Source organism: Marinobacter similis, from assembly GCF_000830985.1.
Taxonomy (GTDB): Bacteria; Pseudomonadota; Gammaproteobacteria; order Pseudomonadales; family Oleiphilaceae; genus Marinobacter; species Marinobacter similis.
The window spans coordinates 862,002-919,672 of record NZ_CP007151.1; the positions used below are offsets into that span (position 1 = coordinate 862,002).

31 protein-coding genes, 1 tRNA gene and 19 pseudogenes (2 of these 51 cut by a window edge) are annotated in these 57,671 nt (G+C 57.8%); 32 read left to right on the forward strand and 19 right to left on the reverse strand.

The window, feature by feature from the left end; genetic code table 11:
* On the forward strand, nt 1–9 hold the end of the coding sequence (locus AU14_RS03915) for an RnfH family protein (RefSeq protein WP_041339088.1). 273 nt of this gene lie to the left of the window's left edge; 9 of the gene's 282 nt are visible here — the last part of the coding sequence; the start codon falls outside the window, past its left edge; the stop codon is at nt 7–9.
* 10 nt (nt 10–19) lie between these two features.
* Here AU14_RS03915 and AU14_RS03920 read toward each other — a convergent pair whose 3' ends face one another.
* Nucleotides 20–346: an outer membrane protein assembly factor BamE gene (locus AU14_RS03920; protein ID WP_041339091.1), complete on the reverse strand. Its 327-nt coding sequence runs from the start codon at nt 344–346 to the stop codon at nt 20–22.
* Nucleotides 347–468: 122 nt separating this feature from the next.
* Here AU14_RS03920 and fur point away from each other — a divergent pair, with 122 nt between their 5' ends.
* Entirely contained in the window at nt 469–879 is a 411-nt protein-coding gene (gene fur / locus AU14_RS03925) for a ferric iron uptake transcriptional regulator (RefSeq protein ID WP_041339094.1), read from the forward strand.
* An 87-nt stretch (nt 880–966) separates the two neighbouring features.
* Here fur and recN read toward each other — a convergent pair.
* Nucleotides 967–2,645, reverse strand: a pseudogene (recN, locus tag AU14_RS03930) (DNA repair protein RecN).
* A 286-nt stretch (nt 2,646–2,931) separates the two neighbouring features.
* On the opposite strand from recN, the gene grpE reads away from it, so the two are divergent.
* The 8 genes and pseudogenes from grpE to greA all read left to right on the forward strand — a co-directional run bounded on the left by grpE (nt 2,932) and on the right by greA (nt 12,746).
* The gene (gene grpE, locus AU14_RS03935) at nt 2,932–3,534 is read left to right on the forward strand and encodes a nucleotide exchange factor GrpE (protein ID WP_041339096.1); all 603 of its coding nucleotides are present in this window, start codon (nt 2,932–2,934) and stop codon (nt 3,532–3,534) included.
* Nucleotides 3,535–3,624: 90 nt separating this feature from the next.
* Nucleotides 3,625–5,538, forward strand: a pseudogene (gene dnaK / locus AU14_RS03940) (molecular chaperone DnaK).
* 79 nt (nt 5,539–5,617) lie between these two features.
* Nucleotides 5,618–6,750 (forward strand): annotated as a pseudogene (gene dnaJ / locus AU14_RS03945) (molecular chaperone DnaJ).
* 25 nt (nt 6,751–6,775) lie between these two features.
* The gene (gene dapB, locus AU14_RS03950; RefSeq protein ID WP_041339099.1) at nt 6,776–7,576 is read left to right on the forward strand and encodes a 4-hydroxy-tetrahydrodipicolinate reductase; all 801 of its coding nucleotides are present in this window, start codon (nt 6,776–6,778) and stop codon (nt 7,574–7,576) included.
* A gap of 250 nt (nt 7,577–7,826) precedes the next feature.
* Nucleotides 7,827–8,319: pseudogene (locus AU14_RS23660) on the forward strand (carbamoyl-phosphate synthase domain-containing protein); the annotation flags it as partial.
* Between the two features lie 76 nt (nt 8,320–8,395).
* Nucleotides 8,396–8,956: pseudogene (locus AU14_RS23665) on the forward strand (carbamoyl phosphate synthase small subunit); the annotation flags it as partial.
* A 90-nt stretch (nt 8,957–9,046) separates the two neighbouring features.
* A pseudogene (carB, locus tag AU14_RS03960) lies at nt 9,047–12,263 on the forward strand (carbamoyl-phosphate synthase large subunit).
* 22 nt (nt 12,264–12,285) lie between these two features.
* Nucleotides 12,286–12,746: pseudogene (gene greA / locus AU14_RS03965) on the forward strand (transcription elongation factor GreA).
* 74 nt (nt 12,747–12,820) lie between these two features.
* On the opposite strand, the gene yhbY reads toward greA, so the two are convergent.
* A complete protein-coding gene (gene yhbY / locus AU14_RS03970) occupies nt 12,821–13,132 on the reverse strand; it encodes a ribosome assembly RNA-binding protein YhbY (protein WP_041339102.1) in 312 nt (103 codons plus the stop codon).
* Nucleotides 13,133–13,547: 415 nt separating this feature from the next.
* Here yhbY and ftsH point away from each other — a divergent pair.
* From ftsH to pnp, 13 genes and pseudogenes are all read left to right on the forward strand, one after another.
* A pseudogene (gene ftsH / locus AU14_RS03975) lies at nt 13,548–15,472 on the forward strand (ATP-dependent zinc metalloprotease FtsH).
* 87 nt (nt 15,473–15,559) lie between these two features.
* Nucleotides 15,560–16,388, forward strand: a pseudogene (folP, locus tag AU14_RS03980) (dihydropteroate synthase).
* Nucleotides 16,388–17,730 (forward strand): annotated as a pseudogene (glmM, locus tag AU14_RS03985) (phosphoglucosamine mutase). The pseudogenes folP and glmM overlap by 1 nt, the downstream one beginning before the upstream one ends.
* Before the next feature lie 75 nt (nt 17,731–17,805).
* Nucleotides 17,806–18,569 (forward strand): annotated as a pseudogene (gene tpiA, locus AU14_RS03990) (triose-phosphate isomerase).
* Between the two features lie 18 nt (nt 18,570–18,587).
* On the forward strand, nt 18,588–18,968 hold the full coding sequence (secG, locus tag AU14_RS03995; protein ID WP_041339108.1) for a preprotein translocase subunit SecG: 381 nt from the start codon (nt 18,588–18,590) through the stop codon (nt 18,966–18,968).
* Nucleotides 18,969–18,975: 7 nt separating this feature from the next.
* A tRNA-Leu gene (locus tag AU14_RS04000) sits at nt 18,976–19,060 on the forward strand.
* Nucleotides 19,061–19,379: 319 nt separating this feature from the next.
* Nucleotides 19,380–19,841: a ribosome maturation factor RimP gene (gene rimP, locus AU14_RS04005; protein WP_041339111.1), complete on the forward strand. Its 462-nt coding sequence runs from the start codon at nt 19,380–19,382 to the stop codon at nt 19,839–19,841.
* Between the two features lie 57 nt (nt 19,842–19,898).
* Entirely contained in the window at nt 19,899–21,392 is a 1,494-nt protein-coding gene (gene nusA / locus AU14_RS04010) for a transcription termination factor NusA (protein WP_041339114.1), read from the forward strand.
* 18 nt (nt 21,393–21,410) lie between these two features.
* Nucleotides 21,411–23,950 (forward strand): annotated as a pseudogene (infB, locus tag AU14_RS04015) (translation initiation factor IF-2).
* Entirely contained in the window at nt 23,950–24,375 is a 426-nt protein-coding gene (gene rbfA / locus AU14_RS04020; RefSeq protein WP_041339116.1) for a 30S ribosome-binding factor RbfA, read from the forward strand. Before infB ends, rbfA begins: the two are co-directional and overlap by 1 nt.
* Nucleotides 24,372–25,301: a tRNA pseudouridine(55) synthase TruB gene (gene truB / locus AU14_RS04025; RefSeq protein WP_041339120.1), complete on the forward strand. Its 930-nt coding sequence runs from the start codon at nt 24,372–24,374 to the stop codon at nt 25,299–25,301. The genes rbfA and truB overlap by 4 nt, the downstream gene beginning before the upstream one ends.
* Before the next feature lie 78 nt (nt 25,302–25,379).
* Nucleotides 25,380–25,649 carry a 30S ribosomal protein S15 gene (rpsO, locus tag AU14_RS04030; protein ID WP_041339122.1) on the forward strand — a complete coding sequence of 90 codons (270 nt, stop codon included), beginning with the start codon at nt 25,380–25,382 and terminating at the stop codon, nt 25,647–25,649.
* 360 nt (nt 25,650–26,009) lie between these two features.
* The gene (gene pnp, locus AU14_RS04035) at nt 26,010–28,124 is read left to right on the forward strand and encodes a polyribonucleotide nucleotidyltransferase (RefSeq protein ID WP_179944719.1); all 2,115 of its coding nucleotides are present in this window, start codon (nt 26,010–26,012) and stop codon (nt 28,122–28,124) included.
* 284 nt (nt 28,125–28,408) lie between these two features.
* Here pnp and AU14_RS04040 read toward each other — a convergent pair whose 3' ends face one another.
* From AU14_RS04040 to AU14_RS04080, 10 genes and pseudogenes are all read right to left on the reverse strand, one after another.
* A complete protein-coding gene (locus tag AU14_RS04040) occupies nt 28,409–29,299 on the reverse strand; it encodes an alpha/beta hydrolase (protein ID WP_041339127.1) in 891 nt (296 codons plus the stop codon).
* Nucleotides 29,269–29,610: a DUF7840 domain-containing protein gene (locus AU14_RS24025; RefSeq protein WP_456237737.1), complete on the reverse strand. Its 342-nt coding sequence runs from the start codon at nt 29,608–29,610 to the stop codon at nt 29,269–29,271. Before AU14_RS24025 ends, AU14_RS04040 begins: the two co-directional genes overlap by 31 nt.
* 8 nt (nt 29,611–29,618) lie before the next feature.
* Entirely contained in the window at nt 29,619–31,133 is a 1,515-nt protein-coding gene (locus AU14_RS04045; protein ID WP_456237738.1) for an Lnb N-terminal periplasmic domain-containing protein, read from the reverse strand.
* 87 nt (nt 31,134–31,220) lie between these two features.
* Nucleotides 31,221–31,685, reverse strand: a complete 465-nt coding sequence (locus AU14_RS04050; RefSeq protein WP_041339129.1) for a DUF3015 domain-containing protein — start codon at nt 31,683–31,685, stop codon at nt 31,221–31,223.
* Nucleotides 31,686–31,966: 281 nt separating this feature from the next.
* Nucleotides 31,967–32,668 (reverse strand): ABC transporter ATP-binding protein, encoded by a 702-nt coding sequence (locus tag AU14_RS04055; RefSeq protein WP_041339131.1) that lies wholly within the window; start codon nt 32,666–32,668, stop codon nt 31,967–31,969.
* 9 nt (nt 32,669–32,677) lie between these two features.
* On the reverse strand, nt 32,678–33,433 hold the full coding sequence (gene livG / locus AU14_RS04060) for a high-affinity branched-chain amino acid ABC transporter ATP-binding protein LivG (RefSeq protein ID WP_041339134.1): 756 nt from the start codon (nt 33,431–33,433) through the stop codon (nt 32,678–32,680).
* A 6-nt stretch (nt 33,434–33,439) separates the two neighbouring features.
* Nucleotides 33,440–34,709: pseudogene (locus AU14_RS04065) on the reverse strand (high-affinity branched-chain amino acid ABC transporter permease LivM).
* A complete protein-coding gene (gene livH, locus AU14_RS04070; protein WP_041339138.1) occupies nt 34,709–35,632 on the reverse strand; it encodes a high-affinity branched-chain amino acid ABC transporter permease LivH in 924 nt (307 codons plus the stop codon). The pseudogene AU14_RS04065 and the gene livH overlap by 1 nt, the downstream one beginning before the upstream one ends.
* Before the next feature lie 161 nt (nt 35,633–35,793).
* On the reverse strand, nt 35,794–36,906 hold the full coding sequence (locus tag AU14_RS04075; protein WP_041339141.1) for a branched-chain amino acid ABC transporter substrate-binding protein: 1,113 nt from the start codon (nt 36,904–36,906) through the stop codon (nt 35,794–35,796).
* Between the two features lie 195 nt (nt 36,907–37,101).
* Complete coding sequence (locus AU14_RS04080; protein ID WP_407942847.1) at nt 37,102–37,989, reverse strand: tetratricopeptide repeat protein; 888 nt, start codon at nt 37,987–37,989, stop codon at nt 37,102–37,104.
* Nucleotides 37,990–38,440: 451 nt separating this feature from the next.
* On the opposite strand from AU14_RS04080, the pseudogene AU14_RS04085 reads away from it, so the two are divergent.
* Nucleotides 38,441–38,940 (forward strand): annotated as a pseudogene (locus AU14_RS04085) (MarR family winged helix-turn-helix transcriptional regulator).
* A 44-nt stretch (nt 38,941–38,984) separates the two neighbouring features.
* Here the strand turns inward: AU14_RS04085 and lon are convergent.
* On the reverse strand, nt 38,985–41,435 hold the full coding sequence (lon, locus tag AU14_RS04090; RefSeq protein ID WP_041343598.1) for an endopeptidase La: 2,451 nt from the start codon (nt 41,433–41,435) through the stop codon (nt 38,985–38,987).
* Between the two features lie 242 nt (nt 41,436–41,677).
* On the opposite strand from lon, the pseudogene trxA reads away from it, so the two are divergent.
* Nucleotides 41,678–42,540: pseudogene (trxA, locus tag AU14_RS04095) on the forward strand (thioredoxin).
* Nucleotides 42,541–42,712: 172 nt separating this feature from the next.
* Complete coding sequence (locus AU14_RS04100; protein WP_041339144.1) at nt 42,713–43,864, forward strand: helix-turn-helix transcriptional regulator; 1,152 nt, start codon at nt 42,713–42,715, stop codon at nt 43,862–43,864.
* A gap of 37 nt (nt 43,865–43,901) precedes the next feature.
* On the opposite strand, the gene AU14_RS04105 is transcribed toward AU14_RS04100, so the two are convergent.
* Nucleotides 43,902–45,896 carry a hypothetical protein gene (locus AU14_RS04105; RefSeq protein ID WP_041339147.1) on the reverse strand — a complete coding sequence of 665 codons (1,995 nt, stop codon included), beginning with the start codon at nt 45,894–45,896 and terminating at the stop codon, nt 43,902–43,904.
* A gap of 397 nt (nt 45,897–46,293) precedes the next feature.
* Here AU14_RS04105 and AU14_RS04110 point away from each other — a divergent pair, with 397 nt between their 5' ends.
* The 3 genes from AU14_RS04110 (at nt 46,294) to AU14_RS04120 (ending at nt 48,169) form a co-directional block, all read left to right on the forward strand.
* On the forward strand, nt 46,294–47,514 hold the full coding sequence (locus AU14_RS04110) for a hypothetical protein (protein WP_041339150.1): 1,221 nt from the start codon (nt 46,294–46,296) through the stop codon (nt 47,512–47,514).
* A gap of 26 nt (nt 47,515–47,540) precedes the next feature.
* Nucleotides 47,541–47,861 carry a hypothetical protein gene (locus tag AU14_RS04115; RefSeq protein ID WP_041339153.1) on the forward strand — a complete coding sequence of 107 codons (321 nt, stop codon included), beginning with the start codon at nt 47,541–47,543 and terminating at the stop codon, nt 47,859–47,861.
* Between the two features lie 68 nt (nt 47,862–47,929).
* A complete protein-coding gene (locus tag AU14_RS04120; RefSeq protein WP_148312715.1) occupies nt 47,930–48,169 on the forward strand; it encodes a hypothetical protein in 240 nt (79 codons plus the stop codon).
* A gap of 95 nt (nt 48,170–48,264) precedes the next feature.
* Here AU14_RS04120 and AU14_RS04125 read toward each other — a convergent pair.
* Nucleotides 48,265–49,367: pseudogene (locus tag AU14_RS04125) on the reverse strand (fatty acid desaturase).
* Nucleotides 49,368–49,470: 103 nt separating this feature from the next.
* Here AU14_RS04125 and AU14_RS04130 point away from each other — a divergent pair.
* Entirely contained in the window at nt 49,471–50,526 is a 1,056-nt protein-coding gene (locus tag AU14_RS04130; RefSeq protein ID WP_158498308.1) for an AraC family transcriptional regulator, read from the forward strand.
* A 23-nt stretch (nt 50,527–50,549) separates the two neighbouring features.
* On the opposite strand, the pseudogene AU14_RS04135 reads toward AU14_RS04130, so the two are convergent.
* Nucleotides 50,550–51,916, reverse strand: a pseudogene (locus AU14_RS04135) (KamA family radical SAM protein).
* A gap of 659 nt (nt 51,917–52,575) precedes the next feature.
* On the opposite strand from AU14_RS04135, the pseudogene aceE reads away from it, so the two are divergent.
* Nucleotides 52,576–55,242, forward strand: a pseudogene (aceE, locus tag AU14_RS04140) (pyruvate dehydrogenase (acetyl-transferring), homodimeric type).
* A gap of 10 nt (nt 55,243–55,252) precedes the next feature.
* Nucleotides 55,253–56,908, forward strand: a pseudogene (gene aceF / locus AU14_RS23175) (dihydrolipoyllysine-residue acetyltransferase).
* 209 nt (nt 56,909–57,117) lie between these two features.
* Here aceF and AU14_RS04150 read toward each other — a convergent pair.
* The gene (locus AU14_RS04150) at nt 57,118–57,321 is read right to left on the reverse strand and encodes a hypothetical protein (protein ID WP_041339163.1); all 204 of its coding nucleotides are present in this window, start codon (nt 57,319–57,321) and stop codon (nt 57,118–57,120) included.
* A 239-nt stretch (nt 57,322–57,560) separates the two neighbouring features.
* Nucleotides 57,561–57,671, reverse strand: the 3' portion of a protein-coding gene (locus tag AU14_RS04155; protein WP_041339166.1) for a hypothetical protein. It continues 1,410 nt past the right edge of the window; only the last 111 of its 1,521 coding nucleotides appear in the window; its start codon lies beyond the right edge, outside the window — the gene reads right to left on this strand; the stop codon is at nt 57,561–57,563.

The following is a 57,671-nucleotide window of genomic DNA, read 5'->3' on the forward strand; positions in this document are numbered from 1 at the left end:
AAAGGCTGAGCGTTCTGGCTCAGTAGGCGGGCGTTTCTTCCAGTAGCTGGGCTTCGTAGTGGGAAAACTGGTCGTCGTTGTAGTACACGATGATGCGCTGTTCCTGAATGTCACCGCCGCGACGCTGGAAGGTATACACGTAATATTCCCTGGATGAATCAATCGGATTCAGCATCAAGGGCGTTCCCATCACTGCATGCACCTGGCTGCGAGGCATGCCCGCGGTCAATGCCGTCAGCTCCTCATCGGTCACAATGTTGCCTTGCTGGACGTTGATTTTATACACGCCAGGGAAGGCACAACCGGCCATGATGAGAGTGAGAATCAGAGCTGTGAGCTTTTGCATCGCGGGGGGAAATCCTCTATCTTAAAATCGCCCGCCTGAGGCGGGTGTGGCACGGGGTAACCGTTTCAAGGCGGCTTCATCATACCGGAAGCCGAGAGACACACCAAAGAGTGAATCGTAACATGTCATCTGAAAACACCGAATTACGCAAAGTCGGTCTGAAAGTTACTCTGCCGAGAGTGAAAATCTTCAATATTCTGGAAACTTCCGAAGAGCATCACCTCAGTGCCGAGGACGTGTACAAAAAACTGCTGGAGCAGGGCGATGACGTGGGCCTGGCGACGGTCTACCGGGTGCTGACTCAGTTCGAAGCGGCGGGCCTGGTTTTGCGCCACAACTTCGAAGGTGGTCACGCGGTGTTCGAGATGGCCGGCGACGACCATCATGATCACATGGTCTGCACCCAGACCGGCCAAGTTATCGAGTTCGTTGATGAGATCATCGAAGAGCGTCAGCAGAAAATCGCGAAGGAGCATGGCTTCGAGATCGTCGATCACAGCCTGATCCTGTACGTAAAGCCGATTAAGTCGTAAGCAAAAAGTCATATACAAAAAAGGGGCGGGTTTTAGCCCGCCCCAAACAGCTCTCAGGATCGAGAGGGGGATAGTGTGTCTGGTGGCCTAGTGGTGGGTTGCCTGTCCCTTGGAAAACATCTCCCGGGCATGCGCAATAGTGTGCTCAGTCATATCAACCCGCCCAGCATTCTCGCTACTTCGTCAATTCTGCCCTGATCATCCAGCGTCTCGATTTTCGAGAAGGTGGCGTCCCGTTCAGTGAACTTGCTGACAAACAGGTGCTGGTGACATTGCGCCGCCACTTGCGGCAAGTGAGTCACGCACAGAACCTGGCCATTTTCACCCAGTGCGCGCAGTAGCCGGCCAACCACTTCGGCGGTGCCGCCGCCAATACCCACGTCCACCTCGTCAAACACCAGGGTAGGTGTGGTGGAGGTCTGCGCGACCACTACCTGAATGGCCAGGCTGATGCGTGACAATTCGCCACCGGATGCCACCTTGGCCAGCGAGCGTGCTGGCTGGCCGGGGTTGGCGCTGACCAGGAACTCAATGTCCTGCTGGCCGTGAGGTGCAGGTTCGTCGCCTTTGTTGCGATTCAGGTGAGTGACGAACTGCATGTTGGGCATGCTCAACTGTGCCAGTTCTCCGGCAATGCGCTGATCCAGTTCCACGGCGGCGCGTTCGCGAGCGTCGGTCAGTTTGGTGGCCAGTTCATCAAAGGTGGCGCGCTGGCTGTCCAGTTCTGCTTCCAGTTGTTCCAGGCTGCCGGCGCCGCCATCCAGTTCGGCCAGTTCCGCGCTCAGTCGCTGGTGCAGTTCAGGCAGTTCTTCCGGGCCGATCCGGTGTTTGCGGGCCATCTGGTAAATGGCGCTGAGTCGTTCTTCGACCTCCGCAAGTCGGGCCGGATCCGCTTCGTAATCGTCAACGAAGCGGCGCAGGTTGTCGCCGGCTTCGCTGATCTGAATCTGGGCTTCGCTGAGCATTTGCAGGGTGTCGGCCAGCGCATGAACTTCCACCGGTAGTTGCTCTAGCTGCTGCAGGGCCTGGCGTACCAGTCCGGCTGCGCTGGTTTCCTCTTCGGTGCACAACAGGGCTGCCTGGTGGCTGCTGTGCAGCACGGCGTCGGCCTGGCTCAGTTGCGCCTGCTCTTCTTCCAGCCGTTCCTGTTCGCCATCTTCCAGGGCCAGTCGGTCCAGTTCTTCAACCTGGTAGCGCAATAGCTGCAGCTTGGCTTCGGTTTCGTCCGCGTTTTGCTGACGCTCGGTCAGGCGCTGGCGGGTCTGGTTCCAGGCCTTGAAGGCGGCGTGGGTGTCGGCGGCCAGCGGTTCCACGCCGGCAAACTCGTCCAGCAGTTTGCGGTGGGTTTCCTTGCGCAGTAGTGACTGGTGTTGATGCTGACTGTGGATATCCATCAACACGCCGCCCAGATCTTTCAGGTGCGCAAGCGGGCAGGGCTGACCATTGATGTAGGCCCGCGAGCGGCCGTCTTTGCTGATTACGCGGCGCAGGATGCAGTCGTTGTCGTCATCGAGTTCGTGGGAGGTCAGCCAGTCGGCAGCTTCGGGGATATTGGCTACGTCAAAGGTGGCGGTGATGTCTGCACGCTTGGCGCCATGGCGGACGGCGCCGGCGTCTGCCCGGCCGCCCATTGCCAGCCCCAGGGCATCCAGAACAATGGATTTGCCGGCGCCGGTTTCACCGGTCAGTGCTGTCATGCCTTTGCTGAACTGGAGCTCGACCCGTTCGGCAATGGCGTAATTGGAAACTGTCAGCTGTGTGAGCATGCAGGTAACCTCCGCGTCCTTCGAAATACTGGCATGGCCCTGCCCGATGTTGGGCGCCTGCCGACTACTGTTGGTATATACAGTGACTGTGAATATATACAGGGTTTTTGCTGTTTGCAAACTGTGTAGCCCGGAAAATCTTCCGGATTGAATGGCGGGGTGGTTGAAACCTGCGAGCGGGGCCCCATATCGGATCGCATCTATATTTTTCCGGCTCGCTGCGGTCGGAAGCCATGTTCAATTGGCCGTCCCGTGATCGGCCACCGGATAGCTAGCAGGAGAACTCATGAGCAACGACGAGAACCGCAACGAACAGGTTGAAGACGAGCTGAAGGAAGCAACTGAAGCTGCGGCCGAAGAGGCACAGGCCGAAAGCGAGGTTGTGGAAGGTGAAGAATCTGAAGTGGACGCATTGAGAGCCCAGGTTAAGGAAGCGCAAGAGCAGATGCTGCGCTCCCAGGCCGAGATGCAGAACGTGCGCCGTCGTGCCGAAATCGACGTTGAAAAGGCTCACAAGTTCGCCCTCGAGAAGTTCGTGAAAGAGCTGCTGCCTGTTGCCGATAGCCTTGAGAAGGCCGTTGAGAGCACCGAGGGTAGTGAAGATGCCGGTGAGCTGGTTGCGTCCATTCGCGAGGGTGTTGAGATGACCCTCAACCTGTTCATGAACAGCCTTGGCAAGTTCAACGTCGAGCAGCTTAACCCTGTAGGTGAGCCGTTCGATCCACAGCAGCACGAAGCTATGTCCATGGTGCCGTCACCGGACGCTGAGCCGAACAGTATCGTAGCCGTGGTACAGAAGGGCTACCTGTTGAATGGCCGCGTTGTCCGTCCGGCCATGGTGGTCGTTGCCAAGGCAGAAGACGCACCAAAAATTGATGAGCAGGCTTGAAAAGCTGATTAAAGCGCCAATATAGCCAGTAAATGGTCAAAGCCGGGGTGACTTCCCCGGGAAAGCATTCAGAAGAATTGGAGTGATTCAATGAGCAAGATTATTGGTATCGATCTGGGAACCACAAACTCCTGCGTGGCCATCATGGATGGTGACAAGGTAAAGGTCATTGAAAACGCCGAGGGTGATCGCACTACACCTTCGATCATCGCGTACACCGACGATGGCGAAACCCTGGTAGGTCAGTCTGCCAAGCGTCAGGCGGTGACCAACCCGCACAACACCCTGTACGCCATCAAGCGTCTGATCGGTCGTCGTTTTGAAGACGACGTGGTTCAGAAAGACATCAAGATGGTGCCGTACAAGATTGCCAAGGCCGACAACGGCGACGCTGGTTGAAGTGAAGGGCGAGAAGATGGCCCCACCGCAGGTTTCTGCAGAAGTTCTGAAGAAGATGAAGAAGACTGCAGAAGACTACCTGGGCGAGAAAGTAACCGAAGCGGTTATCACCGTTCCGGCCTACTTCAACGACAGCCAGCGTCAGGCCACCAAAGATGCCGGTAAGATTGCTGGTCTGGAAGTTAAGCGGATCATCAACGAGCCGACCGCAGCAGCCCTGGCCTATGGCCTGGACAAGAAGAGCGGCGATCGCACCGTAGCGGTTTATGACCTGGGCGGCGGTACCTTCGACCTGTCCATCATTGAAATTGCTGACGTTGATGGCGAGCACCAGTTCGAAGTACTGGCCACCAACGGTGACACCTTCCTGGGTGGTGAAGACTTCGATATGAAAATCATCGAATACCTCGCCGACCAGTTCAAGAAAGACAGCGGTATCGACCTGCGTGGCGATTCCCTGGCGATGCAGCGTCTGAAGGAAGCTGGTGAAAAGGCCAAGATCGAGCTGTCCAGCAGCCAGCAGACCGACGTGAATCTGCCGTACGTGACTGCCGATGCCAGCGGTCCGAAGCACATGAACGTCAAGCTGACTCGCGCCAAGCTCGAGTCGCTGGTAGAAGATCTGGTTCAGCGGAGCCTGGAGCCGTGTAAAGTTGCTCTGCAGGATGCGGGCATGAAGGCCGGTGAGATCGACGAGGTTATCCTGGTCGGTGGTCAGACCCGTATGCCGCTGGTTCAGGAAAAGGTTAAAGAGTTCTTCGGCAAAGAAGCTCGTAAAGACGTTAACCCGGACGAAGCCGTAGCCATGGGTGCTGCCATCCAGGCCGCCGTACTGTCTGGCGACGTGAAAGACGTGCTGCTGCTGGATGTAACTCCGCTGACCCTGGGTATCGAAACCATGGGTGGCGTGGCTACTCCGCTGATTGACAAGAACACCACGATCCCGACCAAGAAGTCGCAGACGTTCTCCACTGCGGATGACAACCAGACAGCGGTCACCATCCATGTGGTTCAGGGTGAGCGTAAGCAAGCCGCCCAGAACAAGTCGCTGGGCCGTTTCGATCTGGCCGACATCCCGCCGGCAGCGCGCGGTGTGCCGCAGATCGAAGTTACCTTCGACATCGATGCCAACGGCATCCTGAACGTGTCGGCGAAGGACAAGGCGACTGGCAAAGAGCAGTCCATCGTGATCAAGGCCTCTTCTGTCTGAACGACGATGAGATCGAGAAGATGGTGCAGGACGCCGAGGCCAACGCCGAGGAAGATCGCAAGTTCGAAGAACTGGTGCAGACCCGTAACCAAGGCGACGCCATGGTGCACGCGGTTCGTAAGACTCTGACTGAAGCTGGCGACAAGGTCAGCGAAAGCGAGAAAGAGTCTATCGAAGCGTCCATCAAAGAGCTGGAAGAAGCCCTGGCCGGGTCCGACAAGGACGACATCGAAGCCAAGACCCAGAAGCTGACCGAAGTCTCTTCTGAGCTGGCTCAGAAGATGTACGCGGATCAGGCGGAGCAGGCCGAAGGGCAGGAAGAAGCCCAGGGCCAGCAGTCTGACGACGCCGTTGATGCCGAGTTTGAAGAAGTCAAAGACGACGACAAGCGGTAAATCTGACGTACATCAGGCAGTTGGAAAACGCGGGGGAGTCCCCCGCGTTTTCCGCGTTTAAAAAACAGGGTTTTAAAGCATGGCCAAGCGCGATTATTACGACATTCTCGGTATTTCCCGGGATGCGGACGAGAAGGAAGTCAAGCGAGCTTATCGCAAGCTCGCGATGAAGTATCACCCCGACCGTAACCCGGACGACACCGACGCGAGAACAAGTTCAAAGAGGCCAGCGAAGCTTACGAGATTCTGGCCGACGATTCGAAACGCGCCGCCTACGACCAGTTCGGTCACGCCGGCGTTGACGGCCAGGCCGGTGGCGGCTTCGGCGGCGGTGGCGGTGGTTCCAGCTTCTCCGATATCTTCGGGGACGTATTTGGTGACATCTTCGGTGGCGGCGGTGGTCGCGGCCGGACTTCCCGTGGTGCGGATCTGCGCTACACGCTGGAGCTGGACCTGGAAGAAGCTGTTCGCGGCAAGACCGTAGAGATCAAGATCCCGGGTCACCGCGAGTGCGATACCTGCGACGGCAGCGGTGCGGAAAAAGGCTCAACGCCGGAAGCCTGCGGTACCTGTAAGGGTATGGGTCAGGTGCGTATGCAGCAGGGTTTCTTCACTGTGCAGCAGGCCTGTCCGACGTGCCGGGGTTCTGGCCAGATCATCAAGAATCCGTGCAAATCCTGTCATGGACAAGGCCGGGTTCAGGAAGAAAAGACTCTGTCTGTGAAAGTGCCGCCGGGTGTTGATACCGGTGATCGTATCCGTTTGTCTGGTGAGGGCGAAATGGGTATGGACGGTGGTCCTCCGGGCGACCTGTACGTGCAGATTGCCGTGCGTGAGCACTCGATCTTTACCCGTGACGGTCGCAACCTCTATTGCGAGGTTCCCATCAGCATCGTTGATGCCGCACTCGGTGGTGAGCTGGAAGTGCCGACCCTCGATGGTCGCGTTAAGCTGAAGATTCCGGCAGAAACTCAGACCGGCAAACTGTTCCGTCTGCGCAACAAGGGTGTGAGCCCGGTGCGTGGTGGTCCGTCCGGTGATCTGCTGTGCCGGGTGATGGTCGAAACGCCGGTCAATCTGACCAAGCGTCAGAAGGATCTGCTCGAGGAGTTCCAGCAAACACTGGACGGCGGCGACGGCAATCAGCATGCTCCGAAGAAGACCTCCTGGTTCGAAGGTGTGAAAAGCTTCTTCGACGAAATGAAATTCTGACGGCGGATTAAAGGGAAGTGTGATCATGAGGGTAGCAATCATCGGCGCAGCCGGGCGCATGGGTAAGGTGTTGATCGAAGCCGTAGACGGTACCGAGGGACTGGAGCTGGGTGCGGCCGTGGTCGAGCCAGGCAGCAGTCTGGTGGGCGCCGATGCCGGTGAGCTTTCAGGTATTGGCAAGACCGGAGTCCGGTTGGCCGGTACCCTGGAAGACGTGAAGGCGGATTTCGATGTGCTCATCGATTTCACCTTCCCGGATCTGACCCTGGCCAATGCCGAGTTCTGCAAGGCCAATGGCAAGATGCTGGTGGTCGGTACCACCGGTCTGTCAGAGGCTGAAAAACAGCAGCTGGCACTGGCCGCCGAGTCGGCGCCGGTGGTTTTTGCGCCTAATATGAGTGTTGGCGTTAACGTGGTGCTTAACCTGCTCCAGACTGCGGCGGCAACCCTGGGTGACGACTACGATGTCGAAATCATCGAGGCCCATCACCGTCACAAGAAGGATGCCCCTTCGGGTACCGCGCTGCGCATGGGCGAAGTGGTGGCCGATGCGCTCGGGCGCGATCTGAAGGAGTGCGCCGTGTACGGCCGTGAAGGCTTTACCGGTGAGCGTACCCGCAAGGAAATCGGCTTCGAGACCATTCGCGCCGGCGATGTGGTGGGTGATCACACCGTGCTGTTCGCCACCGAGGGCGAGCGCATTGAGGTGACTCACAAGGCTAGCAGTCGGATGACCTTTGCCAAGGGCGCCATGCGTGCGGCATTGTGGTTGGCGGATAAGCCGGCCGGCCTGTACGACATGCAGGACGTGCTGTCACTGAAGTAAGCGTGAACGCAGGGCCTGGCATTTGAGCTGGCCGGTGATTATACATGGACAGAAAGCCGCACTTTTTTTACAATAAGGCGGTTTAACTGCACCAAGCGTGGTTTTAAAAATGCCCGGAGCGCCTAAGTCGTTCCCGGACAACAAAAAGCGGGACGGAGTTTTGACTCCCTCTCGCTTTTTTGCGACCTGAATTTGCGCTTGCGTTCCTGTTCGTGACGAACCGATACGCCACTCGATGAGGATACAAGCCTTGAGCACACCCGCAATCCTAGCACTCGCAGACGGAAGCCTGTTCTATGGCACTGCCATTGGCGCTGATGGAGAAACCAGCGGTGAGGTAGTGTTCAACACCGCCATGACCGGCTACCAGGAAATCCTGACTGATCCGTCCTATTCTCGCCAGATCGTAACCCTGACCTATCCCCACATCGGCAACACCGGTGTGAATGAAGAGGATGTGGAATCCGACCGGGTTCAGGCTGCCGGCCTGATCATTCGCGATCTGCCGTTGATGGCCAGTAACTGGCGCAGCACCGGCAGCCTGGATGAGTACCTCCGAGCCAACAACATTGTCGGCATTGCCGACATCGATACCCGACGCCTGACGCGCATTCTCCGGGACAAAGGTTCCCAGAATGGCGCTGTGGTTGCCGGTGCTGATGCCGCCGCCGAACGCGCGCTGGAGCTGGCCAAAACGTTCCCGGGGCTGAAGGGTATGGACCTGGCCAAGGAAGTCACCTCAGAGAAAATCTGGAACTGGACTCAAGGTGAATGGACGCTGGATAACGGCTACGGCGAACGTGGTGAAGCCCGATTCAAAGTTGTGCCTACGATTACGGCGTTAAGTTCAACATCCTGCGGATGCTCGCTTCCCGCGGTTGCGATATCACGGTGGTTCCGGCCCAGACGCCGGCTGCAGATGTGCTGGCGATGAACCCCGATGGCGTCTTCCTGTCCAACGGCCCCGGCGACCCCGAGCCCTGCGACTACGCCATCAAGGCTATTCAGGAAGTGCTGGAAACCGAGATTCCGGTGTTCGGGATTTGCCTCGGTCACCAGTTGCTGGCCCTGGCCAGTGGCGCCAAGTCCATGAAGATGGGCCACGGCCACCACGGTGCCAACCATCCGGTGCAGAACACCGAAGACGGCACCGTAATGATTACCAGCCAGAACCACGGCTTTGCGGTGGACGAGAGTTCCTTGCCGGCTACTCTGACGGCAACCCACAAATCCCTGTTTGACGGCACCTTGCAGGGAATCCGGCGTACCGACAAGGCGGCGTTCAGTTTCCAGGGTCACCCGGAAGCCAGTCCCGGTCCTCACGACGTGGCGCCGCTGTTTGACGAGTTTATCCGGCTGATGGAAGCCCGGACTGCCTGAGGGCAGGTTCCCGGGCCTCGGGCCCGGGAACACACGCGCCGCCATTAGTGCTGCAAGAATTCTAAAAGTTGCTGACAGGTTTACCGAGACATGCCAAAACGTACTGACATCCAAAGCATCCTGATCCTGGGCGCAGGTCCCATTGTGATCGGGCAGGCGTGCGAGTTCGACTACTCTGGTGCACAGGCCTGTAAGGCCTGCGGGAAGAGGGTTACCGGGTTATTCTGGTGAACTCCAACCCGGCGACCATCATGACCGACCCGGTCATGGCCGACGCCACCTACATCGAGCCGATCACCTGGAAAACCGTCGCCAAGATCATTGAGAAAGAAAAGCCGGACGCGGTGCTGCCGACCATGGGTGGCCAGACTGCCCTGAACTGCGCGCTGGACCTGGAAAAGCACGGCGTGCTGGCGGAGCACGGTGTTGAGATGATCGGCGCCAACGCCGACACCATCGACAAGGCCGAGGACCGGGACCGGTTCGACAAGGCCATGAAGAAGATTGGCCTGGAATGCCCCCGTGCCACCATCGCCCACACCATGGACGAGGCCTGGAAGGTCGCTGACGACATCGGCTTCCCCTGCATCATTCGCCCGTCGTTCACCATGGGTGGTTCCGGTGGCGGTATCGCCTACAACCGGGACGAGTTTGAAGAAATCTGTACTCGTGGCCTGGACCTGTCGCCGACCAACGAGCTGTTGATCGATGAGTCCTTGATCGGCTGGAAGGAATACGAGATGGAAGTGGTCCGCGACAAGGCGGACAACTGCATCATCGTCTGTGCCATCGAGAACTTCGATGCCATGGGCGTACACACCGGTGACTCCATCACCGTGGCTCCGGCCCAGACTCTGACCGACAAGGAATACCAGATCATGCGGAACGCCTCGCTGGCGGTTCTGCGTGAAATCGGTGTTGAAACCGGCGGCTCTAACGTTCAGTTCGGAATCAACCGGACACCGGGCGCATGGTGGTGATTGAGATGAATCCGCGGGTGTCGCGTTCATCGGCGCTGGCGTCCAAGGCCACTGGCTTCCCGATTGCCAAGGTCGCCGCCAAGCTGGCTGTGGGTTACACCCTCGATGAGCTGCGCAACGAAATCACCGGTGGCGTCACGCCAGCTTCGTTCGAGCCCAGCATCGATTACGTGGTCACCAAGATCCCGCGGTTCACCTTCGAGAAATTCCCGCAGGCCGACGCCCGCCTGACCACACAGATGAAATCGGTGGGTGAGGTGATGGCCATCGGTCGCACCTTCCAGGAATCCCTGCAGAAAGCCCTGCGTGGTCTGGAAGTCGGCTCCGAAGGCTTCGATGAGAAGCTGGAGGACCTGAGTACCCAGAACTCCAAGGAAACTCTGACCCGCGAACTCAACGTGCCCGGTGCCGAGCGCATCTGGTATATCGGCGATGCGTTCCGGGCCGGTTACACCGTGGACGACGTGTTCCAACACACCAAGGTTGATCCCTGGTACCTGGTTCAGATCGAGGATCTGGTCCGGGAAGAGCAGGCGCTGAAGTCGGCCGGCAAGGCTGACATTGATCAGGCCACGCTGTTCCGTCTCAAGCGCAAGGGCTTCTCCGATGCCCGTCTGGCCAAGCTGCTGGGTATCTCTGAAGTCAGCCTGCGCAAGCTGCGCCACGATCTGGACATCCGTCCGGTCTACAAGCGGGTGGATACCTGCGCCGCCGAGTTTGCCTCTGACACCGCCTACATGTACTCCACCTATGAGGAAGAGTGCGAGGCGGACGCCAGTGATCGCGACAAGATCGTGGTGATCGGTGGTGGCCCGAACCGGATTGGCCAGGGCATCGAATTCGACTACTGCTGTGTCCACGCGGCCCTGGCCATGCGTGAAGACGGCTACGAAACCATCATGATCAACTGCAACCCGGAGACCGTGTCCACCGATTATGACACCTCTGACCGGTTGTACTTTGAGCCGATCACCCTGGAAGACGTGCTGGAAATCATTCACGTCGAGAAGCCCAAGGGTGTGATCGTGCAATACGGTGGCCAGACGCCACTGAAGCTGGCCCGTGGCCTGGAAGCCGCCGGTGTGCCCATCATCGGTACCAGCCCGGATGCCATTGACCGCGCCGAAGACCGTGAGCGGTTCCAGCAGATGATCACCCGTCTGGGTCTGAAGCAGCCGGAAAACGCCACCGTGCGCAGTCACGAAGAAGGCATTCTGGCGGCCCGTGAAATCGGTTATCCGCTGGTGGTGCGTCCGTCCTACGTGCTGGGTGGTCGTGCCATGGAAATTGTTTACGACGAAGAAGAACTGGTGCGCTACATGCGCAACGCCGTGCTGGTGTCCAACGACAGCCCGGTGCTGCTGGACCACTTCCTGAACGCCGCCATTGAGGTCGACATCGACGCTATCTGCGACGGCAAGGATGTCGTCATCGGCGGCATCATGCAGCACATCGAGCAGGCCGGCGTGCACTCCGGTGACTCTGCTTGCTCGCTGCCGCCGTATACCCTGTCTCAGGCAGTGCAGGATGAAATGCGCGACGCGGTGAAGAAGATGGCCATCGAGCTGGACGTGGTCGGGCTGATGAACGTACAGCTGGCCTGGCAGGATGGCGAGATCTACGTGATCGAGGTCAACCCGCGCGCCTCCCGGACGGTGCCGTTTGTTTCCAAGGCGATCGGTGTGTCCCTGGCGAAAGTCGCGGCGCGGGCGATGGCCGGTGTATCCCTGGCGGATCAGGGCTTCACCAAGGAGATTATCCCGACCTATTATGCGGTGAAAGAGTCTGTGTTCCCGTTCAATAAGTTCCCGGCGGTGGATCCTATCCTGGGGCCGGAAATGAAGTCCACCGGCGAGGTCATGGGCCTGGGTGACAGCTTTGACGAAGCTTTTGCCAAGGCCGCGTTGGCGGTAGGTGAGCGTCTGCCGGTGCAGGGAACTGCCTTTATGTCGGTTCGGGACGTCGACAAGGCGGAGGCGGTGAAAGTCGCGCGCGATCTGTCTGACGCCGGTTTCAAGCTGATTGCCACCACCGGCACTGCCAAGGCTTTGAAAGAGGCCGGTATCGACGCTGAGCGGGTTAACAAGGTTCGCGAAGGCCGCCCGCACATTGTTGATGCCATCAAGAATGGTCAGGTTCAGCTGATTATCAATACCACTGAAGGTCGCAAGGCAATTTCGGACTCGGCGCAGATTCGCCAGTCGGCGTTGCAGACCAAGGTGACTTACACAACCACACTGGCAGGCGGCGAAGCGTTCTGTCGGGCCATTAAGTTCGGCCCTGAGCGCACTGTACGTCGCCTCCAGGATCTTCACGCAGGAAAGTAAGACTATGGCTGACAGAGTACCAATGACTACGGCGGGCGAGTCCCGCCTCCGTGAGGAGCTTCAGAAGCTGAAGTCGGAAGATCGCCCCCGGGTGATTGCGGCGATCTCTGATGCCCGTGAGCACGGCGATCTGAAAGAAAATGCGGAATACCATGCCGCTCGCGAGCAGCAGAGCTTCATCGAAGGCCGCATTCAGGAAATTGAAGGCAAGCTGTCCGCGGCCCAGGTGATTGATGTCACCACCATGGACAACACCGGCAAGGTGATCTTCGGCACCACGGTTCATCTGCTGAACATGGATAGCGACGAGCAGGTGGTCTACAAGATCGTGGGCGAGGATGAGGCCGACATCAAAGCCGGCAAGATTTCGATTTCATCCCCCATTGCCCGCGCCTGGTGGGCAAAAGCGAAGGCGATGTCGTGGCGATTCGTGTGCCCTCGGGCACCGTGGAATACGAAATCGAGGAAGTGGAATACGTCTGATCAGGCGCAGGTCCACAAAAAAGCCGGCTTGGGGTGACCCAGCCGGCTTTTTTATGTCCGAATCGCGCCTGCAATCAGCTCTTGTAGCGCTGCAGGTTGGACAGCTTCGGGTTTGGCTTCTTGGCCCGGCGCAGGATAACCGCAATCTTGCCGATGGACTGAACCAGTTGCGCGCCCGCTGATTCACACAGGGCGTTTACTGCTTCCTGGCGAGCTTCACGATCGGGATTGGCGATCTTGATCTTGATCAACTCGTGGTCGTTGAGTGCGCGCTCGAGTTCTTCCTGAAGACCTTCGGACAGGCCTTTGTCACCAACAATGATGACCGGCTTCAAATTGTGGGCAATGGCCCGGTATTCCCGGCGCTGTTCCGGTGAAAGGCTCATGATGCAATCTCTTTATCGGTGCAATTAACAAAACGTCAGCGTGATGACGCTGACAAATTCGTACAATGGATCGATTGTAACAGATCGCTATTGGGTAAAAATGGCTGTTAACACTTACGATGCGTGGGTTGAGTCTTGAAACGCCGGCGAAGCATGGAAATTGCCGGATTTTGCCGGGCTGGCTGGTTGATTGAAGGGCGGCCTGTTGTAATTTCAGATTCTGCGCCCACTATTTGATTATGGCCAAATGTTATAGGGTCCAGGCGGCACAAACACTGGATTCCGGCGCGCCGGTATGTGGCCGTTACGGATGGGCCGTTTCTGGTGGACGGGCGTACAATTGGTGTAAGGTGTCAGAAAAGGGCGGTGCCTACGGGGTAGTCCTTCAATTCACAGGTGATGATCCTTGAACGATATGGCAAAAAATCTGGTTCTCTGGCTAATCATAGCCGCAGTACTGCTGATGGTGTTTCAGAATTTCTCTCCCACCACCAGCGGACAACAAGTCAATTATTCGCAGTTTGTTGAGATGGTCCAGCAGGGCCAGGTCAATAAAGTGACGATCGATGGTCTGGAAATTCAGGGTACCCGTGGTGACGGCTCTCAGTTCCAGACAATCCGGCCCCAGGTCTCCGACAACAAGTTGATGGATGATCTGCTGGCTAACAACGTCGAGGTTATCGGTAAGGAGCCAGAGCGTCAGAGCCTGTGGACACAGTTGCTGGTGGCGGCTTTCCCGATTCTGATTATCATCGCGTTGTTCGTGTTCTTTATGCGTCAGATGCAGGGCGGCGGTGGCGGCAAAGGCCCCATGTCGTTCGGTAAGAGTAAGGCGCGTCTGATGAGTGAAGATCAGATCAAGACCACGTTTGCCGACGTAGCCGGTGTCGATGAAGCCAAAGAAGACGTGAAAGAGCTGGTGGATTTCCTTCGGGATCCCAGCAAGTTCCAGCGTCTGGGCGGCAGCATTCCGAAAGGCGTGTTGATGGTCGGCCAGCCGGGTACCGGTAAAACCTGTTGGCGAAAGCCATCGCGGGTGAGGCGAAGGTGCCGTTCTTCTCCATTTCCGGTTCCGATTTCGTGGAAATGTTCGTGGGTGTTGGTGCCTCCCGGGTACGTGACATGTTCGAGCAGGCCAAGAAACAGAGCCCGTGCATCATCTTCATCGACGAGATTGATGCCGTCGGTCGCCATCGTGGCGCTGGCATGGGTGGTGGTCACGACGAGCGTGAGCAGACCCTGAACCAGTTGCTGGTTGAGATGGACGGCTTCGAAGGTAATGAAGGTGTTATCGTGATCGCCGCGACCAACCGTCCGGATGTTCTGGACCCGGCGCTGCTGCGTCCCGGACGTTTCGACCGTCAGGTCGTAGTTGGTTTGCCCGACATCATTGGCCGTGAGCAGATTCTGAAAGTGCACATGAAGAAAGTGCCTTTGGCGGACGGCGTTGAGCAGCTGATCGCTCGTGGTACGCCAGGATTCTCCGGTGCCGATCTGGCCAACCTGGTAAACGAGGCTGCGCTGTTTGCGGCTCGTCGGAACCAGCGCCTGGTATCGATGGAAGAGTTCGAGCTCGCCAAAGACAAGATCATGATGGGCGCCGAGCGCAAGTCCATGGTCATGAGCGAGAAGGAAAAGCGGAACACCGCCTACCACGAATCAGGTCACGCCATTGTTGGTCGCCTGGTGCCGGAGCATGATCCTGTCTACAAGGTCAGCATCATTCCTCGTGGTCGGGCCCTGGGTGTCACCATGTTCCTGCCCGAGGAAGACAAGTACAGCCATAGCAAACGCTTCCTGATCAGCTCTATTTGTAGCCTGTTCGGTGGCCGGATTGCGGAAGAGCTGACCCTTGGCTTCGACGGCGTTACTACCGGTGCCTCCAACGACATCGAGCGGGCGACCAGCCTGGCTCGCAACATGGTTACCCGTTGGGGTCTGTCCGAGAAGCTGGGTCCGCTGCAGTATGATACCGACAGCGAAGAGCCGTTCCTTGGCCGTTCCGCTGGGCAGGCGCAGACTGTGTACTCGCCGGAAACCGCGCAGCGGATTGATGAAGAGGTTCGCAACATCATTGACGAGTGCTACGAAAAGGCGCGTCAGTTGCTGATCGATAATCGTGACAAGCTGGACCTGATGGCCGACGCGCTGATGAAGTACGAGACCATCGACCGCTTCCAGATTGACGACATCATGGAAGGTCGAGAGCCTCGTCCGCCCAAAGGCTGGGGTGACAGTGGCCCCACCGGTGGCGTGACGGCTGAAGAGCCGGCGTCTGAGTCCAAGGGCTCTGACGATGGTCGCCAGCCTGATGTTGGCCGGCCTGCCGGCGAGCACTGACGCCTCTCGTACGACCGTAAGTAAGACCCATGCGCCGCCCGGATTCCGGGCGGCGTTTGTTTTTGCAGACCCTCGACAGGATTCGTTATGGACATGAACTTCGCTGGCCGCAGGCTGGATATGGCTCGGTGCTACGTGATGGGTGTTCTTAATGTCACGCCTGATTCCTTCTCCGACGGCGGACAGTTTAATCGCCCCGAGGTTGCCATTGCCCGGGCTCGGCAAATGGCCGCAGACGGGGCCATGTTTATTGATGTGGGTGGCGAATCAACGCGCCCGGGCGCAACACCGGTGTCGGTTCAGGAAGAGCTGGACCGGGTGTGTCCGGTGGTTGAAGCCATTGCCAAAGAGCTCGATGTGGTGGTTTCAGTAGATACCAGTGCTCCTGAGGTGATGGCAGAAACTGCTGCCCTTGGTGCCGGCTCATTAACGATGTTCGCGGCCTGCAGCGCGAAGGAGCGCCTGAGGCGGTAGCAAGGCGGATATTCCCGCCTGCATCATGCACATTCAAGGCGAACCGGAAACCATGCAGGCGCGTCCGGAATACCGGAATGTCTGCCGCGAAGTCAGTTCCTTCCTGACCGAGCGTATGCGGGTGGCGGAGGCGGCCGGGATACGGCCGGAGAATATTATCCTGGATCCCGGCTTCGGTTTCGGTAAAACCCTGGAGCACAATCTTCAGCTGCTGGCTGCCATGGAGCAGCTGCATGTGCTGGGTCACCCGCTGTTGGTTGGTATGTCGCGCAAGTCCATGTTGGGCGCGATCACCGGGCGCGAGGTAAATGAACGGTTGCCCGCAAGCCTTGCGGCCGCGACAATAGCCGCCATGAAAGGGGCCAGCATCGTCAGGGTGCATGATGTCCGTGAAACAGTGGATGCCGTTAAGGTAGTAACGGCAATGAAGGAGGCGCGCTAATGTCCGACAGAAAATACTTTGGAACCGATGGCATCCGTGGCCGGGTCGGCGAGTCTCCGATCACGCCCGAGTTCATGTTGCGCCTGGGCTGGGCTGCTGGGCAGGCGTTCAAACGCGACGGCCAGCGCAACAGTGTGCTGATCGGTAAGGACACCCGTCTGTCCGGTTACATGTTTGAATCCGCTCTGGAGGCAGGCCTCGCCGCCGCCGGTGTGGACGTGAAACTGTTGGGCCCCATGCCAACGCCCGCCATTGCCTACCTCACCCGAACCTTTCGTGCGTCTGCCGGTATTGTGATCAGCGCCTCCCACAACCCGCACCATGACAATGGCATCAAGTTCTTCTCGGCAGCCGGTACCAAGCTCGACGATGCTCTTGAAACCGAGATCGAACGCTGGCTCGATCAGCCTCTGGAGGTGTGCGCGTCCGGGGAGTTGGGTAAAGCATCCCGGGTAGATGACGCGCCCGGCCGTTATGTCGAGTTCTGCAAAAGTACAGTGCCGAACGAATTCAGTCTTGATGGCATGAAAATCGTCCTCGATTGCGCTCATGGCGCCACCTATCACGTTGCTCCCAAAGTCTTCCGTGAGCTCGGTGCGAATGTCTCGGTCATCGGTGGTGAGCCGGACGGGCTGAACATCAACCTGAATGTTGGCTCCACCGAACTGGGTGCGTTGAAACAGGCCGTGGTTAGTCGCGGCGCCGATCTGGGTATTGCCTTCGATGGTGACGGCGACCGGGTGTTGATGGTGGACCGCGACGGTTCCGAGGTCGACGGTGATGAGTTGTTGTATGTGATTGCCTGTCAGCGCTTTGCCGAGGGTCGGCTCAAGGGTGGCGTGGTTGGAACCTGATGACCAATCTGGGTGTCGAGCTTGCACTGCGGGAGCAGGGTATTGAGTTCGAACGCGCCAAAGTGGGCGATCGCTATGTCATGGAGCGCCTGATCGCGAATGATTGGGTGCTCGGCGGTGAAGGTTCCGGTCACATGGTGATTCGCGATTGCACCAGCACCGGTGATGGCATTGTCTCTGCGCTGCAGGTCTTGCTGGCAGTCTACAAGTCGGGCAAGCCGTTGGCTGAACTGCGCCGCACCATGAGCAAGCTGCCGCAGACCATGGTGAATGTCCGGGTGGCCGAGCGTTTCGATCCCCACAGCCGCGAAGATATTGCCAGCGCCGTGCGCAAGGCTGAGGCCGAGTTGGGCGAGGCCGGTCGCGTGCTGTTGCGGGCCTCCGGAACCGAGCCGCTGATTCGGGTAATGACCGAGGGCCAGGACGCCGAGACGATTGATCGTATCGCCAATGAGCTGGCCGTAGTGGTTGAAAATTCCTCCGCTTAATTTCGTATTTTCAGGCGGTTGTCTGTCGGGAGGGACTGCTGTATAGTTCGCCCTCCCTCACGTTTGGGAACTGTTATGCGCCGCAAAATTGTAGCCGGAAACTGGAAAATGAACGGGTCGAAAGACTGGTGCAGCAGCTCGTTGGCTCTGTCCGGTCCGAGGCTGAGTCGCTTGATAATGGTGTGGAGGTTGTTATCATCCCTCCCGCAATCTATGTCAGCGACGTTGTGGCGCAGTCAGGCGAACGCCTGATGGTTGGTGTGCAGAACGTAGGGCAGTGGTCTTCGGGCGCCTACACCGGCGAGATTGCCGCGGACATGGCCAAAGATCAGGGCTGTACTTATGCACTGGTTGGGCACTCCGAGCGTCGGCAGCTGTTTGGCGAGACCGATGATGAGGTTGCCGCCAAGGTTGAGAGCCTGGTTGCCAGTGGTTTGGTCGCCGTTGTGTGTGTTGGCGAGACCCTGGAGCAGCGCGAAGCTGGCCGTGCAAAAGCTGTTGTGGCTTCGCAGGTTAAGGCAGCTCTGGCCAATGTGGCCGCAGACCAGTGGGGTCGAATTGTGGTGGCCTACGAGCCGGTCTGGGCGATTGGCACCGGGAAAACCGCTACTGCGGAAGATGCTCAAGCCATGCACGCGTCGATCCGACAGGTGCTGGCTGAGATGAACGCACCGGCTGAAAGCATTTCATTGCTTTACGGCGGCAGCGTAAAAGCGGATAATGCAGCCGCTCTTTTTGCCGAGCCGGATATAGACGGCGGTTTGATCGGCGGGGCGTCGCTGAAAGCAGACGATTTTGTGAGTATTTGCCAGGCAATGCCGGCGAGTACCAATAGTTAAAGGTTCGCGAGAGTCGATATGGATTGGATGGAAACACTAGTAGTCGTAGTGCACGTGGTAATCGCCGTGGCACTGGTGGGTCTCGTGCTGATCCAGCAGGGCAAGGGTGCAGACGCTGGTGCAGCGTTTGGTGGCGGTGCCTCGCAGACGGTGTTTGGTAGTCAGGGTAGCGGAAGCTTTCTGACGCGCCTCACCACGATTCTTGCCATCGTATTTTTTGTAACGAGTTTTTCGCTGGCGGTATTCGCCAAGCAGCGTGCCGAAGTGGCCGGTGAGGCAGGTATTCCTATGGTTCAGGAATCCAGCCATTCAGCCCCGATGGAGCAGGCGTCTGAGGCAGATGCAGCGCAGTCCAGCGAAACCGAGAGCGGGGAGTCTGATCTCCCCGAGCTCGAGTAAGAGTGTTGCCCGGGTGGTGGAACTGGTAGACACGCTATCTTGAGGGGGTAGTGGCGAAAGCCGTGCCGGTTCGAGTCCGGCCCCGGGCACCATAATGAAGAAAAGCGGCTTGGATTTTCCAGGCCGTTTTTTTTGGTCAGTCCTTGACCAGTCCGCCTGGCGTCTCTATACTCCGGCGGATATTGGGACCGGCGCGCGTGAGCATGCCGGTTTCTGGCAGGCCAGGTGTCTGTCAGCAGGAAGCGGTTCACCGGTTTGCTTCCTGCGAGTTCTTGCAACAAAGAGCCCCACTTATAGGGGCTTTTTGATTAAGGGGCCTGGCGCATCAGGCCCTGGTGCGTAAAAAGGGCTGATTAACAGCCCTTTTTTTGTTTTTGGGGCCGGTAAATTTGAAAACGGAGACGGCATAACTTGTCAGCCAAGCTTAAGCAACTGGAAGACATTCTTCGGCCGGTGGTCGAAGGCCTGGGGTTTGAATACTGGGGTATTGAATATCGGTCCCAGGGTCACCATTCGAAGCTGCGGGTGTTTATCGAAGATGTTGAGAACGGCATCTCGATTGAAGACTGCGAAAAGGTCAGTCGGCAGATCAGTGGCGTGATGGATGTGGAAGACCCCATCCAGTCTGAATATACCCTGGAGGTGTCTTCCCCGGGTATGGATCGGCCGCTGTTTCGCCTGGAACATTACGAAGCCTTTGCTGGCCAGCAGGTCCAGATTCGTTTGCGCATGGCCTTTGAGGGGCGGCGCAAGTTCAACGGTCTGATCAAGGGCGTAGAGGGCGACGATGTGGTTGTGATCGTTGATGATCACGAGTATCTGCTGCCGTTCGATAGCATCGAGCGGGCGCACATCGTCCCGGTATTTGAATGAACACATCTGAACGCACGTCAGTGGACGCACAGTTTAATTTGAGGGCAGGGCAATCGAATGAGTAAAGAGATCTTGCTGGTGGTTGAGTCCGTCTCGAACGAGAAGGGAGTCGAGAAGGATGTGATTTTTGAGGCGATCGAGCTGGCACTCGCCACTGCCGCAAAGAAGCGGTATGAGGACGAGGAGGCCGATATTCGAGTCGCTATCGATCGCCGCACCGGAGAATACGAAACCTTCCGCCGTTGGCTGGTCGTCGACAACGACGCCGTTCCGGCACTGGGCACCGAGCTCACGTTCCAGGAAGCGGAAGAGATTTCCAGCGAGCTGCAGCCCGGCGACATTCACGAAGAGAAAATCGAATCGGTGGCCTTTGGCCGCATTGGCGCCCAGGCGGCCAAGCAGATCATTTTCCAGAAAGTACGTGAAGCCGAGCGCACCAAGATTGTTGATAGCTACCGCGATCGCGTCGGTGAGCTGGTGTCCGGTACCGTCAAGAAAGTAACCCGTGACAACGTTATCGTTGATCTGGGTGCCAACGCCGAAGCACTGCTGCCGCGCGAAAACCTGATCCCCCGGGAAACTTTCCGGATGGGTGATCGTGTTCGTTCGCTGCTGCTGGAGATCCGCACCGATCACCGCGGCCCTCAGCTTATCCTGAGCCGGACCGCTCCGCAGATGCTGATCGAGCTGTTCCGCATTGAGGTGCCTGAAATCGCCGAGGAGCTGATCGAGATTCGTGGCGCTGCCCGTGATCCCGGTTCACGCGCCAAGATTGCCGTTAAGACCAACGATCGCCGGATCGATCCGGTGGGTGCCTGTGTCGGTATGCGCGGTTCGCGTGTGCAGGCGGTATCCAACGAATTGGGCGGTGAGCGCGTCGATATCGTGCTGTGGGACGACAACCCGGCCCAGCTGGTCATCAACGCCATGGCGCCGGCCGAAGTTGCCTCTATCGTGATGGATGAAGACCGTCACACCATGGACGTTGCGGTTGCCGAAGATAACCTGGCCCAGGCCATCGGCCGTAACGGACAGAACGTCCGCCTGGCTACCGAGCTGACCGGCTGGACCCTGAACGTAATGACCGAAGAAGAAGCCGGTGAGCGTCAGGAACAGGAGTACAATCGTCTGGTGGATCACTTCACCGGAAACCTCGATGTCGACGATGAGTTTGCAGGCTTCCTGATTGAGGAAGGCTTCACATCGCTTGAAGAAGTGGCCTATGTGCCGATGGAAGAAATGTTGGCCATCGAAGGCCTTGATGAAGACACGGTGACCGAACTTCGCCGCCGGGCCAAGGACGTCCTGTTGAACCAGGCGTTGGCCAGCGAAGAAGCCCTTGAGGGTTCGGAGCCGGCAGAAGATCTTCTGGGAATGGACGGCATGGACCGTGGCCTGGCCTTTAAGTTGGCCGGCATGGGTGTGCGTACCATGGAAGATCTTGCTGAGCAGTCCGTCGTGGATCTGCTTGATATTGAAGGAATGGATGAAGAGCGTGCCGGTCAACTTATCATGACTGCACGTGCCCCCTGGTTTGAAGACCAGGCCTAATTCGGGAGGAGGACCAGTATGGCTGAAGTAACGGTAAAACAACTGGCCGAAGACGTAGGCGCTCCCGTGGATCGTTTGCTGAAGCAGATCGTTGAATCGGGCCTGAAAGCCCGTTCCGAGAACGACTCTGTGTCCAGCGATGAGAAGCAGCAGTTGCTGGCCTATTTGAGAAAGACTCACGGTGAAGCGGATTCTGAACCCCGCAAGATCACCCTTAAGCGCAAAACCACGACCACGCTGAAGGCAGGTAAAGCCAAGACGGTGAACGTGGAAGTTCGCAAGCGCCGCACTTACATCAAGCGTGCGGAAACTCAGCCGGAGGCAGATGTTGCGAAGGCTGAAGGTGTTGAGGAAGAGGCCAAGCAGGCAGCGCCAGCGGTTGAGGAAGCTCCGCAGGTAGCGGCTGAGGCGGCACCGAAGGTCGAGGCGGAAGCGCCTGCGGAACCTAAGGCGGAGCCAGCTCCGGAACAGCCGGTTGCCGAAGACAAGCCCAAGAAGGTCGAGGAGCCGGCACCGGTTCCTGCGCCGGAAGACATTCCGATTCCTCCGCCGGAAGGTGAAGGAAAAGACCGCAAGCCGAAGAAAAAGAAAGCTCGCGAGCGCGGCGAAGAAGTTGAAGAAGGCAAGCCGAAGAAGAAATCGGCGGGCCATCGTGGTCCACGCAGCCGCCCGGTGGATGAGCCTCTGGTGATTTCCGAGGACGAAGAAGATACCACCCTGCGCAAGCCGCTGCGTGCGAAAAAGAAACCCAAAGAGAAGCGTCATGCTTTCGAGAGGCCGACCAAACCAATGGTCAGAGAAGTAGAGATTCCCGAAACGATTTCCGTGGGTGACCTTGCCCAGCGCATGGCCGTTAAGTCGGCCGATGTGATCAAGACACTGATGGGCATGGGCGTAATGGCCACCATCAACCAGGCACTGGACCAAGAAACTGCAGTGCTGGTAACTGAAGAGCTGGGCCATAAGGCCAAGACCGTCAGCGACGACGCCTTTGAAGAAGAAGTTCTGAGCGAATTCTCCGTTGAAGGCGGCGAGAAGACCAAGCGTGCACCGGTGGTGAGCGTGATGGGTCACGTTGACCATGGTAAGACGTCACTGCTGGACTACATCCGTCGCACCAAGGTTGCCTCCGGCGAGTCCGGTGGTATTACCCAGCACATTGGTGCGTACCACGTTGAGACCGATCACGGCATGGTGTCCTTCCTGGATACCCCGGGCCACGCCGCGTTTACCGCGATGCGTGCTCGCGGTGCCCAGTGCACCGACATCGTTATCCTGGTGGTAGCATCGGATGACGGCGTTATGCCGCAGACCAAGGAAGCGGTCCAGCACGCCCGTTCTGCCGGTGTTCCTCTGGTTGTTGCCATCAACAAGATGGACAAGGAAGGCGCGGATCCGGACCGGATCAAGAGTGAGCTGGCAGCCCTGGAAGTGGTTCCGGAAGATTGGGGCGGCGACGTTCAGTTCGTACCGGTGTCTGCCCATACGGGTGAAGGCATTGAAGCCCTGCTGGAAGCGGTCCTGTTGCAGTCCGAGATCCTCGAACTGGAAGCTGCTACCGATGCGCCTGCCAAGGGTGTAGTGTTGAATCCAGCCTCGAGCGTGGCCGTGGTTCCGTGGCAACGGTTCTGGTTCAGAACGGTACCCTGCGTCAGGGTGACATGGTTGTTGCCGGTTCTTACTTCGGTAAGGTCCGCGCCATGACTGACGAAGCAGGCAAGCAGGCTAAAGAAGCCGGCCCGTCGATTCCAGTCGAGATCCTGGGTCTGAACGGTACACCGGATGCCGGCGATGAGTTCTTCGCCGTAGCCGATGAGAAGAAGGCCAAAGAACTGGCCGAATTCCGTCAGTCCCGTGAGCGTGAGCAGCGTCTTCAGCGTCAGCAGGCTGCCAAGCTTGAGAACCTGTTCGAGAACATGGGCAAGGACGAGGTCAAAACCCTCAACGTTGTGCTCAAGACCGATGTTCGTGGTTCCCTGGAAGCCATCACCAAGGCGCTTCAGGATCTGGGCAACGACGAAGTACAGGTCAAGATCGTGTCCTCTGGCGTCGGCGGCATTGCCGAAACCGACATCAGCCTGGCCATGGCGACCAACGCGGTCATCTTCGGCTTCAACGTTCGTGCGGACTCCGCGTCCAAGCGTCTGGTTGAGCAGGAAGGTCTGGATCTGCGCTACTACAGCATCATCTACAACCTGATCGATGACGTGAAAGCAGCCCTGACCGGAATGCTGGCACCGGAATTCCGCGAAGACATTGTTGGTATTGCCGATGTGCGCGACGTGTTCCGTTCGCCGAAGTTTGGCCAGGTGGCTGGTTGCATGGTTACCGAAGGCAACGTGTACCGGAACAAGCCGATCCGCGTCCTGCGGGACAACGTTGTTATCTTTGAAGGCGAGCTGGAATCCCTGCGTCGCTTCAAGGACGACGTGCCTGAGGTTCGTAACGGCATGGAATGTGGTATCGGTGTTAAGGGCTACGACGTGAAGGTCGGTGACCAGATCGAAGTGTTCGACCGCGTACGGGTTGAGCGTAAGCTCGAATCCACGGGGGCCTAATGCCTAGAGAGTTCAGTCGTATTGATCGCATCGGCGATCAGATGCAGCGTGAACTGGCGCAGCTGATCCAGCGGGAGGTCAAAGACCCGCGGATTGGCCTGGTCACGGTTAACGCTGTCAAGGTAAGCCGTGATCTCGGTTACGCTGACGTTTACGTATCTTTGTTGTCCACGGAGGAGCTCGATCAGGAGTCCCCCGAAGTGAAAGAGTCGCTTGCGGTGCTGACCAAGGCCTCCGGGTTCTTGCGCAGTCAGGTCGGGCGCGCCATGAAGCTGCGGGTGATACCTCAGCTTCGCTTCCACTTCGATACCCTCCAGGGCTACAGCCGCAAAATGGACAGTCTCATCAAAGAGGCCGTGGGCGATAAGCCAGCGGTCAGCCGTGATGACGACGACAGTCAGGAAGAGCCGGAGCAAAACGTTTGAGCCGCAGACGCAAAGGTCGTGACGTAAACGGAATTCTGGTGATTGATAAGCCGCAGGGTGTCACCTCCAATGGCATCCTGCAGCAGGTGAAACGCCTGTATGGTGCGGCTAAGGCCGGCCATACTGGCGCACTGGATCCCTTGGCCACGGGCGTGTTGCCGTTGTGCTTTGGTGAAGCCACCAAGTTTTCCCAGATGATGCTGGACAGTGACAAGGCCTACATCGCCACTGCCAAGCTGGGCATCCGGACTGAAACCGGAGACAGCGAAGGTGCCGTGGTCGAAGAGAAGCCAGTACCGTCAGAGCTGTCAGCAACGTACCTGGAATCGGTGTTTGACGATTTTCGGGGCGACATCCAGCAAGTTCCCTCCATGTATTCCGCCCTCAAGCACAAGGGGCGTCCTCTATACGAATACGCCCGCGAAGGCATTGAGATTGAGCGCCCCTCCAGGCCGGTCACTATTTATGAGCTGACCTTGCTGGACGTGCGTGAGGACGAGCTTGATATCGCCGTTAGTTGCACCAAGGGTACGTACATTCGCTCACTCGTTGAAGACATCGGTGAGGCTCTTGGCTGTGGTGCCCATGTGTCGGCATTGCGCCGCACCATGGCTTCCGGATTTACCCTGGCGGATGCTCAGGAAGTCCCGGAAATGGAGGCCATGCGCGAGCGTGACGAAAGCCTGGACGGCCTGCTGGTAGCGCCGGATGCCGCGCTGTCGATGTTCCCCGAGGTGAAGTTGTCGGGGCCGTCGCTGGTGTCGATATTGAATGGACAACCGGTTAGAATAACCGGCCAATCCCTCGAAGGGTTCGTGCGCGTTTATGGCAACGAAGGCTTCGTAGGATTGGCAGAAGCAACACCGGAAGGTGATGGGATCAAGTTGGTCCCGCGCCGTTTGGTGAAGACCAGCGACCAACGCTAAGCGTGGCGCTGATTAGCCGGGCTGTAGAGATGCGCGGTTCGGCCGTATTCGAGAGCATCGCAAAAAAAGAGGTGTAATATGGCACTTTCTGCCAGTGAGAAGTCACAGATCGTTAAGGATTTTCAGCAAGGTGAAGGCGATACCGGTTCTCCTGAAGTTCAGGTTGCACTGCTGAGCGCCAACATCAACAAGCTGCAGGATCACTTCAAGACCAACAAGCAGGATCACCATTCCCGCCGTGGTCTGATCCGGATGGTAAACCAGCGTCGTAAGCTGCTGGACTACCTGAAGCGCAAGAACGCTGACCGTTACCTGGAGCTGATCCAGCGCCTTGGTCTGCGTCGCTAATCCGGTCTTTTCGACCTGAAGGCTGCTCCGGCTTCGGCCAGAGCACGCCGGCAGCCGGTAGAACCTTACAAGGTTCTGCCGGTTGTGCTTTTCTCACCAAGTAAGACTGCAGTGGCTGTGTCAGTGAGTTCGACGGATACCCTGTCGTAATGGAAAGCCGAAATCGATAGCAGGTTGTTGAAAAGCCCGGGTGGGTCTACTTGAACACCCCTCGCTCTCCGGGGTTTTGCAACAGCCTGTTAGCTTTCAGACGGGTTGGCTTTCGGACCATGTGACTGACACCTGCAGACCAACGACCGCACGCATGGGCGTGTTGGTTGAATCTAGCTGAAATAGAGTGATCAGGAGTTTTTTGTGGATCTGAAACCTGTAAAGAAAACGTTTGAGCTGGGCGGCAAGACCGTCACTCTCGAAACCGGTCGTATTGCCCGTCAGGCTACCGGTTCAGTTCTGGTAACTATCGACGACGTATCCGTACTGGGTACCGTGGTAGGCGCCAAGGAACCGAAGCCGGGCCAGGGCTTTTTCCCGCTGACCGTTAACTACACTGAAAAAACCTACGCCGTTGGCAAGATCCCCGGTGGTTTCTTCAAGCGTGAAGGCCGTCCTTCAGAGAAGGAAACCCTGACCTCCCGCCTGATCGACCGTCCGATTCGTCCGCTGTTCCCGAATGGCTACATGAACGAAGTCCAGGTTGTGCTGACCGTTATGTCTGCCAACAAGTCTCAGGATCCGGACATTGCCGCGATGCTGGCTGCTTCTGCAGCTCTGTCGATTTCCGGTATTCCGTTCGACGGCCCGATTGGTGCATCCCGTGTTGCCTTCACCAATGAGCGTGGCTACTTCCTGAACCCGACCTATGAAGAGCTCGAAACCTCGCTGCTCGACATGGTTGTTGCCGGTACTGAAGACGCTGTGCTGATGGTTGAATCCGAAGCCAAAGGCCTGACCGAAGACCAGATGCTTGGTGGTGTTCTGTTTGCCCACCAGGAAATGCAGGTTGCGGTCAGCGCGATCAAGGAATTCGCTGCCGAGATTGGCAAGCCGCGTTGGGAGTGGACTCCGGAAGTAGAAAACACCGAGCTGCTGACCGCCATCAAGGGCGAATTCGCTGGCGCCATCGAAGAAGCGTACAGCATCCGTGACAAGATGGAGCGTTATGCTCGTCTGGGCGAGATCAAGACCTCTGCCGTTGAGAAGTTTGCCGGCGAAGAGGAAGGCCAGCCTTCCGGTGATGAGGTCAAGAAGTACTTCGGCAAGATCGAGAAGTCGGTTGTGCGTCAGCAGGTAATTGATGGCAAGCCGCGTATCGATGGCCGTGACAACAAGACCGTTCGTCCGATCGAAATCGAAGTAGGCGTGCTGCCTAGCACCCACGGTTCGGCTCTGTTCACCCGTGGTGAAACTCAGGCCATCGTAACCACTACCCTGGGCACCGCTCGTGACATGCAGATCATCGATGCCCTGCACGGTGAGCGTAAGGACCCGTTCCTGTTCCACTACAACTTCCCTCCGTACTCCGTTGGCGAAGCTGGTCGTATGGGCAGCCCGGGCCGTCGTGAAATCGGTCACGGTCGTCTGGCGAAGCGCGGTATTTCCGCGGTTATGCCGACCATCGAAGAGTTCCCGTACACCATCCGTGCGGTTTCCGAGATCACTGAATCCAACGGCTCCAGCTCTATGGCGTCGGTATGTGGTTCCAGCTTGGCCCTGATGGACGCGGGTGTTCCGCTGAAGGCGCCGGTTGCTGGTATCGCCATGGGTCTGGTCAAGGAAGGCGACAAGTTTGCAGTCCTGACTGACATCCTGGGTGACGAAGACCACCTGGGCGACATGGACTTCAAGGTTGCCGGTACCAAAGACGGTGTTACTGCCCTGCAGATGGACATCAAGATCAACGGTATCACCGACGAGATCATGGAGCTGGCCCTGGAGCAGGCACAAGAAGCACGTCTGCACATCCTGGGTGAGATGAACAAGGTAATTGCCGAGTCCCGTTCAGAGCTGTCTGCACGTGCACCGAGCATCACCACCGTCAAGATCAACCCGGACAAGATCCGTGACGTTATCGGTAAGGGCGGTGCTACCATCCGTTCTATCTGTGACGAAACCGGTGCGTCTATCGATCTGGACGACGACGGCAACGTGAAGATCTACGCTGATAACCAGGAAGCTGCCCAGGCGGCGGTTAACCGGGTCAAGGAGATCACCGCGGAAATCGAAGTTGGCGCGATCTATAAGGGTCGTGTTGAGCGCATCGTTGATTTCGGTGCCTTCGTTAACCTCCTGCCTGGAAAGGATGGTCTGGTGCACATTTCCCAGATCTCTGAGCGCCGTATCGAGAACGTGACTGACGAGCTGAGCGAAGGTCAGGAAGTTCTGGTTAAGGTTCTGGATGTAGATAACCGTGGTCGCGTTAAGCTGTCCATGAAGGAAGTTCAGGAAGGCGAGCAGCCGACTGACTTCTCTGCCTGATAGCTAAACGCTAGAAGGTCTCGAAAGACCCGCCTTTCCTTTGGATTGGCGGGTTTTTTGTTTTTTGGCGTATAGCGCTGGAGTCAGCGTCTATTGAAAGACCTTTTTCAAAACACGCTACGAGCCCCCGCAAGCGGGTCCGGCCAGCAATCACAGATTGCTGTCGTTCGGCTGTCGCATGAAGCTTCGCTTCATAAGCGCTCGGCCTCACCCATGTGGGCTTGTTTCGGGCCGTCCTTGGCCCTCAACAGTTTTGAAAAAGGTCTTCCAATAGCCGCTCGGAATTATCGAGTGGCTTCTGAGAGGAAATTCAAAAGGGATTTTTTGTAAGCCGGGATCACGAAAGTACTGGCGTGTGGGGTGTCGGTCTGTAGAAAAGTTTTTGGTTTCTCCGCTGCCGCGTACAGATCTTTGCCGTGGTGAAAGGGAATGATGCCATCGCGGACGCTGTGGATCACCATGACCGGTACGGGGCTGATGTCGTCGATGTAGTCGATGCCTTCGTATTCGGCCGGGATGGTCCAGCTAAGGGGGATCTGGAGGAGCCAGGTTAACCAGACGCTCCCCAGCTTTTCCCGGGCAATGCCGCGAAAACCTGAGAAAGTGCCATCCAGTATTACGCCATCGAGCCCAGGCTCCTCGCCACGCTTTACCCATTCGCCCGCCAAGGGTATGCCCAGTGCTCCGCCCAGACTCTGTCCCAACAGGAACACCGGGCCGTCTCTAACCTCCGGGTGGGAGCTAAGCCAGCGCATGCCAGTTTCTACATCGTGCAGGGCGCCTTCGATGTCCGGGGCGCCGGTGGAGCGGCCGTAGCCGCGGTAATCCAGGGTGAAGATGTTGTAGCCTTCGGCCGGCAGCCAGGCCACGTTGAAGATGTGGCTGCTGATGTTCTGGGCGTTGCCGTGGAGAAAATACACGGTGCCTTTGGCGGTCTCGGGGTCTTTGGCAGGCAGCCACCAGCCGTGCAGGGTTTCGCCGTCCGCGGTCTTCAGGTAGATGTCTTCGTACTCGAGGTTGAGTCGGTCCGGGGTTACGTAGGTCACGCTGTCGGGGAAGAAGAACACACCGCTGCACCCGGTTTGCAGGAAAACCGCACACAGCAATATCAAGGCTTTGCGCATGCTGCCAGCGCGCAGCGTGTTCAGAAGTAGGCGTGCAGTCCGGTTTGCCATGTGCTCTGGTACCTGTCGTAGTGGTCTTCCCGGGTGAATTCGGCGAACAGGCTGAAGGCGCGGCCAATATGCCAGTTGCCTTTAACGTAGACCTGATCTTGCCGGTGTTGATTGCTGACAATCCAGGCCTTGGTCTTGGCACCAGCGATAAAACTGAACCGGTTGTTCTGGTGCAGCAGGCCTATGTCGGCACCGGGTGCGGCGTCGTAGCCGCGGCGCAGGTCGTCGTCGATCTCCAGATCGGCGGTGGCGATGGCAAACGCCTGCAGGTCATTACCGAGCAGCCAGCTGCCACCAGCGCCGCCTTCCAAATACGGCGTCAGAACCCGTTTGGCGCCATTGTCGGTGCGACGGCCACCGAAGCTACCTGCCAGGACAAAGGCGAGAAGAACTGGTCTCTGGGGCTCAGAGAGCGGATCTCGACGCCGATCAACTGTTCCAGTTGCAGCTCGTCGTTGTCGGTGTAGTAACGGGCATCCAGCCGCAGGAACTGGAGTTGTGCACCCCGGCGGTACCCGGCGGGTGGATCCAGTACATCGTGGTAGGCCGGGCGCAGGGTCAGTTCGGTGAACTCCCGGTGTGCCTGTTGGCCGGCGCTGATGCTGGCGCGGAAGGTGTTATGGCCCTGGTCGTCCCTTATCTCAGGTTGCGGTGGCGTCCGGGGTGCCGGTGCTTCCTCGATATCGCTACGTGCCATTAGCAGGTTATGGGACAGGGGCGCGGCAAATTCCCGGGGCCAGCCGTCGGCTTCGCTCTGGTAGCGCACGTAGTCGTAGGTGGCATCCAGGACATGGGCCTGTTGTTTGGGTGCAAGCTGATGGATTTCTTGGGCCTCGGGGTCGACATACCCGTTGGCGATGGCGGCAGCGAGAGTTTGCTGCTCCTCCGGCAACGATTCCAGGCTGTAGGCCACGGAAGTAGCGGCTGAAGGCCGGTAGTAGACGTCGCTGACCAGGTCTTTGTCGACCACCCAGCGCACGGTGTCAGAGGGAATCGCGTGAGTGCTTACTTCGCCCAGGAGATTAGTACCCGGGCGCGCCACATCAATCAGGGCTAGCAGGCGATAGGCGCAGTTCTCGTCAAAGAAGTAGTAATCGAAATTGTGGTCGCGGATTTCCCAGGCGTGCGCGATCAGCAGATCAACTTCAGCCTGGGTCAGGTTGAGCCGGTATTCCCAAAGATCCCGGTGTTCGATATCCGAATACAGGCGAATTTTTTCGTAGTAAGGCTGCACGCTGGTAATGCCCGGATATCCGCCAAAGATCCCTTTGTAGGCAAACAGGATCTCGCTGTCGTGGGCGGCTGCGTCGGCCGCGTAGGAGATGGTGTTGGCCAGGAGCAGGTTGGTTTCGTCATCGTCCTGGGGCGGGTCCAGCCGCAGGAAAGTGTGCCCGAACATGGAGGAGGGGCTGTTCAGGTAAGACGCCGCGAACACCAGGGTTACCGTTTCGGTGTTCAGGGTCTCGGTCCATTCATCGTACGCAGGGCAGTCTGCCGCCTGCAATGAGAGATCCAGCTGTCCCTCAAGCCAGGCTGTGCGGGCCGGGAATCGGCATTGGGCGTGACCATCGCCGCCGCCGGGTTGCTGGATAGCCGATAAAGTTGCTTCCAGCTCTCGTTCGGGCGCGTGTTTGCCCTGTTCACTGAGGAAGAAATTCGGGTCGTCAGCCTGGCTGGTAAAGCCGCCGCCGAGGGTGTCCTCCTGGTAGTGCATCAGAGTCAGCCAGGCCGGATCCAGATGAAGTTTTTGAGTGGTCGGCGGAGTGTCTGCCAGGGCAGGTGCCGAGAGGGCTAGCCAGCACAGTGCTGGCCCGAGGCGAAGTGATTGGCCCATGGATGATGTAGTCGTCCGGATTTGAAAGCGAGTGCAGCAGGATGGCGCGCCGTCCTTGGCGCAGGAGCATCCTTGTACGGCGCGGTATTATGCGGCCACGTACTTGCTCAGAGATTGGTTTTGCTCCAGCAGGGCGACAATAGCATCGACTGCCTCACCTGAAGTGGTTTCGGAACTTGGGAAGATAGTTGCGAAGTTGTCCTGCAGTACCTTGCGGAAGGTATCGCGGTCAGCCGCGTCAACGCCCAGAAGAACAGCCAGGGTATCCAGGTTCTCTCCGCTGCCACGGGACATATCACGGGCAACCTTGTCGATGTTGCTGTCCATGTACAGAGCCATGGATTGAACAGACTCGTTGGTCTGGCAGCCCAGGGTACCGGTAGTCATACCGAATGTCTGGTTACCGAAAGTGCCATTGGTAGTGGCGGCCAAAACGTGGGGGGCAATACCGGACTGTCCTTTCCAGATCATGGCACCAACACCACAGCCAGGCTGTGCGAAAGCCATGGAGGAAGCACCCAGAAGAATTGCACCTGCGATCAGTTTTTTCATTATCCACTCCTTTATGTGGTTTTTTCTGTCGTCGCATACCGCGTCACCCAGTGATGGGCGATATTGCGGGAACGGCCCTGACTGGTTTGTTTGGAGACAGGATAACCGTTCGATTGAGTATAGTGCATATCCTCAAGACGCCAACTGCGTCTTGGGTGAGTATCTGATTTTCGGCAACATTTCCCGCCCTGACTGCACTTTTTTGGCCTGAGTAACCAAAAAACCGGCGCATAAGGCATGCGCCGGTTTTGATTGCCCAGGTAAAAAGGCTCTGGCTGCGATCAGCCGCCCAGATAGGCGTTCTGAACTTCCGGATTGGCCAGCAGGTTCTTGCCGGTATCCTGCAGCCGGATCTTGCCGGTTTCCAGCACGTAGCCGCGGTCCGCCAGGTTCAGGGCCTGATGGGCATTCTGCTCAACCAGGAACACGGTAATGCCCTCGTCACGCAGGTGGCCGATGATCTCGAAGATTTGTTTGATCACCAGTGGCGCCAACCCGAGGGACGGCTCATCGAGAATGATCATGTTCGGCTTGCTCATCAGGGCGCGGCCGATGGCCAGCATTTGCTGTTCACCACCGGACATGGTGCCGGCCCGCTGGTGTTCGCGCTCTTTCAGGCGTGGGAACAGCTCATAGGCGTGGTCCTGGCTCTTGCGAATCTCGGCCTTGGTGTTGAAGAACCCGCCCATGTGCAGATTCTCTTCCACGGTCAGGCCAGAGAAAATTCTCCGACCTTCCGGAACGATGGCGATGCCGGAACGCATGATGTTGGCAGTTGGATCGCGGGTAATGTCGCGGCCGTTCAGAATAATCCGGCCCGAGCTGGCCTGCGGGTTGCCGCACACGGTCATCAGCAGGGTGGTCTTGCCAGCGCCATTGGCGCCGATCAGGGACACAATCTCGCCTTTTTTGACCTCGACAGAGACGCCATGCAGCGCCTCAATCTTGCCGTAGTGGGTATGGACATCTTCTAGTACAAGCATGGTTCTTCCTCAGGCCTCGCCCAGGTAGGCTTTGATCACGTCGTCGTTCTCGCGGATTTCTTCCGGCGTACCACTGGCCAGGGGGCGACCCTGGTTGATCACGTTGATACGGTCGGAGATGTCCATCACCAGGCTCATGTCGTGCTCAATCAGCACCACGGAAACGCAGTAGTCCTCTTTCAGACTGACGATCAGCTGATTGAGGTCTTTGGTTTCCGCGGGGTTCAGACCCGCCGCCGGCTCGTCGAGCATCAGCAGCTTGGGTTCAGTGACCATGCAGCGGGCGATTTCCAGGCGCCGTTGCTGGCCGTAGGCCAGGTTGCCCGCTTCCCGGTTGGCGAGATGCATCAGGCCAACCCGGTCCAGCCAGTAGGCGGCCCGGTCCAGGGACTTCTGTTCCCGTTCCCGGTAGTTGGGCGTCTTCAGCAGACCGGCCACCAGGTTGGTGTTCAGGTGCCGGTGCTGGGCGACCAGCAGGTTCTCGACCACGGTCATCTGGTTGAACAGACGCACGTGCTGAAAGGTTCTCACCATGCCCAGGCGCGAGATCTTGTAATCCGGCTTGCCCTGAACTTCCTGACCCTCAAAAAGGATCTGGCCGCCGGTGGGCTGGTAGAAACCACTCATGCAGTTGAACACGGTGGTTTTGCCAGCGCCGTTCGGGCCGATGATCGAGACAATTTCCCGTTCTTGTACGTCCAGAGACACCTGATCCACGGCCAGCAGGCCGCCAAAGCGCATGGACAGATTCTTTACTTCAAGCATCGTCCATCACTCCTGTTTTTTCAGTTCAATATGAATACGGCGCATCGGCATGAGGCCCTGGGGGCGCCAAACCATCATCAGCACCATGGCGGCACCAAAGATCAGCATGCGGTATTCAGAGAATTCACGGGCCAGCTCCGGCAGGATAGTGACCGCGATGGCAGCCAGAACCACGCCAATCTGAGAGCCCATACCGCCCAACACCACGATGGCGAGGATGATGGCGGATTCCAGGAAGACGAACGATTCCGGGCTGATAAAGCCCTGCTTGGAGGCAAACACGGTGCCGGCAAAGCCGGCGAAGAAGGCGCCAATGGTGAATGCTGACAGCTTGACTGCGGTACGGCTCAGGCCAAGGGAGCGCGCTGCGATTTCGTCTTCACGCAGTGCTTCCCAGGCGCGACCCACCGGCATGCGCATGAAGCGGCGGATAACCAGCGCGGTAAACACCGCCAGTACCAGGGCAATCAGGTACAGGAAGATGACCTTGTGCTCGCCGCTGTAGCGATGCCAAAGGTTTCGTGGAACGAGGTGTTGCCTTCTTCCTTCACGCGCCGGCCAAACTCCATGCCGAACAGGGTCGGGTCGGGAATGCCGCCGATGCCATTCGGGCCACCGGTGAGGTTGGTCCAGTTGTTGAGCAGTATTCGGATGATCTCACCGAAGCCCAGGGTCACGATGGCCAGGTAGTCCCCGCGTAATCGCAACACCGGAAAACCCAGCACCAGACCGAAGGTGGCAGCCAGCAGGGCACCGATCGGCAGGGCGACCCAGAAGGAGACGCCAGGTACTGGGATAGCAATGCGAAGGTGTACGCACCCACGGCATAGAAGGCGACATAACCCAGGTCGAGCAGGCCGGCAAGGCCAACCACCACGTTCAGGCCGAGCGCCAGCATGATGTAGATCAGTACCAGCGTGGCCAGGTCTACCGCGCCACGGGACATGAAGAATGGCCAGAACAGCGCCAGTACCACAATGCCGGTCAGCACCCAGGATTCGATCTTGGCGCGCCGGTTCTCGGCCATCGGTTCCTTGGGCTTGCCCGCGGTCAGGCTTCTGAGGTCGCCAACCCGGCCCATGATCTGGTCGCGGAACAGCTGGAACAGGAACACCACGACCGCAGCGAGCAGTACGCCGAGGATGGTTGTGGTATCAGCCCCAGTGATGGCGATGTTGATGCCCTGGGCCTCAAGGTTGAAACCGAGGATCGGGTAGGAAATGAGTAGGGTAATGAACGCGCAGAACAGTGCGTGTTTAAAGTTATGAGCAGCCATCAGATCTTCTCAACCTCCGGTTTGCCGAGCAGGCCGGTGGGTTTGAACAGCAGAATGAGGATCAGCAGGCCAAAGGAGACCACGTCCTTGTATTCGCCACTAAGGTAGCCGGAGGTCATGCTTTCGGACACGCCCAGAATCAGCCCGCCCAACATCGCGCCAGGAATACTGCCGATACCGCCGAGTACCGCTGCGGTGAATGCCTTGAGGCCGGCAATGAAGCCGAACAGAGGGTCAACCGAACCGTAATACATACCCAGCAAGAGGCCGGCAACGGCGGCCAGCGCAGCGCCGATCACAAACGTGGCGGAGATGATCCGGTTGGTGTCGATGCCTAGCAGGTTGGCCATGCCCAAGTCCTGTGACACTGCGCGGCAGGCGCGGCCGGTGCGGGAGCGGGCAATGAACAGCGACAGGGCAGTCATGCAGACCAGCGTGGTGATAAAGATGGTGATTTGCATGTAAGACAGCGACATCTGGAAGGCGCCGTCTGAGCCGAAGGTGAAGCCACCTTCAATCAGTGCCGGGAAACCGATGTTGCGCGAGCCCTGGGCCAGGTGCACATAGTTCTGCAGGAAGATCGACATGCCGATGGCGGAGATCAGCGGAATCAGTCGATGGCGTCCGCGTACCGGTCGGTAGGCTACCCGTTCCACCGCCCAGCCCATGGAACTGGACACGATCATGGCGCAGACCAGGGCAACGATTAGAATCAGGGGGAGCCAGACAACGCCGAGGGAGGCGAGGCCGGTAATGGCGATCAGCGCGGTGTAGGCACCGATCATATAGATTTCACCATGGGCAAAGTTGATCATGCCGATGATGCCGTAAACCATCGTGTAACCGATGGCGATCAGGGCATAGGTGCTCCCGATCGTCAGCCCGTTGATGAGCTGTTGCGAGAAATAAAGGAGGTCTTGCATGATTGGAAAACTCCGAAAGCCTGCCCCCTCCGCTTCCGCACGCCGAACTCGGGATAACCGAACCGAGAGTGGGGGAGGTTCAACAGGAGCCTAGAAAAACACCTTCTCCCGGATCGCGGTGAGAAGGTGCTCTCAAAATTACCGTTTGTTAACGATTTGGCTTAGTTTACCGGAGTTTTGCTTCCATCTGAATGCCATTCGTACACAACAAACTCGAACGATTTCATATCGCCGGCTTTGTCGTATTCAACGGTGCCGATCGGAGTCTCATAGGCGCCGCCGCGCAGGGCTGCCGCTACGTCGAACGGATCAGTAGATTCCGCCTTCGTGATGCCGTCGGCAATCAGCTGGACAGCCGCGTAGGAGGTCAGTACGAACGGGCCGGAAGGATCTTCGCCCTTGCCTTCGAATGCTTTAACCAGTTCCTGGTTCTCAGCTTTCTGGTCGAAGCTCGGTGGCAGGGTTACCAGCAGGCCTTCGGCCGCTTCGCCAGCAATGGTGTTGATGTCTTTGTTACCAACGCCTTCAGGACCCATGAATACGGCATCCAGGTCACCCTGGCGCGCCTGGCGCAGGATAAGACCCAGTTCCGGGTGATAACCACCGTAGTAAACGTAGTCCACGTCAGCCTGCTTCAGCTTGGTGACCAGCGAGGAGAAGTCCTTGTCGCCAGCGGTGATGCCTTCGAACATGGCGATTTCAACGCCCTTGTCCTTCAGGGTGTCACGCACGGCGGTGGCGATGCCTTCACCGTACTGCTGCTTGTCGTGAACAATCGCAACGCGCTCAGGGTTCAGGCTGGCAATGTAGTTGCCGGCAACCGGCCCCTGCATGCTGTCCAGACCGATGGTGCGGAATACCAGTTCATAGCCACGCTCGGTGATTTCCGGGCTGGTGGAAGCCGGGGTAACCATCAGGATACCTTCGTCTTCGTAGATGTCAGACGCGGGCTGGGTAGAGCTGGAGCACAGGTGACCAACCACAAAGCGAACGCCGTCGTTCACCAGGTTGTTGGCAACGGTTACGGCCTGTTTGGGGTCACACACGTCGTCGTATTCCACGCCAACGAGTTCTTCACCCATCACACCGCCATTGGCGTTGATCTGCTGGATGGCCATTCGGGCACCGGAAAACTGCATGTCACCGTACTGGGCAACAGGGCCAGTCATAGGGCCGGCGATGCCGATCTGGATTTCGGCGGCGGCGTGGCCGGCGCCCATCAGTGCAATAGAAGTGCTAACAGCGGTTGCGAGTTTTTTTACTGAGGTTCTCATTAGGTCTGTCCTGTTTGGTTCAGGGTTATTCTTGTGTTCTCAGAGAGTTAAACAAACACCACACCCCTGTTCTTGTCAAGCAGATTGGGCCAGAGTTTGTCTGAAAACACAGGGCCGAAAGAGCTGGCTGATTTGAACAGCCGGTAGCTTCCAGGCGTACAGCTTGCAAGCAAGCCTGTGCCGCTCCGAGCAGTGTCATGCGTCCGTGCTGTCGTCCTGGTTGGTAAAAACCAGTGTGCGGAAGCTTTCATGCTCACGCAGGTGTTCAAAACTCAGATCTACCGAGGCATCGTCACGGTAAGCTTCTGAAATGTCTATCGCTTTTTGTAAGGTTGTCACAGCATCTTCCCAGCGGCCAATCTCAGCGTAGGCGCACGCCAGCTGGTAGTGGGCATGGCCGTTGTCCGGGGCCAGCTTGAGCGCCCGTTGGCACAGGCTGATAGCCCACAGTGGTTCCTGGATTTCCAGTACAGCGTCGGCCTTATAGCTGAGCGCTTCGACATCGTCAGGCCGGAGGTCGAGAATCTGGTCGTAGGCCGCGATCTTGTTCTGCTGCGACGTCTCTTGGCTTGCCTTCAACCAGAGCGAATGCACTTCGTTGGTGCGCTCAATCTCTGCCTGGTTCTGGTGAATGATGTCGGATTTCTGCTTTAGCTGATCCTCAATGCCCTCCAGCCGTCTTTCGTATTCCACCACCAGTTCGTTGACGCGCTTCTCGGCCAGGCTGGTGAGCTGGTTACGCATGTCACGGATGGAGTTCCAGCCGATAACAACGAGAATAGAAGTGGCGCCGGCGATCAGATAAAAGAAGTAGGTGACCGTGTCGGTGGCGTAGGACATGGTCTTATCGGCTACCGACAGCTCCTTATCAACCACCTTTTCGATCAGCTCGGCCCGGGTGTTTTGCATCTCCTTGCGCAGGGCCTTGCTTTCTTCCAGCAGGTAAAGCTCGATGAACGGCGTGTACATGGGCTCTTCAAGGTCCGCAAGGGCCGCCGCGACATCGGCAGAGGTAACGTCCTTTTTGCCATTGGGTCCTACAGTTTCCGGGTCCTGGGCCTGAGCGGGCGCAACAAGCGTCATGACCAGCACGAGGGCCGTGAAGGTCATAAGGATGGCGCGGATTTGACCCGGGCCGATTGGGCCTGCAGAAATGCCGGAGGTCGGGCGGCTAGAAAGGAACCGGTACAGGTTTCGGCTGATCATGGGGCGACTTCCGTTATTCGGGTTTTCAGAAAGTTGCTGACCATAGCATAGTGGCCGCCGGAAAAAATGCCCCAAGCCTGAATTGGCCGGTATGGGAGCGAGTGCGTCGACCGCTAGGTAAATGTGGCCACTTGCAATTTGTGGTGTGGAGACCTCTAATAGTTAGTGTTATAAATAAATCTGGTGTTTTCAGTGGCTCAGTTTCGGCTGGGCTTTCGTTTGAATGAGGCCAACGTCAATGGCGAGCAACAAGGGTGCGAACCCCAACTCCCTCGACACCCCCGATTCTAAACAGACCGGAGCATCTGCCCCGGACCGGAGCAGCACAGTGCAGAATTACGAGCAGGTACTGGTCGCTCTGCGGCGGGTTATCCGTGCAACAGATCTCCATTCCAAGCGTCTCAGCAAGCACGCCGGCTTGACCGGCCCCCAGTTGCTGATCATGCGGACCATCCGTGCCCTGGGAGAAGTGACCATCGGCACCATCGCCGACAAGGTCAGCCTGAGTCAGGCCACAGTCACGACCATTCTGGATCGGTTGGAACAGCGGAATCTGGTGTATCGGGTGCGTAGTACCAGGATAAGCGCAAGGTGCACGCGCACCTGACAGAGGAGGGCGACGAGATTCTGGCTCGCGCCCCGAATCCGCTGCAGGAAGACTTCATCAAGAAGTTTCAGAGTCTCGATGAGTGGGAACAGACCATGATCCTGGCCTCGCTCCAACGCGTGGCTAACATGATGGATGCCGATGACATCGATGCCTCACCGGTGCTGCACGTGGGCCCGGTGCTGCGCGAAGACGGCTGGAAGTCCGAGACCAAGTCCTGAGCCTGGTCGCAGTGGGCGCTAGCCACGCCCACTGAGCGGCCGGGTTAGTGAACGCTTGCCCCTCTGGCCGATTTGGTGCCAAAGCAGACCTGGAATACATCGTTATAGTGCCGGGCAAAGTTTACCGTCAGGCCTTCACGCAGATACTCTGGTAACTCCTCGTAATCGCCCCGGTTCGCTTCCGGCAGAATCAGGTTGCTGATCTTCTGCCGGCGCGCCGCAATGACCTTTTCCCGAATGCCACCCACGGGCAGTACCTGGCCCGTCAGGGTCAGCTCGCCGGTCATGGCGAGGTTCTGCTGCGGTGATTCACGGCGAGCGATGGACAGCAGCGCCGTTGCCATGGTGACACCAGCGCTGGGGCCATCCTTGGGTGTTGCGCCCTCTGGAACGTGCAGGTGCACGAATGACTTGTCGAAGAAAGTCGGGTCACCCTTGAACCGTTTCAGGTTGGACGACACGTAGCTGTAGGCGATTTCCGCCGACTCCTTCATTACCTCCCCAAGCTGACCGGTCAATCGGAAGCCCCGCTGATTGGTGTGGATGCGCGAGGCCTCAATGCTAAGTGTCGCGCCGCCCATGGCGGTCCAGGCCAGACCGGTGACCACACCGATGCCTTTCAGTGCCTTCTCCTTGCGGAACGGTGGCTGGCCGAGGTACTCGGTCAGATCCGAAACGCCAACTTTGATCGGGGTGCCCGGCTCTTCCAGTAATTTCACAATGCCTTTGCGGATGATCTTGTGCAGCAGCTTTTCAAGGCTGCGGACCCCGGCTTCCCGGGCATAACCCTCGATCACCTGTTTGATCGCCGCGTCAGTCAGATTGAGCTGCTTTTTCAGCAGTCCGGCCCGCTTCAGCAGGCGTGGCAGCAAGTAATGCTTGGCAATGGCCAGCTTTTCCTCGGCGATGTAGCCGGACAGCCGGATCACATCCATGCGGTCGAGCAGGGGCCGGGGAATGGTGTCCAGTTGGTTGGCGGTGCAGATGAACAGAACCTTGGACAGATCCATGCGAACGTCCAGGTAATGGTCGAGGAATTCCCGGTTCTGTTCCGGGTCCAGGGTTTCCAGCAGCGCTGAGGCCGGGTCGCCCTGGAACGAAGCGCCGATTTTGTCGATTTCGTCGAGCATGATGACTGGGTTGGCCACCTTGGCGTCTTTCAGCGCCTGCACAAACTTACCCGGCATGGCGCCAATGTAGGTGCGCCGATGGCCTTTGATCTCGGCCTCATCGCGCATACCACCGACACTGAAGCGGTAAAACTTGCGCCCCAGGGCATCGGCCACGGAATGACCGATGGAGGTCTTGCCCACACCCGGAGGGCCAACAAGCAGCAGGATGGAGCCGCTCACTTCGCCCTTGAAGGTGCCCTCGGCCAGGAACTCGACAATGCGGCTCTTCACATCGTCGAGGCCATCGTGGTCACGGTCGAGAATGCGTTTCGCTTCGGCCAGGTCGAAATGATCTTGTGAATGCACGCCCCAGGGCACCTGGGTCAGCCAGTCCAGATAGTTCCGGGTAACGCCGTATTCCGGCGAGCCCTGTTCCAGCACCTGCAGTTTCTGAACCTCGTCCTGGAAACGCTCCCGCACCGATTCGGGCGGGTCCAGTTTGGCCATGCGCTGTTCGAAGCGCTCGACGTCGGCGGTCTTGTCGTCCTTGGCCATCCCCAGTTCACGCTGGATGACCTTCAACTGCTCTTTCAGAAAGAACTCGCGCTGGTGCTTCTGGACCTTGGCGTTTACCTCTTCGCTGATCTCCGATTGCAGGCGCGCTACTTCCTGCTCTTTGCGCATCAACAACAGGACTTTCTCCATGCGCCGGAGCAGGGGCACGGTATCGAGTACGTCCTGCAGCTCCTGGCCCGGAGCGCTGGTCATGGAGGCGCCAAAATCGGCTAGCGGCGAGCTGTCGTCCGGGCCGAAGCGGGACAGGTACTGCTTCACGTCCTCGCCATAGAGCGGATTGGTACGCAGCAGTTCCTTGATAGTGCTGATGATGGCCAGGGTGTAGGCCTTCAGCTCGTCCGGGTTTTCCTGCGGCTCTTTCGGGTATTCAACCTCCACCAGGTAAGGTGGTTTGCGCCGCAGCCATTGCACTATCCGGATGCGCTGCAGGCCCTGGGCGATAAACTGAACCTTGCCGCTCTCGTGCTGGGCCTGATGCACGCGCACGGCGCAGCCCATGGTTTCAAGCTCTTCGCTGCCGGGAATGTCCTGCTCGCTTTCCTGTTCGTCCACAAAGCAGATGCCGAGCACCTTGTGGTCGGTTTCGCCAACCCGTTTCAAGGTCTCCTGCCAGGGGTTCTGGTTGACCATGATCGGCTGGACCTGGGCCGGGAAAAACGGACGATTGGACACCGGCAGCACGTACATGCGCGTCGGCATCATCTGCTGGGGCAGGGCGAGGCTCTTGCTGTGCTCATCCTTGCCAATGTACTCGGTCAGGTCCTCTTCGAATTCTTCAAATGAGCCTGTGTGCTTTTCGTCATTCATGCCGTGAAACATCCCCGGGAAAAGAGTGTGGTATCGTCCGGTCATTGTCAGCGCGGGTGCGACCGGAATGACGTGTTCTTTCCTATGTAACGGCAGATACGGCTATTTCAAGGATTCAGCCTTGTTCGCCAATGGCTTGCCGGTTGCTCGCTAAACCGTTGCTAGCGCCTTGATTTCCCGGGGTCTGACCCCATGGTTTCTGGCATCCCGAATGATTCATCCGATTTTTGCAGGTGCAATGCATGAGCAATTCTCCGTACGTTTTTGAAGCTACGATGGAAAACTTCCAGCAGCAGGTGATGGAGGCTTCGGCCAACACGCCCATTCTGGTGGATGTCTGGGCCGACTGGTGCGCGCCCTGCAAGCAACTGACGCCGGTGCTGGAAAAGCTCGCTGACGATTACGAAGGTGGCTTTCTGCTGGCCAAGGTCAATGCGATGAGCAGCAGGAGCTGACGTCGAGTCTGGGCGTGCGCAGCCTGCCCACGATCATTCTGGTCAAGAACGGTCAGGCTGTTGATGGCTTTAACGGTGCGTTGCCCGAGGGCGAGATCCGCAAGGTGCTCGACAAACACGTTGAGGCTCCGGAAGAGGATCCCTATGACAAAGCCCATCGCCTGTGGGAAGCCGGCGATGTGGACGGCGCCACGGCCATCCTTGCTGAGATGAACCAGAAGGACCCGGACAACCTCAAGGTGCTGATTGATCTGGCGCAGCTGAAGGCGGAAGCGGGTGATCTGGAAACCGCCGAGCAGGTGCTGGAAAGCCTGCCACCGGAAGAAAAAATGCAGCATCAGGCCAAGCAGTTGGCCGCCCGGGTGAAATTCCTGAAGCAGTCGGCCGAGCTGCCGCCGATCAAGGATCTGGAGATGGCGCTGGAGCAGGATCCGAAAGACCCGAACGCGCTGCACCAGCTAGCGCTGCACCACGTGCTGCTGGAGAATAATGCCGAGGCCATGGATTTGCTGATCCGCCTGATGCAGGTCGATAGCAAGTACAAAGACGAGGCTGCCAAGACCACTCTGATCGAACTCTTCGACAAACTGGGTAACAACAACCCGGATGTGCGTACCTACCGGCGTAAGCTCTACACCCTGATGCACTGACCGCTGAGTGCGGAGCCTCAGTGCTCCGCACTCCCGCTCCTGTTTGGCAAACGAAGTTGTCGGAAAGGGACGATATGAGTCGTCCTTAGAGACATACCACGTGCTTTTCCTATAAATTGATTCGGGTCGCCGGCGCCGATGGTGTCAGGAAGAGTTGCAACAGGAATGCGAAATGTCCGGTCTGGAATCACCAAAAGCGTCACCTCTCACGTCCGATAGCTCGTTTCTCGCCAACGAAGCCGAACTTATCCAGAGCCTTTATCAGGCGCTGGATAATGACACCGGGTTCCACGATTACCTGTCACTTCTGATGAAGTCGGTCAATGGTTGTGCCGCCCAGTTGGTGTTTGTCCGCAAATCGCCATTGCGCATTGAGCACATCTGGTATGCAGGCCTGTCTGACGAATTCATTGGCTGGTATCTCGACAACAACATGATTGCCAGCGATGCGGTGACCAATCATGCGATTGGCCAGCCGCCCGGAACCTTTCAGTCTGCCTTGCCACTCATAGAAGACGGCCCGCCCGGTGACGATTACGACCGCTGGGAGTCGGATCAGAGCATGCTGGATTCTGCGTGGCTGGTGGTTGAAGCCTCCGATACTCATATCACCCTTCAAACCGTACAGCGCACCGTCGCTCAGGGGCCATACCTTCCCGAGGAGCTGGCAGCCATGAATCGGCTGGTGCCGTTTATCCGTCAGGCAGTGAGTCTGGCCAAAAATCTGCATCAACCGCCAAGCTCGGTTCAGGCGCTGTCGGCGGTGATTGATCTGGTACCTGATGCCGGGTTCGTGCTCGATAACCCCGGCGCGGTGATGGTATCGAACGAGCGTGGGCGACAGTTGCTGAAGCAGGAGCAGGTTATATCGTTGCGTCAGCGCCGCTTTGAGTTCGATGACAAGAAGATCCAGAGTGCGTTTTTCCGGATCAGTTCCCGGGTTGTGCAGGCGGACGTCCAGGGCCGCGATTACACGCCGGAAACATTGATTGTGTCTCGGCCAGGCGCGTCCTCATTATTGATGACTCTGCAGCCGCTGAAGCGCAATGAACTGGTCACCGGTGCGGTGCTGGTGACAGTAACAGACTCCGCCTGGCGAGTTTTTCCCGATGCTGTGATGATTCAGGACTACTTTTCCTTGAGCCGGTCGGAGGCTCAGCTATGTGAGGATCTAGTGAAGGGAATGAGCCTGAAAGACATTGCCGCACGCCGGCATAAGAGTGAGGCTACTCTCCGGAGTTATCTCAAGCAGGTGTTCCTGAAAACCGGACAGAGTAGGCAGGGGCAGTTGATCAGCACCATTCTCTCAGCGTTGATGCGGTAGGCCGTCGGCGCGAGGCTCTCCCCGCGCCTGTCGGCGGTTATCCCTCAGTTTTCACCAGAACCACCAAGCCGAGCTCGTTTGGCTCACTGGGCCCGGCGGCCTGCCAACGCAGGTTAAATACCCCCAGACTAGCGCTCTCGTTGAAGAATCCTTGCAGAGTGGCTGTGCCTTCCTCGTCGCTGATTGTCATCGTTGTCGGTTCAGGCCCGCCCAGATTAACGTCGACCTGGGTCTCGCTCACGTCCTCGGTACTCACCGTAATGTCACCACCAAGTCCGGATTTTCTGACCTCAAAGAAAGTGCCGTCAATGGTGCCGGCCGTTTCCGATGTCATGGTCAGATAGGTGTTGAATTGACTTGAATTCATGGTCAGTTCTTCACCGTCACCGAGCGTCAGAGAGTTGAGCAGTAGGCGATAGGTTTTGCCCGTGAACGTTGGCGTTTCGGTCGGCAATTTCACCATCAACGTTTTATTTACGTCGGCAGACTGCTGGTCTGTTCCTCCAGATTCAGCGAAGGCCAAGACGTTGAAATCGTCATTGATAAATCCATCTGCCGCTTGGCCGCCGACTGTAGAGATGTCACCGTCAGCGCTTATGTCGATAGTGATATCGTTTGTGGCGTTCTCTGAGGTTTGGCTATAGATGGGAGAGGGGGATGCCGATTCCAGGCCAATTCGATGGCCAGCAACTGCGCCGTAGTCAAAGGTGCCATTGCCGTGGAAGGTCAGAGTGTTGATCTCGGTTTCCACCTCAAGTACATCGCTTTGAATCCAGGTTCCGATGTACACACGGCCGAACGTTCCTGTCAGGTCTGAATTGGTGAAATCTGAGGGCGATCGGCTGAAAACCTCCAGGGAACGAAAGACCTCATCGCCTTGCTTGGCCTGAGGGTCAACCGCATCCTTCGTACCGTCGTCATTAGTATCTACCGTGCCGTAACGTACGGCCGCTTCATTGGTGATCAGGAAGAACAAGCCCGTATCGGGGACCTGTTGCAGATTGTAGGTGTGGGCGGGGTAGCGCCAGCCGTAATCGCCATCGATGTCTTCTTCGAATTCGCCAAAAATCGACAGGATGCCGTTGGCGGTGTAGGTGGCCTGGAAGCTTTCGGCGAAGTTATCCACGCCTGTTTCATAATATACGCCGCTCTGGTTCAGGGCGGGGCCTGAAAGGCTGCCATACGCATATTCTTCGGAGGTGTGGGTGACTGTCACGGCTCCGTTACCGCCGTCGACAAAAGAGAACTCGCCGGCCCAGAGATCGGTGGCGTAGGTGCCGACAGTGTCCTGGTCGCTATCGTGGAGCCCGAAACCGAATGCCGCACTGCGGTAGTTGCCAGCTATGCCCGAGCTGTCGCCTTCGCCGGCAGCCACTACGGCAACCTGATTCTCGACAAAATCACCGACCTGCTGATCAAGGGCGGCAAAGGCCTGCTCCAGATTATTGGAATCAGACAGGGTGATGTCGAACGCCTCGACCCGGCCCTCTAGTTTGACCACGTCGTTTACCACCAGTTGGTCCAGCTTTGCTCCCTGGGTAATGAATTTACGTAGGACAAATTCGGACACGGGTGAGATGTCCACATCTTGCTCAACTACCTGAGCGCGCAGCGAGATGCTGTTCTGGCCGGTAATTCTGACCACAAGGTTGCCGGCAAGATTCACCCCCTCGGGCAGGGTGAGTGTGTAGTCACCGGTGATCGAAGTGCTGGTGGTTGCCAGCACTTCGCCAACCTGGTCGCCGTTGTCGTCCACCCGAATTAATTCCACGGTGGCGCCGCCGATGGGGTCAAGGCCGGTGATTGCGGCTGCGACTGGCGGGATCATAAAATTCAGGGCGATTTCGATGGCGCTACGAGGTTCGTAATAAGCAACAGCGCCAGCCGGGGCGGTTGCTGTGCCTGAAATTTCGCTGTTTTGGCTTGAGCCTGAGCCGCTATCTGAGCCACTGCTGCTTGAAGAGCCGCAGCCTGCCAGAAGAAGGGATGATGACAAAGCGCCGGCCAGGACCAGGTATTGGTTCCTTTTCACATCAATACTCCTTATCGAAAAGAACGGTGTCGTGCAGGCTGAACCTACCATGTACTTTTTGTGATCAATTACCCCCATATAGGGGTAATTGGGTTGGTGCACGGCGAGGCTTGGTCCGGTAGGGAACCTATTCGCTCGTTCCGCCTCCCACTGTGAAGACAAGCTGACAGTGGGGTGGATGCGTGGTACGGCTGAATGGGCTCTCGCCTCTTGTCCTGCTGTTGCTGGCAACTCTGGCCGGGTGTGCTGCCCGCCCAGCCTTTCACACGCCAGTAATGGCGCTGCCGACATCTTGCGAACAGCAATTTGAACGCTGGCACTCCCAAGTCGCCACCGATGGGCGTTTTGATGCCCAGGACTGGTCGCCGCCGGTTTTCCCTATCTGCGCATTGATCGCTTGCTGGCGAGTTTCGAGCTGTCTGAGTTGTCGCTGGACCAGCGCCGGGACTGGTTGGCGCGCGCCCATGTTAAAGCACTGCAGGCCTGGCGATACGAGCTGCAGGGTGGACCGTCCCAGGCGCCTCAATGGCTGGTCGGGCTCAAGAAATGCGCAGGTCTCGCCATCGCGGCTTTAGCTGAGAATGATGCTCGGTGGGGCCAACTTGCTCGTGTTTCGCAGGTGCCGGATAGCTACAGCACCGGTGCTCAAATCGCCGGGCTCTACCCGTTGGTGGCGCCGATTGTGGATTGGCGAGCGCGCGTGACCATGGGAGCCCTGGCGGAGCGGTTTGACCACTACAGCCCCCGGGGCAAGTGGCAGAGTTACCGCCTGCAGTTGCCGGAGCTGGAACTTCCCGACACTGCTGGCGGCTGGACTCGGGACAGTCTCGGTATTCCGGTGTTCGAAGCTCAGGTGTTTGATGATTTGTTCCGTCACCACGCGCCAGCCTGGCGTATCGACACCCTCGACCGTAATGACCAGCCTGGCCGGCCCGGTCGTGGCACCGACGGTGAACTGCGGTTTCATCTAGAACCCGTGGTGTTTACCCAGCTGGCATTCAGCTACGTCCACGGCATTATTCAGCCCCAGCTGGTGTATCTGATCTGGTTTGCTGCCCGGTCTGCGGAATCCTGGCCTGATATATACGCGGGGGCGCTGGACGGCCTGGTATGGCGGGTCACGCTCGACGATCAGGGTCGAGCGTTGGTGTACGACAGCATCCATCCCTGTGGTTGTTATCACCAATGGCTGCTGGTGAAGGATGGTTTGCGCCCGAGGCCCTCCGTGAATCTCAGTAATGAACATCTGTGGGTGCTCGGTGAGCTGCCGGAAAACTCGGGGGCGCCGGTGTTGTCGCTCTCAGCGGGCGATCACCAGCTGGTCGGGATTCAATTTGCTGAAGACGTTGAGGAACCGCTTGCCCGGGAAGTCGGTCTTGCCTATCGCATGGAGCCCCTTGACAGTCTGCGGGGACGATCCTGGGCTGGTGGGCGCCTCTATGGGCTCGATGGTCTGATTGCCGGTACGGAGCGGCTGGAGCGCTTCCTGCTCTGGCCCACGGGTGTCGTCTCGGCTGGGGCGATGCGCCAGTGGGGCCATCACGCCGTATCTTTTGTCGGGCGCCGGCATTTTAATGATCCCGATCTGCTGGATCAGTATTTCCGGTTGCTCCGATAACGGACTCAACGGAAGGCTGATTGCACATGGTACAACTGCCGCCGCAACCAGATTGTTGCGAACTCTGTCTACGTGGCGTCGCCAAACTCACTCGGCACCACCTTATTCCCAAGCGCCTGCATCGTAAGAAGCGGTTTCAGAAGCTGTACGAGCGGGACGACATGATCACCCGCACGCTATGGGTTTGCCGACCCTGTCACAACGCCATCCACAAGGCCTGCTCCGAGTTCGAGTTGGGTCTGAACTTCAATACCCGGGACAAACTGGTGGAGCTGGAGGAGCTGAGAACCTTTGTGGAATGGCTCAAGGATAAGTCGGACGGTTTTGTGCCCAAGTCGAGCCGTTAGTGCGCATTGGCCTGATCCAAACGGCGGCGGTTGCAGTATCTCTGCAGGAATTCTTTGCGGAGGTTTTTATGGCCAATGTGAACGAAGACCGTCGGAGGATCCAGCGTTTCATGGGCTGGAGCGCCCTCGTTCTGTTTACGCCCTGGCTGCTGATCGCAGGTCTCAAGGCGGTGCAGACGTACCAGGCCGGTCTGCTAGACAGCGCCGATCTGCGGGTAGTCCTGATTGGTGTCCTTGGGGTCGCGTTTGGCGCGTTGATGGTCTGGGTGATTCCGTCCTGGAAAGCTCGCCGTTCAAGTCGTCAGTGATGAAACGCGCAAGCGGGGCCGCTTCGACGGCCCCCGAATTCATCGGTTACTCTCGCACCGTGCCTTGATGCACTCGCGCACCCTGAGGTCGAACCTTAAGGTATCAAAACGGCTTGATGACGTTCCGCAGGCGTGTTCCGATGAAACCTGTTTCCCCGCAGAAACGATCCGTAATCGTTGAACCGGACTCCCATCTCTTTCATCACTCTGTGGGCCTTCGGCGCTGTCCACTGCCGGATATAAAAGGGTTCCCGAACAGCGAAGTGATGGATGGCGTGAGTGCTGCCAAAGTTGAAGCAAAACAGCTGCATGGGCGTTAACCACCAGGGGTTGAGAACCTGGCACTGCTGCATCACGTTTCTGGCTCGACATCGCCATAGTAGTGCATATTGGAGCTGATGAAGTGCAGGCAGAAAGTGCGCAGGAAAGACGGCAGCATGTACACCACTGCAAACGTATTTAGCGCCGCCAACGCGGTTGCCAGTCCATCCGGCGGGTTGATCGGGGCGCCGGCAAGCCGCGCCGTAAACAGTACCACCTGGGTAAGTATCCAGCCGTGGAACAGCAGGTAGTAGAGGTTGCCAAGCGGCGCATAGGCGAGCAGCTGTTGCAGTCTCATCTTTCTGGCGTCGCCCGGTGACGCAGGCTTCTGGCTGCGGATGTACTCACGTACCGCGCTATGCATGGTAAAGGGCCGCAGCAGCACGGCCAGCATGTTGTCTCCGGTCATCAGCAGGCGTCGCACGCCCCAGCGCTCACCGTTTGTGATGCCGCGTTCCTCCAGATCGCTCTCTGTACCGCTGAATTTGTGGTGGTGCAGGTGCAACTTGCGTCGTACGAACGGGCTGATGGTGCTGGCTCGGGCCAACCACCCCAGCGCCAGCATCAGATCGTTGGCCCAGGGCCGGTTCTTGAAGTACATCAGGTGAATCAGATCGTGCTCAAGCTCGTGGATGAGCGACGCAAAGATGGCAGTCACCGGAACACAGACCCACCAAGGAATGAGCTCCATCACATAGAGCGAGCCGCTGGCAATCATGCCCAGCAGCGAAACGGCCATGATGGTGGCACCAATCAGGTTCTGGTGTCTTTCCAGCCACGGGTGTCGGCGGCGCAGGGCTCGCCCCTCTTCCAGGATGGTTTTGCGGATGTGTTCGGTCTTTTCCGCGTCGTTCAGGGTGTTGGGATCAACAGGCATGGTTTTGACCTTTTTAACGATTGGGTACGTCAACCGGGCACCTACACCCGGTTTTGTCAGCTGGTATTGTGGCTCTGGCCATGCCAGTGGGGGGTATGATTCGATGACAAAAAACGATCATTTGGCGACAGCCGCCAGGACACCGGTTTCAATTGTGTCGAGCCAGCCGACAGTTCCGGGCACCTATGTGCTGCTGCTGATTGATGTGGTAGAGCGATGGAATGTGCCGATGGAAGACTTGCTGGGGCACGAAGGTCTGGCTATCGAAGACTTGCTGCGCAGCGGGTTCCGCCTGCCAAGGGACTGTTTCGCTCGGTTGATTAAGCAGGCCATCTCGCTGACCGGCGAGCCGGGTATCGGTTTCCTGATGGGGCTACAGATGAAGGTGTCCTGTCACGGTGTTATCGGTCAGGCCGCGATGGTGGCAAGAACCCTGGGCGCAGCGCTGGATATCGCCATTGCCTATTTCAAAATGCCCTCTTCGGACCTGGAGTTGCGCCTGGATCCACATGGCCAACATGTGCGTCTGGCCTTAGTCGAGCTCGACGAGCGTTACAGATTGGGGGAAGTGGGTGCCATGTTCCTGCTTACCGGCTTCGCCGCGATGGCGGAGGCGCTCACAGGCACCAGGCTCCGGGGCAAGGGCGTTGTCCGTTTTGCTAGGCCCTCGTACATGAGCCGCTTCGACCACCTGATGGTCGGCCCACTGACCTTCGAGGGCGGCTTCAACGGCTTTATCTTCGAGCGGTCGATTCTGGACCTCCCGCTGGTGATGTCTGATCCGGTGGCGGCGCGGGTCGCCCGAGAGCAATGCAAGGAGGAGTTGGGGCGTCTGGGTGGTGGGCGCACGCTGGTGCAGCAGGTGCGGGACCTGGTGTTCGACGAGGGAATGGGTTTTGCCTCAATCGAGGAGGTGGCCGCAAAGCTGAACGTTACACCCCGTACCCTGCAGCGTCGATTGCGCGCTGAAGATATGGTGTTCCGAGAACTTGTGGAATCCATGCGTCAGCAGCATGCCATGCGGCTGCTTGCGGTGGGTCAGAAAAGCATTGGTCAGGTGTCGGATCTGCTGGGGTATTCCGATGTCACCAATTTCAGTCGGGCGTTTCGCCGCTGGACCGGGCGTTCGCCGCGGGAATATGCACGGGCGCCAGGTTAGCGGCGCCCGGAACAGGAGCAGGTTCAGCTTTTCCCCTTCTTCATCTGCTCGAACTCGTCCTCAAAGAAGAACTTTTCTTCTCCGAATGCCGGCTCCAGCTCATGCAACCAGGTTGCCGTCTCGCTGTACTTGGCAAAGAACGGGCGCTGAACCCAGTCCGGGTTGCGGCCCTGCAGGAAGCGCAGAACAAACACCTTCTCGCCTTTGATCTCGGCGATGCCCTGAATTTCCACCTTGCCGGGGCCGGCACTCATTGACGGGCCACGGGCAGTGCGGGCCAAGCCGCTGACCTTCTTCATGGCTTCGCGGTAGATATGGAAGGCCTCGACCAGCGGCACCTCAAAGTAGTTCTTGGCGCCGGTGTCCCGCTCTACGAACATGTAGTAGGGGATGATGCCGAGCTGCACTTCCTTCTTCCAGAGCTTGGCCCAGGCGTCGGCGTCGTCGTTCACGTGCTTGATCAGCGGGCCCTGGGCACGAATCTCGGCACCGGTGGCACGAATGCGGCGGATAGCCTCTTCAGCGATATCGGTGGTGATTTCCTGCCAGTGGTTGTAGTGGGCCATAATCGCCACGTGCTTGCCTCCGTCCACCAGCTTGGCGAACAGATCGATTAGCTCTTCGGCGTCTTTATCGGTAACGAAACGATACGGCCAGAAGGTCAGCGCCTTGGTGCCAATCCGAATGGTCTGGATGTGGTCGAACTCCGGTTCCAGGAGCGGCTCCAGGTACTGCACCAGGTGCTTGGTCTTCATCACCATCGGGTCGCCGCCGGTCACAAGCAGGTCGGTCACCTCGGTGTGTTCCTGCAGGTAGCCGTGCAGCTTTTCGGCTTCGGTACTGGCCATCTTCAGGTCTTTATCGCCGACAAACTGAGCCCAGCGGAAACAGAAGGTGCAGTAGGAGTGGCAAGTTTGTCCCTGGGCCGGGAAGAACAGCACGGTTTCCCGGTACTTGTGCTGAACGCCGTCCAGCACTTCGCCATCCAGTTCCGGCATGTTCATTTCCATCTGCCGGCCGGGTGCGGGTTCAGGTCGTCGCGGATTTCCTTGGCGACCGCCTGGATCTCCTTCTTGTCGGCTCCGTCCCGATGCAATTGCGCCATGCGCTCGTAATGCTCGTCCTTCAGCATGGCTTTTTGCGGGAAGACCAGCTGGTAAATCGGGTCGTTGGGCACCTTGTCCCAGTTGATCAGCTCGTTGATCACGTATTCGTTTACCCGGAACGGCAGCACGCTGGCGACCACCTTCATTTCGAACAGGGTGGCCTCGGGCAGGGTGTCTTGAATGATGTCGATCTTGTCGAGCTGCTTGTCGGTGTAGACCTTGAAGCGCCGCTCCTCGAATTCGGTAGTCGGAATCCGGTTGGGAAAGCTGACGATGGAGTTCATAGATCGCCCTCTGTGTTGTATGCCATAAGACAGGAGGGCGGAATCGCCGCCTCTCCGCTGGTTAAAAAACGGGCAGGCGAGTATACATAACTTACTGTTTATTTTCAGGTCTAATTAAAAAAGCCAGTCCTGAACGCACGTTAGAGGTTTGCTAACGCCGAATTGGCGGGAAACTTCAGCTAATGTCATGGAAATATCGTAAATAGCCGCGCTTAAAAAATTTAGCGTAAGAATGAATTGTGATGAATTGCTGCCCCTACGACCTTGGTCTGAATGAGGTTGTTTGATGGTCCAAAAACGGTCATTCTTCCGTAACTAACCGCAAGTTATTCCTGTAAACGGGAGAAAACACGTCGTTTGATTGAGCTTGCTAATGATAATGTAGTAAAAATACTACTTTCGGGCGTTGTGTTCCCTCTGTGTCCAGCTCGATCGGCGGCCTCGGGCCAAAAGCCGTTATCTTTCAGGGTGATCAGACAGGCAAAGTGGTGAGGCTGTTCTATGCTTGAGGAAGGTTCAGGCACGGTACGCCGTCGCCGCTGCTTCGCTTATACACCCATAACAATACTCTGCAATCCATCGCAGCTTATCTACACCGCACGCGCGTGACTGCTGATCGTGGCCAGCGCGGCACTCTTTGATGCCAAGGGGAGGGTTTGATGTACCAGGACGATGATCCCATTGAAACCAGTGAATGGCTGGACGCGCTTGAATCTCTGATCGAGCAGGAAGGCGTTGACCGGGCCAAGTACATTCTTGAGAGGCTGTCCGAGCGGGCAAGCCGAGAAGGCACTGAGCTGCCATATTCAATTACCACGCCATTCCGCAACAGCATTCCGGCCACAAAGGAAGCGCGGATGCCGGGTGATCTGTTTATGGAGCGCCGTATTCGCTCGCTCATCCGCTGGAACGCCATGGCCATGGTGCTTCGGGCGAATCAGCGTCCTGGTGAGCTGGGTGGGCACGTCTCTTCCTTCTCCTCGGCCGCGACTCTCTATGATGTAGGCTTTAACTACTTCTTCCACGGTGGTGACGAGAAGCGCGAATCTGACCTTGTTTACTTCCAGGGCCATTCATCGCCCGGCATCTATGCCCGTTCCTACCTTGAAGGTCGGTTCGAGGAAGCACAGTTGGACAAGTATCGGGAAGAGGTTGATGGCGATGGCCTGTCGTCCTATCCGCACCCCTGGCTGATGCCGGATTACTGGCAGTTCCCGACTGTGTCCATGGGTCTGGGGCCGATTCAGGCCATTTACCAGGCACACGTCATGAAGTACCTGCACAGCCGCGAACTGATCGACATGGGCGACCGGAAAGTCTGGTGCTTTGTTGGTGACGGTGAGTGTGACGAGCCGGAAACCCTGGGCTCCATTTCCATGGCCGGCCGGGAAAACCTGAGCAACCTGATCTTCGTGGTTAACTGCAACCTGCAGCGCCTCGATGGCCCGGTACGGGGCAATGGCAAGATCATCCAGGAACTGGAAGGTATCTTCCGTGGTGCTGGCTGGAACGTGCTCAAAGTAGTCTGGGGCCGCATGTGGGATCCGCTGTTCGAGAAGGACAAAGATGGCCTGATGCAGCGCGTGATGGACGAAGCTGTCGACGGCGACCTGCAGAACTTCAAGAGCAACGGTCCGGCCTACACCCGCAAGAACTTCTTCGGCAAGTACCCGGAGCTGTCCAAGCTGGTGGAAAATCTGTCTGATGAAGACATCGGTAAGCTGAACCGGGGCGGTCACGATCCCTACAAGATCTACGCGGCCTATCACAAGGCAGTCCACGATCACGGTAACCGTCCGACCGTTATCCTGGCGCACACCATCAAGGGTTACGGCTTCGGCACCGCCGGCGAAGCCAGAACACCGCCCACTCGCTGAAGAAGCTGGATTTGGAACAGCTGAAGGCGTTCCGGGACCGGTTTGGCGTGCCGCTGAAGGACGAGGAGCTGAAAGAGGTTCCCTACTACCGTCCGGCGCCGGACAGCCCGGAAATGCTGTACATGAAAAAGCGTCGTCAGGAGCTTGGTGGTTTCTATCCGAAGCGTCGGAAAGACTGCCAGCGTCTGGAAACGCCGCCGCTGGATACCTTCAAGGCACTTCTGGAAGGCTCCAATGGTCGCGAGATCTCCACCACCATGGCGTTCGTTCGCCTGCTGACTGCGCTCACCAAAGACAAGCGCATCGGCAAGCGGGTAGTACCGATCGTGCCAGACGAGGCGCGGACCTTCGGTATGGAAGGCATGTTCCGCCAGCTGGGTATCTACACGTCCGAAGGCCAGAAGTACGTGCCGGAAGACCGTGAACAGATCATGTACTACAAGGAAGACAAGAAAGGTCAGATCCTTGAGGAAGGCATCAACGAAGATGGCTCCATGGCAGCCTGGATCGCGGCGGCCACGTCATACAGCACCAACAACTTCCCGCTGGTGCCGTTCTACATCTTCTACTCCATGTTTGGTTTCCAGCGTGTAGGCGATCTGGCCTGGGCTGCTGGCGATATCCAGGCGCGGGGCTTCCTGGTTGGCGGTACCGCCGGTCGAACCACGCTGAACGGTGAAGGCCTGCAGCACCAGGATGGTCACAGCCATATTCTGGCGCAGACCATTCCGAGCTGTAAGTCGTACGACCCGGCCTACGGTTACGAAATGGCCGTTATCGTGCAGCACGGTATCAAGGAGATGTTCGAGGACAACCAGAATGTCTACTACTACCTGACGATCGAGAACGAAAACTACGAGCAGCCGGCCATGCCGAAAGGCAAGAAGGTTGAAGACGGCATCATGAAGTATGTACCTTCTCGATTCCGTAGAGACCAAAGGCCGCAAGAAGTCGCCGCGGGTTCAGCTGCTGGGCGCTGGCGCCATCCTCAACGAGGTGCGTGCTGCTGCCGAACTGCTGAAGGAAGACTTTGAGATTGCCAGTGATGTCTGGAGTGTCACCAGCTTCAACGAGCTGGCCCGTGACGGTCAGCATGTCGACCGCTGGAACCGACTGCACCCGGACGATTCGCCGAAGAAGGCGTACATCACCGAGTGCCTAGAGAAGCAGCAGGGGCCGGTGGTGTCTTCCACTGACTACATGAAGTTGTTCTCCGAGCAGGTTCGCGCCTTCATTCCGCAGACTTTCGTTACCCTGGGTACCGATGGTTACGGTCGCAGTGACACCCGCGAGAAGCTGCGCAGTCACTTCGAAGTTGACCGTTATCACGTGGCCGTGACCGCTCTGTCGGCACTGGCGCAGGACGGTGAAGTTAAGAAGGATGTGGTTCTCGAAGCCATGCGGAAGTACGGAATCGATCGCAACAAAACGAACCCGGTGCTGAGCTAAGGAGACCGCCATGAGTGAACAGGAAATCAAGGTTCCCGATCTCGGCGGTGCGGACGAGGTCGAGGTTATTGAAATCATCGTCAGCAAGGGGGATTCGGTTGAAGAAGAGGATCCGATTCTGACGGTTGAGTCCGACAAGGCATCGGTTGAGCTGCCTTCGCCCGGCACCGGCAAGATCACCAACATCAGTGTGAAGGTCGGTGACAAGGTCAAGGAAGGCGACGTGGTCGGCACCATGGAAATGGGTGGTGCCGGTGGCGAAGACGACGCCGAAGAGGAGTCTGACGACAAGTCAGAGCAGGCATCTGAGGCTAAATCCGCTGACAGCTCTTCCGATAAGGCAGAGCCAAGCAAGCCGGCCGCGAAAAAAGGCGGTGGCTCGCGCAAGGAAACCGTTAAGGTTCCGGCTCTGGATGGCTTCGACAATGTCCCGGTGATCGAGATCAACGTCGCCGAAGGCGATTCCATCGAGGCGGACGACGCCTGGTGACGGTCGAGTCAGACAAAGCCACCATGGAGATTCCGGCGCCCTACGCGGGCAAGGTTGGCAAGATCCTGGTGTCCGAGGGCGACAAACTGTCCGAAGGCGATGATCTGCTCGAGATGACCGTCGAGGAAGAGGGTGGCGAGTCAGGCGATCAGGCCGAGGCGGAGCCCGCCAAGGAAGCCAAGAAGGATGAGGCAAGGCGCAGCAGCCCAAGCAGGAGAAAGCTGCTCCTGAGCCCCAGGGTGCTACTTACGAGCCGCCCGCGCCGGGCACCAAGGTCCATGCTGGCCCGGCCGTGCGTAAGCTGGCCCGTGAATTGGGCGCCGATCTGACCCGTGTTAAGGCTCAGGCCCCAAGAACCGGATCGTGAAAGACGATGTCCAGGCTTACGTGAAGAGCCAGTTGCAGCAGGCTCAGCAGGGTGGCTCCGTGGGTACCGGTTCCGGTATTCCCGGGGTCAAGCTGCCGGACTTCAGCCAGTTTGGTGAGATCGAAAAAGAAGCGATGTCACGCATGATGTCGGCCACGGCCACCAACATGCAGCGCAGCTGGCTGAACGTGCCTCATGTCACACAGTTCGAGGACGCGGACATCACCGACATGGAAGCCTTCCGTAAGGCCCAAAAGGCCGCAGGCGAGAAGAAAGGTGTGAAGATGACACCGCTGCCCTTCATGTTGAAGGCCTGTGCCACGGCGCTGGCGGAGCTGCCTCAGTTCAATGTCTCTCTGGACATGGACAAGAAGGAAGTCATCCGCAAGAAGTACATCCACATCGGCATTGCCGTGGATACGCCGCACGGGCTGATGGTTCCGGTGATTCGCAACGTCGATCAGAAGGGCTTGTGGGAGTTGGCGGCAGAAAGTGCCGAGCTGGCCCAGAAGGCCCGGGACAAGCAGCTGAAACCGGCAGAGATGCAGGGCGCCTGCTTCACCATCACCAGTCTGGGTGGTATTGGGGGCACTGCGTTCACGCCGATCGTGAACACGCCGGAAGTGGCTATCCTGGGGGTATCCAAGGCGGCGATGAAGCCGGTTTGGGACGGTAAGGCGTTTCAGCCCCGGCTGATGTTGCCGCTGTCGCTGTCCTACGATCACCGTGCAGTAAATGGCGCGGATGCTGCGCGGTTTACGAGCTGTTTGAGCCGCCTGTTGTCTGACCTAAGAGAGCTGCTTTTGTAGCGTTTCAAGGCCGCGAGATGCTGAGTGCTCTCGCGGCCTAAACGCTCCGGCGCACGAAGAAACTAGAAACCTCTGTCTTTAGTGAGCAAGTGCAACGAGCATGTTTTAGTGGTCTTTGCCAGCGGAAGCAGATGAGTTAGGGGAGGGAACGACCGGTCTGTTGGCGACCCTTGCCGTTTGACTCGGAGGGTCGCCTATTAGGAACTGGATTACTTGTGAGGAGAGTGTCTCTTTTCGCTGTGCATCTTCCGATGTTGCATTTTCTCCTTATCGGCAATTTCTACGGCTTCAGCTTTATTTGGGTAGGTTCGAGCTTCGTTGATGCGGTCAACAAGGCCCCCATCCGGGCTGGATACAGCCCATGGACTTACGAGCATTGAAACCAAAAAAGCAATACCGATTACTTTTTTCATAGCTGCGTCCTCTTTTCTTCCGTGTACTGCACTACCAGTAGAACAGAAGTATCTGAATCGGAGCTGAAATTTAAAAAGTAATTGCGCTGTCTACCAAATTTTTAAAGGGAAGAATGAAGAGCTTTAATAGCCGACTGGCATTGATAAAAGGTTCGCTCCCTGTTTCCTGCTTGACGCGTCATAAGTTAGTAAGGTCCAGATCACTCCATCTTTTTCTGCCAATCCGGTGATAGTGCCTTTCAGCCAATACGGTAAGTCGCTTTCAATGGGTTGGTCATCCCTGAATCTGAGGTAGCCCAGCTGGGTTTGGCTGGCGTGGTTGCCTGATGAGAGAAACTTGGCGGAGGTTC

Bases quoted from the DNA above. Each gene is read 5' to 3' on its own strand.
- AU14_RS03920 (WP_041339091.1), bottom strand. From the start codon at position 346: ATGCAAAAGCTCACAGCTCTGATTCTCACTCTCATCATGGCCGGTTGT.
- fur (WP_041339094.1), top strand. From the start codon at position 469: ATGTCATCTGAAAACACCGAATTACGCAAAGTCGGTCTGAAAGTTACT.
- grpE (WP_041339096.1), top strand. From the start codon at position 2,932: ATGAGCAACGACGAGAACCGCAACGAACAGGTTGAAGACGAGCTGAAG.
- dapB (WP_041339099.1), top strand. From the start codon at position 6,776: ATGAGGGTAGCAATCATCGGCGCAGCCGGGCGCATGGGTAAGGTGTTG.
- yhbY (WP_041339102.1), bottom strand. From the start codon at position 13,132: ATGAGCCTTTCACCGGAACAGCGCCGGGAATACCGGGCCATTGCCCAC.
- secG (WP_041339108.1), top strand. From the start codon at position 18,588: ATGGATTGGATGGAAACACTAGTAGTCGTAGTGCACGTGGTAATCGCC.
- nusA (WP_041339114.1), top strand. From the start codon at position 19,899: ATGAGTAAAGAGATCTTGCTGGTGGTTGAGTCCGTCTCGAACGAGAAG.
- rbfA (WP_041339116.1), top strand. From the start codon at position 23,950: ATGCCTAGAGAGTTCAGTCGTATTGATCGCATCGGCGATCAGATGCAG.
- rpsO (WP_041339122.1), top strand. From the start codon at position 25,380: ATGGCACTTTCTGCCAGTGAGAAGTCACAGATCGTTAAGGATTTTCAG.
- AU14_RS04040 (WP_041339127.1), bottom strand. From the start codon at position 29,299: ATGGCAAACCGGACTGCACGCCTACTTCTGAACACGCTGCGCGCTGGC.
- AU14_RS04045 (WP_456237738.1), bottom strand. From the start codon at position 31,133: ATGGGCCAATCACTTCGCCTCGGGCCAGCACTGTGCTGGCTAGCCCTC.
- AU14_RS04050 (WP_041339129.1), bottom strand. From the start codon at position 31,685: ATGAAAAAACTGATCGCAGGTGCAATTCTTCTGGGTGCTTCCTCCATG.
- AU14_RS04055 (WP_041339131.1), bottom strand. From the start codon at position 32,668: ATGCTTGTACTAGAAGATGTCCATACCCACTACGGCAAGATTGAGGCG.
- livG (WP_041339134.1), bottom strand. From the start codon at position 33,433: ATGCTTGAAGTAAAGAATCTGTCCATGCGCTTTGGCGGCCTGCTGGCC.
- livH (WP_041339138.1), bottom strand. From the start codon at position 35,632: ATGCAAGACCTCCTTTATTTCTCGCAACAGCTCATCAACGGGCTGACG.
- AU14_RS04075 (WP_041339141.1), bottom strand. From the start codon at position 36,906: ATGAGAACCTCAGTAAAAAAACTCGCAACCGCTGTTAGCACTTCTATT.
- AU14_RS04080 (WP_407942847.1), bottom strand. From the start codon at position 37,989: ATGACGCTTGTTGCGCCCGCTCAGGCCCAGGACCCGGAAACTGTAGGA.
- lon (WP_041343598.1), bottom strand. From the start codon at position 41,435: ATGAATGACGAAAAGCACACAGGCTCATTTGAAGAATTCGAAGAGGAC.
- AU14_RS04100 (WP_041339144.1), top strand. From the start codon at position 42,713: ATGTCCGGTCTGGAATCACCAAAAGCGTCACCTCTCACGTCCGATAGC.
- AU14_RS04115 (WP_041339153.1), top strand. From the start codon at position 47,541: ATGGTACAACTGCCGCCGCAACCAGATTGTTGCGAACTCTGTCTACGT.
- AU14_RS04120 (WP_148312715.1), top strand. From the start codon at position 47,930: ATGGCCAATGTGAACGAAGACCGTCGGAGGATCCAGCGTTTCATGGGC.
- AU14_RS04130 (WP_158498308.1), top strand. From the start codon at position 49,471: ATGACAAAAAACGATCATTTGGCGACAGCCGCCAGGACACCGGTTTCA.
- AU14_RS04150 (WP_041339163.1), bottom strand. From the start codon at position 57,321: ATGAAAAAAGTAATCGGTATTGCTTTTTTGGTTTCAATGCTCGTAAGT.